Consider the following 55,855-nt stretch of genomic DNA (forward strand, 5'->3'; position numbering starts at 1 on the left):
TCCAGGCGTCGGGCGGCCTGTCGGACGCCGACATCGAAAAGATGGTCAAGGACGCCGAGGCGAACGCCGAGGCCGACAAGAAGCGCCGTGCGCTGGTCGAGGCCCGCAATCAGGCCGAGGCCCTGGTCCACTCGTCCGAGAAGTCGCTGAAGGAATATGGCGACAAGGTCTCGGAGGCTGACCGCACCGCGATCTCCGATGCCATCTCGGCGCTGAAGACCGCGTCGGAAGGCGACGACGTCGAGGACATCAAGGCCAAGACCAATGCGCTGGCCGAGGCCGCGATGAAGCTCGGCCAGGCGATGTACGAGGCCTCGCAGGCGGAGGCCGCCGAGGCCGACGCCCGGGCAGATGCCGAAAAGGCCGGCGACGACGTTGTCGACGCCGACTTCGAGGACCTCGACGACGACAAGAAGAAGTCCGCCTGATCTGTCTGGACAGGACGAATCGAGCGGCCGGCAGCGATGCCGGCCGCTTTCGTTTGCGACGGGTCATGTGATGTTGGTATTGCCGCAGGGTCGATCGACCGGTCGGCGCCTATGTCCGCCGCCTGGCCTTGGCGCCGATACCCGCCAGCCGGGCAGATCGGCTCCGAAAAGGTCGCGGCGCAGCCCGGCGCGGGCTGATTCTCCCGCAGAAAACGTGAGAAAACGCCGCGGCCGTGCATCGGGCCTATGGCATCCGCGCGCATGGCTTACTAAATGCGGGGCCAACACCTCGATTCTTCTGGTCGAATGACATTCGAACGCGGGACACCATGAAAGCGGACTTCTACGAGACTCTCGGCGTTGCCAAAGGAGCCGACGAGAAAGAGCTGAAGGCTGCCTTTCGCAAGCTTGCGATGCAGTTCCATCCCGACCGCAATCCGGGGGATGATGCCTGCGAGGCGAAGTTCAAGGAAATCAACGAGGCCTACGAGACGCTGAAGGATCCGCAGAAGCGCGCGGCCTATGACCGTTTCGGCCATGCCGCGTTCGAGAACGGCGCCGGCGGAATGAACGGCGGCTTCTCCGGTGCCGGCGGCTTCGCCGACATCTTCGAGGACATCTTCGGCGACATGATGGGCGGCCGCCGCCGCTCCTCCGGCGGGCGCGAGCGCGGGGCGGACCTGCGCTACAACATGGAGATCAGCCTCGAGGAGGCCTTTGCCGGCAAGACCGCGCAGATCCGCGTGCCGACGTCGATCCAGTGCTCCGAATGTTCGGGCTCCGGCGCCAAGCCGGGCACCCAGCCGGTCACCTGCGCGATGTGCGGAGGCTCGGGCCGCGTCCGCGCCAGCCAGGGTTTCTTTTCGATCGAGCGCACCTGCCCCACCTGCCAGGGCCGGGGCCAGACGATCAAGGATCCGTGCGGCAAATGCGGCGGCCAGGGCCGCGTCACCGAGGAGCGCTCGCTTTCCGTCAACATCCCGGCGGGCATCGAGGACGGCACCCGCATCCGTCTCGCCAATGAAGGCGAGGCTGGTGCACGCGGCGGGCCGGCGGGTGATCTCTACATCTTCCTGTCGGTCAAGCCGCATGAGTTCTTCCAGCGCGACGGCGCCGATCTCTACTGCAAGGTGCCGATCTCCATGACGACCGCAGCGCTCGGCGGAACCTTCGAGGTGGCGACGCTCGACGGCACGCAGACTCGCGTCAAAGTCACCGAGGGCACCCAGAACGGCAAGCAGTTCCGCCTCAAGGGCAAGGGCATGCCGGTGCTGCGCCAGCCCGCGGTCGGCGACCTCTACATTCAAGTGGCGGTCGAGACGCCCCAGAGCCTGACCAAGCGCCAGCGCGAGCTCCTGGAGGAGTTCGAGCAGATCTCCTCCACCGAAAATTCGCCCCAGTCGAACGGCTTCTTCTCGCGCATGAAGGACTTCTTCGAGTCCTTCGGCCAGTGAGATATTGGACCGTCAGGGCCTGCCTGACAAATTGTGCATTGCAGGAACTGCGGTCTTTCTTTTGGCACGTTATGGTCGCATAACCCTGCGTTACGAGACCACGGAGCGGATGCTGATGCGATCGGGTAGCCTGAAGAAGAGCATCGGGCGGAAATTCGATGAGGAGCTGAAGTTCTTCCGCGGATGGATCGACAAGCCCCGGGCGGTCGGGTCCATCGTTCCCACCAGCTCGGTCACCGCGCGCCGTATGGCGTCCGTCGTCAATCCCGACTCCGGCCTTCCGGTTCTCGAACTCGGGCCGGGCACCGGAGTGATTACCCGCGCCATCCTTGCCCGCGGCGTCAAGCCCGAGAATCTCTGGTCGGTCGAGTATTCCGCCGATTTCGTCGAGCATCTGAAGGAGAAGCTGCCCGGCGTGAACGTGATCCAGGGCGACGCCTTCAACCTCGACGACACCTTGCCGCAAAAGGGAATGGTGTTCGATTCGGTCATCTCCGGCGTGCCGCTGCTCAACTTTCCCGTCGAGCAGCGCGTGCGCTACATCGAAGACCTTCTCGACCGGCTTCCCCCGGGGCGCCCGATCGTGCAGCTCACCTACGGCCCGCTCTCCCCGGTGCCGCCGAGGCGCGGCAACTACACCGTCGAGCATTTCGACTTCGTCGTCCGCAACATCCCGCCGACGCAGCTCTGGATCTACCGGCGCGGCGCGCGGGCGTAGAGACTTGATTCCGGTTGCCTTGCCGTTTAGCGGAGGGCGAGCCGGGAGCATGTCATGACGCCGAAAATCCTTGTCTTCGCCGGATCGATCCGCACGGGGGCCTACAGCGGCAAGACGGCCGACGTGGCGCAGACGGAGCTTGCCCGCCAGGGCGCCGAGGTCACGCGCATCTCGCTCGCCGACTATCCGCTGCCAATCATGGATCAGGACCTCGAAGTGGAGAAAGGCATCCCCGAAAATGCCTACAAGCTCGGCCGCCTGATCGCGGCGCATGACGCGGTGCTGATCTGCACGCCGGAATACAACGGCTCGATGCCGCCTCTGCTTAAGAATACGATCGACTGGGTCAGCCGGATACGCCGCGACAACGGCAAGCCGATCTCGATCTATCCAGGCAAGGTCGTCGCCATCTGCTCGTCCTCGGATGGGCATTTCGCCGGCATCCGCAGCGCCAACCACCTGCGCGCGGTCCTGTCGCATATCCAGATGGACGTCATCGCCGCGCAGGTCTCGGTGCCCAATGCAGGCGAGGCTTTCGATGCGGACGGCAATTTCAAGGAAGAGCGTTTGCGCAAGGGCATGACGCGGCTCTGCGCGGCGCTGATCACCCATGCCCGCCTGCACTCGTCGAGGATGGAGCCATGAACGCGATCGTTCGCACCTCGGTTCGCGACCGGCTGATCGTCGGACTGGACGTCCCGACCGTGTCCGATGCGGAGAAGGTCGTCGCCGAACTCGGCGACGCCGTATCCTTCTACAAGATCGGCTACCAGCTCGCCTTCGCCGGCGGGCTCGAATTCGCCCGCGATCTTGCCGCCGAAGGCAAGAAGGTCTTCCTCGACATGAAGCTGCTCGACATCGACAACACGGTGGCGAAGGGCGTGGAGAATATTGCGCGAATGGGCATGTCGATGCTCACCCTGCATGCCTATCCCAAGGCGATGCGTGCGGCGGTGGAGGCGGCCAAGGGATCGGGGCTCTGCCTTTTGGGCGTGACTGTGCTCACCTCGATGGACGAGCAGGACATGATCGAGGCCGGCTACGAATATGACCCGCACACCCTCGTGCTGCGGCGCGCCGAACAGGCATTGGCGGCCGGCATGGGCGGCATCGTCTGCTCGGCCGAGGAGGCAGCCGCCGTGCGCCGCATCGTTGGCCCGAAGCTCGCGGTCGTGACCCCCGGCATACGCCCCGCCGGCGCGGATCGGGGCGACCAGAAGCGTGTGATGACGCCGGCCGATGCGCTCAAGGCCGGCGCGAGCCATCTCGTGGTGGCCCGGCCGATCGTCGGCGCGCCGGACCGGCGCTCGGCGGCGGAGGCCATCTTGCGGGAGATGGAAAACCAGGGAGGGATCTGATCATGGCCAAGGGATACTGGATCGCGCGCGTCGATGTGCACGATCCCGAGGGTTACAAGGACTACGTCACGACCGCCAAGCCCGCCTTCGAACGCTTCGGCGCCAGGTTCCTGGCCCGCGGCGGCGCCTATACGGCGCTGGAAGGCCAGGCGCGCGGGCGCAACGTCGTCATCGAGTTCGAATCGGTTGATGTCGCAAAGGCCTGTTACGACTCGCCCGAATACCAGGCGGCAGCAGCGATCCGGCAGAAATACGCCACCGCCGAAATGGTCATCGTCGAGGGCGTTTGAACATCCCGGGCGTTCTCGCGATACGGCGCGCTGTCGCGGGCGACGTCGACGCGATGCTCGTGATCAGCAGCCGGGCCGACCGGCTCTTTGTCGATCATGGTGTTCCGCAGATCGCCGCGCTTCCGCCCACGCCGCGCGGCGACTTCCAGCGCTTCGTCGCGGACAATGACGCATGGCTTGCGAGCTGGGACGCCATTCCGGCGGGTTTCGCCGTGGCCGGTCAGGCCGCAGGCGAATACTGGCTCAAGGAAATCGCCGTGGATCCGGCGCGTGCACGGCGCGGCATCGGCGGCTCCCTGCTATCGACAGTGCTCGACCATGCGCGAGCCGAAGGCCGCAGCCGGGTCTTCCTCTCCACCTTCCGCGACGTGCCTTTCAACCGGCCTTTCTACGAGCGCCGCGGCTTCGCGGTGATCGAGCCCGAGTCGGCGGCTCCTAGGCTGCGCGAGCAGTTCCTGCGCGAGGTGCCGCCAGGCGTCGATCCGGCCACGCGAACCCTGATGGTCTGGAACGCGTGACTATTCGTTAGGCAGTTAACGGCAAAATACCGCATAAATCGCGCGCAAACTGACCAAAGGTCGTACTTCCACCAGTTGCCTTGGAACGTTTTGCTGCTAGCTTTGTTGCAAGGCAGCATAGCCGCTCCCGGGCCGATCGCGGCGCAGCAAGGGGTTCCATGTTTTATCAGCTGTACGAAATGAACCATGCCGCGGTCCAGCCGATGCGAGCCATGGCCGATGCGACCCGGATCCTCTATTCCCATCCGCTCAACCCGTTTGCCCAGACGCCCTGGGGGCGATCGATCGCCGGCCTGGCGGAGCTGTTCGAGCGCACGACCCGCCGCTACGGCAAGCCGGAGTTCGGGCTGACCTCGACCATCGTGGACTGGAAGCCGGTTGCGGTGAGCGAGGAGGTCGTCTGGTCGAGCCCGTTCTGCCGCCTTCTGCATTTCAAGCGTGACCTGCCGAAGGGCCGCAAGCCCGACCGCAAGCTTCTCATGGTTGCGCCGATGTCGGGCCACTATGCCACGCTGCTGCGCGGCACCGTCGAATCCATGCTGCCCTATGCCGAGGTTTACATCACTGACTGGGTGGATGCGCGCACCATTCCGCTCTCGGCGGGGCGGTTCGACCTCGACGACTATGTCGACCATATCATCGACATGTTGCACGAACTCGGGCCAGACACGCATGTGATGGCGGTGTGCCAGCCCTCGGTTCCGGTGCTCATGGCCGCCGCCGTGATGGAAAAGCGCGGCGATCCGATGGCGCCGTCCACCATGGTGCTGATGGGCGGCCCGATCGACACCCGGATCAATCCGACGGCAGTGAACCGGCTTGCGGAAGAGCGCGGCATAGACTGGTTCCGCGAGAATGTCGTGATGACCGTGCCTTGGCCGAACAATGGCTTCATGCGCCAGGTCTATCCGGGCTTCCTGCAACTCGGCGGCTTCATGGGCATGAACCTCGACCGCCACATCAGCGCGCACAAGGATTTCTTCTTCCACCTTGTGAAGAACGACGGCGACAGCGCCGAGAAGCATCGCGAGTTCTACGACGAATATCTCGCCGTGATGGACCTGACCGCGGAATTCTACCTCCAGACCGTCGACAGCGTCTTCGTGAAACACCTGCTTCCGAAGGGCGAGATGAAGCATCGCGGCGAGCTGATCGACTGTTCGAAGATCCGCAACGTCGCGCTGATGACGGTCGAGGGCGAGAATGACGACATTTCAGGCGTCGGCCAGACCCAGGCCGCGCACACGCTCTGCCGCAACATTCCCGACGACATGCGGGTGCACTATGTCCAGCCGGCCGTCGGGCACTACGGCGTGTTCAACGGGTCGCGCTACCGTTCGGAGATCCTGCCGCGAATCGTCGATTTCCAGGCAAGCTTCGGCCAATCGGCGCGCGAGGCCGTCAGGAAGCGCCTTCGGCGGCCCGATACCGTCTGACAGGTGTTGCAACCTGCTCACAGGCTCACGCTAAAATAACATCTGAAAGCGTCAGCCCGCTAACCATCGCCGGAAGTCGGCGGATCGGTCGATTGACTTTGCCAAATTAACGCCTTTAACGTTTCGTTAGTAAACTAACGGGCGTACGGGGTTTTCCATGACTGCCTTCCGGGCTGCCGCGACGACGCGCCTGCGCCTCGCAACGGCCGCCCTGTGCCTGCTCGCGGCGCCTGCGCTCGCGTCGGCCGCAGCGCCGATGGCGACCGGTGGTCTCACCTCGCAGCCGATCGGCCATTACGAGTTCTGCAAGGCCAACCCGGCGGAGTGCTCCATCCGGCCGCGGGACGAGGGTCCGCTGGCGCTGACGCCGGCCCTGATGCGCCAGCTCAAGTCGGTCAACGCCTTCGTCAACCATTCGATCAAGCCGATGAACGACTTCGACATCTACGGCAAGGACGAGGTCTGGGCCTATCCGGACCAGATCGGCGCCGGCGATTGCGAGGACTACGTTCTCGAAAAGCGCCGGATGCTGGCGGCCAAGGGCATCTCCCTGTCGAACCTGCTGATCACCGTGGTCCGCAAGCCCGACGGCGAAGGCCATGCGGTGCTTTCCGTCCGCACCAGCCAGGGCGACTACATCCTCGACAATCTCTCCGAGAGCGTGAAGCTGTGGACCGAGACGCCCTATCGCTTCCTCAAGCGCCAGGCCAGCGAGCATACCGGCCGCTGGGTGACCATCCGCGGCGAATCCGCTCCGCTGGTCGGCTCGGTCAAGTAGCGCCCATTTCGTAGCGTCGGACTCGGGGCAGCGAATTGCGCAAGTCGGCGAATTGATCGATAGATTGCGCGGGGCGTATCGGGGGGAGACATGAGCGACACGTTCACCGTGACGACGCGACGGGGCTGGTTCAGCCGCATCGCGAGTTCCTTCGTGGGTGTCCTCATCGGCTTCCTGCTGGTGCTGGCCATGATCGTCCTTCTGTTTTGGAACGAGGGCCGCGCGGTCCAGACGGCGCGCTCTCTCGCGGAGGGCGCGGGGGCCGTCATCGACGTCTCGGCGGACACGATCGATCCCGCCAATGAGGGCCGCCTCGTCCATGCCTCCGGCACGGTCGCGACCGGCGAAACGCTCACCGATCCCGATTTCGGCATCACGGCGACCGGCGTCAGCCTCATCCGCCGCGCCGAAATGTTCCAGTGGAAGGAGGAGAGCCGCTCCGAGACGAAGAAGACTCTCGGCGGCGGCGAGGAAACCGTCACCACCTACAGCTACACGAAGGACTGGGTCGACAGCCCGCAGGATTCTTCAAACTTCAAGCAGCCTGACGGTCATCGCAATCCGGAAATGCGCTGGCTGGACAAGACGTTCTCCCTCTCGGAAGCGCAGATGGGCGCCTGGCGGCTCGACGTCCAGACGCTCAGCCGCATGGGCGGGGAGAAGGACCTTCCTGTCACCGCCGCGGACGCGCAGAAGGTGAAGGAGACCTTCGGCTGGGGCGACGCCAGGATCGTCCAGTCGCGCATCTATCTCGGCGAGGATCCGAACTCGCCGCAGGTCGGCGACCAGCGCATCTCCTATGAACTCGTTCCGCTCGGACCGATCAGCGTGGTCGCCAAACAGCAGGGCAACGGCTTCGCGCACTATCAGACCGAGGCGGGCGATGCGCTCTTCATGGTCGACCGCGGCGTCGTGGCCGCCCGACAGATGTTCGACGAGGCGGTGGCCGAGAATACGTTCATCACCTGGCTGCTGCGCGCGATCGGGCTCCTGCTGCTCGCCGTCGGCTTCGCCCTGGTCATGGGTCCTATTGGCGTCATCTTCGACGTCATCCCCTTCCTCGGTTCGCTGGCGCGGCTCGGCACCGGGCTCGTCGCCTTCGTGCTGGCGATCGCGGTCGGCACCGTGGTGATCGCAATCGCCTGGTTCTGGTATCGCCCGCTGCTCTCGCTGGGCATCATCGTCATCGGCGCGTTGATCTCATGGCTGCTGGTGCGATACGGCAAGTCGCGCGCGCCGCAGCCAGCTGCGCCGTCGCCGGCCTGAACCGCAAAGACCAAAAGGCATCCGCATGAGCATTTCCGGCCTGCTTCAGCTCGGGCTCTCCACCCTCGTCTTCCTTGCCGCCGCCACGATGGCCAAGCAGTGGGCGCTTGCGCCCGGCCTGGGCAAGCTCGCAATCACCCTGGTGCTCTATTCGCTCGGCAATCTGATCATGCTGAGGCTGGTGCGCGAATTCGGCATGGCATCATCCTTCAGCCTGTCGGCGGTGATCCAGCTCGTCGCGGTGAACCTGATCGCGCTGGTCTATTTCGGCGAGAAGCTGGCGCCCATCCAGAGCATCGGCGTCGTGCTTGCGATCGTTGCCGTCGCGCTGATCACGCTCGGCCCACAGCTCACCAATCGATAGGCTAGTTCCACATATCATAGGTGATGCTTGAAACATCACTTGGTATGCGCTAGATATCATCACGATGGAACCTGATCGACCATGATCACGTCAGCGCAGATGCGCGCCGCGCGTGCGCTCGCCGGCATCGACCAGAAGGCTCTTGCCGAGAAGGCGGGTCTCTCGGTGCCGACCATCCAACGGATGGAGGCCAGCGAAGGCACGGTGCGCGGCGTCGTGGACAGCCTGACCAAGGTCATCCAGGCTTTCGCCGAGCTCGGTGTCGAAATCATCGGCGAAGGCCAGGCGAGTGCAGGCGGCGGCCGCGGCGTGCGGCTCAAGGTGTCTGGCTCGGAAGGCTAGGTTCCTCCCGGCGGCGGTGTCGCCTCCGGAACGAAGCGTCGCGACGGCGACCGCCGACCTCCGGCACGGCTTTGACCGCGCCGCCGCCGACGATCCCGTTGCCTGGAGCGAACGGCGGGCGGGACGAAGCATGGCATTTCTGAGCGGTCAGCGGGCGAGCCGCGAGGATCAGCGGCCGAAGGCGACCTTCGCCGAACTGTTCACGCCGAAGCTGGTGACGGTGCTGCGCGAGGGCTACGGCCTGTCGCAGCTGCGCGCCGACGCGATCGCCGGCCTCACCGTGGCGATCGTTGCCTTGCCTCTGTCGATGGCGATTGCGATCGCCTCCGGCGTCACCCCGGCCCAAGGCTTATTCACCGCGATCGTGGGCGGCTTCCTGATCTCGGCGTTCGGCGGCAGCCGTTTCCAGATCGGCGGGCCCGCAGGCGCCTTCATCGTGCTCGTGGCTGCGACCGTTCATGAACATGGCGTCGACGGCCTGCTGCTCGCCACCTTCATGGCAGGAATCATGCTGCTCGCGATCGGCTACCTGCGCATCGGTGCCTACATCAAATACATTCCCTACCCGGTGACCGTCGGGTTCACCGCGGGCATCGCGGTGATCATCTTCGCCAGCCAGCTGCGCGACATGTTCGGCATCAGCCTTTCCGGCGGCGAACCGGGCGAGATCATTCCCAAGGTCGTAGCACTCTGGGGCGCCAGGGCGTCGGTCACCCCGGCCGCGATCGGCGTCGCCCTGCTCACTGTCGTCGTGATCCTCGGCCTCAAGAGGTTCCGCCCATCCTGGCCCGGAATGCTGATCGCGATCGCGGCCGCCTCCGTTGTGACCGCCTTCTTCGCCCTGCCGGTCGAGATCATCGCGACGCGCTACGGCGGCATTCCGCGCACGCTGCCTTTCCCGCAGCTTCCGGCCTTCAGCACTGATCTCGCGCTGGCGGTGCTGCCCGACGCCGTCTCCTTCGCCCTTCTCGGGGCGATCGAATCGCTGCTGTCCGCCGTCGTCGCCGACGGCATGACGGGACGCCGGCACCGCTCCAACTGCGAATTGGTGGCCCAGGGCTTCGCCAATATCGGCAGCGCGATCTTCGGCGGCATGACCGCCACCGGCACGATCGCCCGCACCGCGACGAACGTCCGCGCCGGCGCGCACGGTCCCGTCTCCGGCATCCTGCATGCGCTGTTCCTGCTGCTCTTCATGCTCGTGGCTGCACCGCTCGCCGGTTACATCCCGCTCGCCGCGCTCGCGGGCCTGCTCGCTGTCGTCGCCTGGAACATGGTGGAGAAGGATGCGTTCCGCGCGCTGCTGCGCTCCTCGGGCGGCGACGCGCTCGTGCTTCTGGTGACCTTCGCCCTGGTCGTCTTCCGCGACCTCACCGAAGGCATCGTCGTCGGCTTCCTGCTCGGATCGGTCCTGTTCATCGACCGCATGGCCAAGGCGGTCGCGATCGAGGCCCAGGTGCCCGCAGTGGCCGAGGACGTCGCCGACAGCACGGACCGCGAGCTGTACCCAACCGTCCGATGCGGCCGATCCGGACGTCGTGATCTACCGCATCTCCGGTGCCTTCTTCTTCGGCGCCGCCTCGACGGTGGGCGCGGTGCTCGACCGTATTGCCGACCAGCGCAAGGCCTTCATCCTCGACTGCTCGGCGGTGCCCTTCATCGATTCGACCGCGGCCAACGCGCTCGAAATGGCTGCGGCGAAGTCGGCGCGGGCGGGCGTGCGCTTCGTGATCGCGGGCGCGAGCCCGCAGGTGCGCCGCATGCTCTACGCGCACCACGTCCGTCCGCCGCATGTCCGTTTCCGCTCCAGTGTGGAGAAGGCGGTCGAGCAGGTTCATCGCGAGGTCGCCGCGCGGAACGCCGAGGCCGCCTGAGCTGTCGCCTCGTTTCCCTGCACGCCGCTTGAATGCGATCGCCCACTCGTGCGACATCGGTGGCAGCCCGCGCGGACGCTGTTTGTTTCTGGCGCGGTAGCCAGACAGGAGCGTCATGGACGCCGCCGACTTCGACTGCACCTCCTGCGGCGCATGCTGCGCGACCTCTTCGGAATGGCCGCGCTTCACGCTGGAGGACGACGCGCAGATCGCGCTGATCCCGCCGGAGCTGATCTCGGCGGACGAGGGCGGCATGCGTTGCACGGGCGCGCGCTGCAACGCCCTTTCCGGAGAAATAGGCAAGACGACTGCCTGCACCATCTACGCGGTGCGGCCGGATGTCTGCCACGCCTGCATGCCGGGCGATCCCGAATGTCTCTTTGCGCGGCGCGCCTGGGGCCTGCCGCCGCTTGACGTGCCCGCCTCCGCCTGAACGGAACTCCCTTTCTGGCATCGCTTGACATTTAATCAATCGTTTGATTAAATCCTGCCATGAAGCAGCATCATGAAAAGCCGGAACCCACCCAGCTGTCGAGCGCGGAGCAGACGCGCCTTGCGCTGATCCGGGCTGCGCTCACTCTGTTCGGGCGACATGGCTACGATGCGACGACGACGCGCGAGATCGCCGCCGCGGCGCGCGCGAACATCGGCTCGATCGCCTATCACTTCGGCGGCAAGGACGGTCTGCACGCCGCATGCGCGCAGCACATTGTCGAGACGATCCGCGGCATCGCCGGCGACGCGCTGGAGGTCCCCGAGGTGGCGCCCGACATTTCTCCCGAACAGGCCGGCATGATCCTCGAAGGCGCCCTTTCGCGCATGGTGGCCTTCATCGTAGCGCGCCCGGAAGGTGGCGAGATCGTCCAGTTCATCCTGCGCGAACTCAATCGCCCGACATCGGCGCTCAACACGATCTACTTCGGCGTCTTCGAACCCGTGCACAAGCGCCTGTGCGCCATCTGGTCGGCCGCGACGGGCGAAGAGCCCAACAGCGAGCGCACGATGCTCACCGTTTTTACGCTCCTTGGACAGGTCGTCTATTTCCGTATCGGACGGGAAGCCGTCTCCCGGCGCATGGGTTGGAAGGTGATCGGCCCAACGGAGGCGGACGCGATCATGGATGTCGCTCGCGCCAACCTGCGCGCGATCCTTGCGGCTCGGAGGGCCGAACAGGCATGAGCTTCCTCTACAGTCCCCATTCTCGCCTCGCTCCTGCCCGGCTGCGCCGCGGAGGCGCCATTGGCCGTCGGCTATGTCGAAGGCGAATACGTGCTCCTGGCGCCCAACGATGTGGCGGACGTGCTCACGGTGGCCGTGCGGCGGGGCGAGCGCGTCGCCTCGGGGCAGGTGGTGGCCGAGCTGGAGAGCGATGACGCCCGCATCGCGGTCGACCAGGCGACGGCAGCACTCGATCAAGCGCGGGCCCAGCTTGCGGACCTGAAGCTCGGCAAGCGGCCCGAGGAGATCGCCGTCATAGAGGCGACGCTGGCCTCGGCCGAGGCCCAGGCGCGCGCGGCGTCGCGCGATCTCGCCCGCACTGCCGATCTGGTCAAGCGGGGTGCTGCCACGCCTGCGGCCCTCGACACCGCCCAGACCGCGCTCGAACTCGCCGATGCCTCCGTCGAGCAAGCCAGGGCCAATGTCGCCGTCGCCCACCTGCCGGCCCGCGAGGAGACCATCCGCGCCGCCGAAAATCAGGTGCGGCAGGCGGAAGCCGCACTGGAAACCGCGAAATGGCGGCTCTCGAAGCGGCGCATCGTTGCGCAGGCACCCGGCCGCATCGGCGACGTGATCCGCAATCCGGGCGACGTGGCCGGTCCGTCCGCACCGGTGCTGTCCCTGCTGCCCGACGGTGCGGTCAAGCTCAAGCTCTATGTCGGCGAGGGTCAGTTCTCCGCGCTCTCGGTCGGGCGCAAGCTTGCCGTGCGCTGCGACGGATGCCCCGACGACCTGACCGCGACCGTCAGCTACATCTCGCCGGAGCCGGAGTTCACGCCGCCGGTGATCTACTCGCTCGAGCGCCGCCAGAAGCTCGCCTACCTCATCGAGGCGCGGCCGGACGCGGGTGCCGACGCGCTCCAGCCCGGGCAGCTGGTCGACGTCGTGCTGCAAGCGCCATGAACGCGATCGAGGTCAGCGGGCTCGTCAAACGCTTCGGCGACCGGACGGTGGTCGACCACGTGTCGATGAGCGTGGCGCAGGGCGAGATCGTCGGCTTCCTCGGCCCCAACGGCTCGGGCAAGACCACGACCATCCGCATGATGTGCGGCCTGCTGACGCCCGATGAAGGCGAGGGTCAGGTGCTCGGCTACGACATCCGCCGCCAGAGCCTGCTGATCAAGCGCGAGGTCGGCTACATGACGCAGAAGTTCTCGTTCTACGAGGACCTGACGATCGCCGAGAACCTCGAATTCGTGGCGCGGCTCTACCGGCTGAAGCCGGTCGCGAAATTTGTCGGCGAGACGCTGGAGGACCTCGGCCTCGCCACGCGACGCGGCCAGCTCGCGGGCACCCTGTCCGGCGGCTGGAAGCAGCGGCTGGCGCTCGCCGCCTGCATCATGCACCGGCCGAAGCTGCTGCTGCTGGACGAGCCGACCGCCGGCGTCGATCCGAAGGCGCGGCGCGAATTCTGGGACGAGATCCATCGGCTAGCCGCGCGTGGCCTCACCGTCCTGGTCTCGACCCACTACATGGACGAGGCGGAGCGCTGCCACCGCATCAGCTATATCTCCTACGGCAAGCTGCTCGCCACCGGCACGGTGGAAGAGGTGGTGCGCAAGGCGGGTCTTCTCACCTATGTCGTGCGCGGCCCCGGTCTCGATGAGATCGCGGCGAAGCTGCGCGGCGCGCCGGGCGTGGAGCAGGTCGCGGCGTTCGGCACGACGCTGCACGTGGTGGGCCTCGACCGGGACAAGCTCGAAGCCGCGCTCGATACGGTCAAGGGCGACGGCGTCACGGTCGAGGCGGGAGAGACCAGCCTGGAGGACGTGTTCATCCAGTTCATGGCGCGGTCGAAGGACAATATGGCGCAATGATGGGCTTCTTCTCCCTCGGCCGGCTGGGTGCGATGCTCATCAAGGAGTTCATCCAGATGCGGCGCGACCGCATCACCTTCGGCATGATGCTCGGCGTGCCGCTGGTCCAGCTCGTCCTGTTCGGCTACGCGATCAACACCGACCCGAAGCAGCTTCCGGCCGCGCTGGTCGCGCTCGGCAGCGACCGCTACACCCGCGCGATCGTGTCCTCGCTGGAGATGACCGGCTACTATCGTTTCGACTACGTCGTCGGCTCGGCCGCCGAGGCGGAAGAACTGATGGCCTCCGGCGAGGTCGCCTTCGTGGTGACGATCCCTTCGGACCTCGCGCGCCGGGTCGACCGCAAGGACCACCCGTCGATCCTGATCGAAGCGGATGCGACCGATCCTGCCGTCGCCTCTGGAGCGATCTCCACCGTCTCGACGGTCGCCTCGCGGGCCCTGCTGCGCGAGCAGGGGCAGGAGCAGGCGGCGGCGGAAGCCGCGGAGGGCCAGCTCGATGTCGTCGTCCACCGCCGCTACAACCCCGAGAGCATCTCGCAATACAACATCGTGCCGGGTCTGCTCGGCGTCATCCTGCAGATGACCATGGTGATGATGACCTCGATCGCTCTGACCCGCGAGACCGAGCGCGGCACGATGGAAAATCTGCTCGCCATGCCCACCAGCCCGGCCGAGGTGATGCTGGGCAAGGTGCTGCCCTATCTCGTCGTCGGCGCCGTGCAGGTGGCGGTCGTGCTGGTCGCGGCGAAGCTGTTGTTCGCCATCCCCTTTGTCGGCAGTCTCTGGCTCCTTCTGCTCGCGGTGCTGTCCTTCGTCTTTGCGCTGGTACTGCTGGGCTACACGATCTCGACCATGGCCAACACGCAGATGCAGGCGCTGCAGCTGACCTTCTTTTTCTTCCTGCCGTCTCTGATGCTGTCCGGCTTCATGTTCCCGTTTCGAGGCATGCCGCAATGGGCGCAGACCCTCGGCGAGTTCTTCCCGCTCACCCATTTCCTGCGCGTCGTCCGGGCGATCATGCTCAAGGGCGCGGAGCTTCCTGCGGTGGCCTTCGAGATCGGCATATTGGGCGTGTTCATCGTCGCCTATGCCGGCATTGCGCTTCTGCGTTTCCGGCGCACACTCGACTGAGCGGCCGTTCCGCCGCAGCCTGCTGCATTGCAACTCGCGCCGCATCTGATTAGATTAGAATAATTCTAAACTAGACGGTTCTTCTCATGCTTTCCCGTGTCTTCGGCTTCGGTCGCCGATCGTTCGATTCCCTCAGCGAGCAGGAGATCCTCGCGCTCGCCATCTCCTCGGAAGAGGACGATGCCCGTATCTACCGCGCCTATGCCGACGGTCTGGCGGATGCCTATCCGAACTCGGCCAAGGTGTTCGAGGAGATGGCGGCCGAGGAGGACAGCCATCGCGCCTCGCTCATCGAATTGCATCGTGCGCGCTTCGGCGATCGTATCCCGCTCATCCGCCGCGAGCACGTCCGCGGCTACTATGAGCGCAAGCCCGACTGGCTGGTGCGTCCGCTCGGCCTCGAGAAGGTGCGCTCCATGGCCGAGGAGATGGAGGCGCAGGCTGAGCTCTTCTACGTCGAGGCGGCCAAACGCACCTCCGACGCCTCGACGCGCAAGCTGCTCGGCGCGCTGGCGGCGGCCGAGAAATCGCATGAGACGCTCGCGCAGCGCCTCGGCCGGGAATATCTGAGCGGCGACGCCCGCAAGGAGGAAGACTTCGCCGAGCGGCGCCAGTTCATCCTGACCTATGTGCAGCCCGGTCTCGCCGGCCTTATGGACGGCTCGGTCTCCACGCTCGCGCCGATCTTCGCCGCTGCGTTTGCCACCGGCGACACCTGGCAGACCTTCCTCGTCGGCCTGTCGGCCTCCGTCGGCGCCGGTATCTCGATGGGCTTCACCGAGGCTGCGCATGACGACGGCAAGCTCTCCGGCCGCGGCTCGCCTATCAAGCGCGGCCTGGCCTCCGGTATCATGACCGCTGTCGGTGGCCTCGGCCACGCGCTTCCTTATCTCATTCCGGACTTCTGGACCGCCACGACAGTCGCAGCCGCCGTCGTGTTCGTCGAGCTCTGGGCAATCGCCTTCATCCAGAACCGCTATATGGACACGCCCTTCCTGCGCGCAGCTCTCCAGGTGGTGCTGGGCGGCGGCCTCGTCTTCGCCGCCGGCGTCCTCATCGGCAGCGCATAGAAAAGGGCCGGCTGTGGCCGGCCCTTGAAGGTCGCGAAGCGTCTTGCCTGCGCCTATTCGGCCGCCAGCAAGTTGATCTTGCGCTCCGCAAGGCTGGTGAGCTTCTTGTCGGTGGCGATCTCTTCCTTGAGGGTCTTTTCCAGCACGGAGGCGCAGTCGCTCCGGCCGAGCTTGTTGGCCCACTCGACCAGCGTGCCGTAGCGCGTGATCTCATAGTGCTCCACGGCCTGCGCAGCGGCAATCAGCGCGGCATCGAGCACCTGGTCGTCCGCCACGTCGCCGGCGATCTCGTCGGCTTCCTCAAGGATGCCGTCGATGGCCGGGCAATTCACCGCCTTAGCCTTCGCGCCATGCATCTCGAACACCTGCTCAAGCCGCTCGATATGGACCTTCGATTCCTCGAGATGCTTTTCGAACCCCTGCTTCAGTTCGGTGTTCGTCGCCTTCTTCGCCATCTTCGGCAGGTTCTTCACAATCTGCTTCTCGGCGTAGTAGATGTCTTGCAGCGTGTGGACGAAGAGGTCGTCCATCGTCTTGATGTCTTTCGAAAACAGACCCATTTTCCTGGCCCTTCCTGTTCATGTTGTTGTGGAGGCAAGGACTGAATGTCCTCTCAAGCCGAAGTTTCATCGGCCTGGCGGGAGAACGCCCGGCGGCTGGCGCGGTTCCGCCCGGGGATTGTTGTCATTTCGCAACACGGCCCGTCTGTGTGACGGGATTCGCAGAACCGGCCCCGAAACGCCGTAATTTTTCCTCTCCGGCGACACGAACGGACGGTTCCTGTCTATTCGTTAAAAGCCGGATTCACCGGGTGTTCACGATCGTTTGCTAAAGTTTGCGGCGTCGGAAGGGACATTCCGAGGGACAGGGTTAGGTAAGATGTCTTTCTGGTCAACCATTGGCCACTACGCGGTGGCCATACGTGAATTCGTTGCGCCCAGCTATCGCCCGGAGCGGCATTATATGCGCGGCCCCGGACCGGCCTGCGCGCGCCGCACGGGCAGCACCTCGCTCCAGGCGCGTGTCACGTTTCACTGAGCGTCGGCGGGCAGCGCCTCGCCGTCGGCGCACGCCCTGATCTCGGCCGGAGCTGCGGCGGTCTCCCCCACACGCAAGCATTTGCCGTCGGCGCAGATCTCCCAGCCTCCCGCCGTCGCCCCCGAGCGCGCGAGAAGCAGCGCCTTGCGGGGCGCGAGTGTCGGGTACGTAGCGCCAGACGCCGTCCTGCAGCACGGCGCCGTCCGGTATCTCCATTCCCGCGCCGGAACCTTTGACGCGCGCCTCGACGATCCTGAGGCCGGCGTCCGAAAGCACCCAGTCCTCTTCCCACCGAACCTTCTCGACCGAATGCGTCCAGGCGAGCGTGAAGGCGGATAGCGCCACCATCGCCGCCTTGCCGCCCGCGATGAGGCAGACCGGCATCAGGCGGTACGCACCGTCGCGGTCCGGCCACGCCACCAGTGCAGGCCGATCACGATCGCGGCGAGCGCGAAGCCGATCTCGTCCGTCCAGGGCAGCGCAAGCACCAGCAGGAATGCGGATGCCGTCGCCAGCAACCGTTCCCACAGCCGCATCGGCGATAACAGGAAGCCCACGACCGCGGCGCCCCAGAGCCCGATGCCGAGGCACGCCTTGAAGACGATGTAGGCGACCTCGACCGGATAGCCGACCACGGCCGCCATCGGCCCGGGATCCTGCAGCATCAGGGCCGGCGTGTAGACAGCCATGAACGGCACCACGAAGCCGGCCACGGCCAGCTTGCTCGCCTGTATGGCGATCTTCATGCCCGAGACCTTGGCCATCGGCGCGGCGGCAAAGGCTGCCAGGGCCACCGGCGGCGTGAGGTCCGCCATGATGCCGAAATAGAAGACGAACATGTGGCTGACGAGCAGCGGCACGCCGAGCTCGAGCAGAGCGGGACCGGCGAGCGAGGAGGTGATGATGTAGTTGGGGATGGTCGGGATACCCATTCCGAGCACCAGGCAGGTCAGCATGGTCAGCGCCAGCGACAGGAACAGGTTGTTCTCGCCGATGGCGATGATCGCACCGATGAAGGTCGAGGCGATGCCTGTTAGCGTCAGCGTGCCTATGACTATGCCGACGATGGCGCAGGCGATGCCGACCGGCAGCGCGTTCTTCGCTCCCTCCGCCAGCGAGTCGCGGCAGATCAGCAGCGTCTCCCGTCCACCCTTGAACAGCAGGCAGGCGCCGACCAGCGCTGCGATGACGATGGCGAGCAGGTCGACGCCGTAGCTGACGAAGGATGCCGCCGCCAGGCCGAGCGCGATCCAGAAGACGACGCGGAAGGCGAGCGGCCCGATCAGTGCGGCGAGGGGCGTGCCGAGGATCAGAACCACCGTCAGCGCCAGCCCCATCGTGCCGGCAAAGATCGGCGTGTAGCCGGCGAAGAGCAGGTAGACGAGGGCCGCCAGCGGCAACACCAGCGGCCAGTGCTGCCGAACCGCGTCCCACGGATTTGGCAGCTCCGCCTTGCTCATGCCCTTCAGGCCGAACTTGCCGGATTCCAGATGCACCATCCAGAAACAGGCGCCGAAATAGAGCATGGCGGGGATGATCGCGGCCTGCACCACCGCGGCGTAAGGGACATTCAGCGTCTCGGCCATGATGAAGGCGACGGCGCCCATCACCGGCGGCATGATCTGTCCGCCCATCGAGGAGGTCGCCTCGACGCCGCCTGCGAAGGCTGCACGAAAGCCGAACCGTTTCATCAGCGGGATCGTGAACTGGCCGCTCGCGACGACATTGGCGACGCCCGAGCCCGAGATCGTGCCCATCAGCGCCGATGACAGCACGCAGACCTGCGCCGGCCCGCCGCGCCAGGAGCCGACCAGGCCGAGCGCGAAATCGTTGAACAGCGCGATCATTCCCGCGCGTTCGAGGAACGCGGCGAAAACGACGAAGATGAAGATGTAGGCCGCCGAAACGTAGACCGGCGTGCCGTATATGCCTTCCGTCCCATAGGCGAAGTGTTCGATCAGCAGCGCGAAATCGTAGCCGCGGTGAACGAAAGGAGCCGGCAGGTATTGCCCGAGGAAGCAGTAGGCGAGGAAGATGCCGGCTATGATGGCGAGCGGCAGGCCCATCAGCCGCCGCGCGCCCTCGAAGACCAGCGCGATCAGCAGCGTTCCAACCACAAGGTCCGGCACCGTCAGGAAGCCGGAGCGGAAGATCAGCGCCTCGTAGAACACCCAGTTGTAGACGCCGGTGAGAAAGCCGAGCACGCCGAGCGTCCAGAACCAGGTCTTCGCCAACGGGCTCGATGCCCTGAGATTGGCAAGCAGGCCGAAGCCGAGCAGCAGCAGGAAGCCGACATGCATCGCCCGCACCACCTGGCTCGGCAGGCTGCCATAGGCGGCGGTCCAGAGCTGGAAGGCGGAGAAGGCGATGGCGATGCCGAAGGCGACCGTGCCCGCCCGCCCGATGCCGAAGCCGTCGGGAAGCCCTTCGACGGGCGGCGTCTCGTCCGGCAGGCCGTGCGTGCGGGTCTCTGTGGTCGTCATGCGAGCCTCAATCGGTTTTCCCACACACAAACGACCACTCCCCCCGCTGCCTTTGGAGGCAGGGGAGCGGCCGTCATGGATCGCGCCGCCTACGGCCTATTTGATCAGCCCCTTTTCCTTGTAGTAGCGCTCTGCGCCGGGATGGAGCGGGACGGGCATGCCGTCGAGCGCCTTCTCGACATTGATGGCCTTTGCCGCGGCATGCGCGGCCGCCATCTGGTCGAGATGCTCGAACATCAGCTTGGTCATCTGGTAGGCCGTCTCGTCGGACACGCCATCATGTGTGACGAGGAAGTTGCCCACCGCCGCAGTCGCCACGTCGGCCGTCTGGCCGTCATAGGTTCCCGCAGGGATGGTGACGGCGAGATAGGGTGCGCCGACCTTCTCGACGACGTCGGCGGGGACGGCAACGACATTGATCTTCAGCGACGTTGCGAGGTCGCGGATCGAAGCGACGCCGAGCCCGGCCGACTGCAGCGTGGCATCCAACTGGCGGTTCTTGATCAGCTCGACCGATTCCGCGAAGGGCAGGTATTCCGTCTTGCCGAGGTCCGAATAGCTCATGCCGGCCGCGGCGAGGATCGCGCGGGCGTTGAGCTCGGTGCCGGATTTGGGCGCGCCGACCGACAGGCTCTTGCCCTTAAGGTCGGCCAGGCTCGTCACGCCGGAGTCGGCGGATGCCACGATCTGGATGTAGTTGGGGTAGATCGCCGCGATTCCGCGCAGCTTGTCGAGCTTGCCCGGATAGCCGGCCTCCGTATTTCCCTCCCAGGCGAATTTCAGCGAGTCGCCGAGCGTGAAGGCGATCTCACCCTTGCCCTGCTGCAGCAGGTTCAGGTTCTCGACCGAGGCCTTTGTCGCCTGCACCTGGGTGCGCGCCCCTGGGATGCCCTTGCCATAGATCTCGGACAGCGCGACGCCCAACGGGTAGTAGACGCCTGAGGTGCCGCCGGCCAGAACGTTGATGAATTCGTCGGCTCGCGCGGCCGTGCCGGCCGCCGCCAGCGAGAGTGCGATTGCCCCGGCGGCTGCGAGCCGCGCTGCGGAATGTTTCATCGAAAATCTCCTCCTGGTCTGCGCCGGCTCCTCCCGCGCGATCGAGGACATGTTAGTCATCGCACGACGATTGCCAACCCTCGCCGTGTAATCCCTTCGTCAGGTGTTCTGGCTGGACCAGTTCCCTTCCGCGCCGCTTCGGTCTAGAAGGGAGGCGCGCGCATCTGGGAGGAAACCATGACCGCATCGTCCGCCCGGCCTCAGACCGCCGGCGCTCCGTTTGATCAAGACAAGCTCGACCGGCTGATGGACGAAGCCGGCATCGATGTCGTGCTCGCCACGTCGAAGCACAATGTGCAATATCTGCTCGGCGGCTACCGCTACATCTTCTTCCACGCCATGGATGCGATCGGCCACAGCCGCTATCTCCCCGTGGTGATCTATGTCCGTGGCAAGCCCGATCACGCCGCTTATGTCGGCAATCGGATGGAAGGCCATGAGCAGCAGGTGAACCCGTTCTGGACCCCGTCGGTGTTCACGACCTGCTGGGGATCGGTGGATGCCGCCAGGGAGGCCGCTGCCCATCTGAGGAAAATTGGTCTGGCCAGTTCGAGAATTGGACTCGAGCCAGGCTTCGTCCCGCACGACGCCTGGACCACGCTTCAGTCCGAACTCGGCGATGCGAAGCTCGTCGACGCGACCAGCATGCTGGAACGGCTGCGGGCCATCAAGACGCCGGAGGAACTGGCCAGGCTGCGACTCGCGTCGGAACTGATCACGGATTCGATGCTCGCCGTCTTCGCCAGCCAGCGCGAAGGATCGTCCAAGGGCGACATCGTCGAGCGGCTGCGCCGCGAGGAAACCAACCGCGGCCTCACCTTCGAATATGCGCTCATCACGCTGGGCCCCAGCCACAACAGGGCAGTGTCGCCGCAGACCTGGCGCAAGGGCGAGGTGATGTCGCTCGATTCCGGCGGCAACTATCACGGCTATATCGGCGACCTCTGCCGCATGGCCGTGCTGGGCGAGCCCGACCAGGAGCTCAAGGACCTGCTCGAAGAAGTCGACGCGGTCCAGCAGGCCGCATTCTCGCGCATCCGGCCGGGGTACTGCGGGCGGCGACATGATCGCCCATGCGGAGAAGGTGCTGAAAGCCTCCCCTGTTGCGCCCTACACGGATTTCTTCGCCCACGGCATGGGCCTCGTCAGCCACGAGGCGCCGTTCCTGATGACCAATCATCCTGTCGCCTATGAGGGCGTCGACGCCGACAAGCCGCTTGAGGCCGGCATGGTGATCTCGGTCGAGACGACGATGCTCCATCCCTCGCGCGGCTTCATCAAGCTGGAGGACACGATCGCGGTGACGGCCGACGGCTACGAGCTGATGGGCGCGCGCGGCCGCGGCTGGAACATCGGCGGCACAGAGTAGCCCGCCTCAGAGCGTGAAATCCGCCACCCCGCTGCGGGCGGCGGTGCGCCGCGCGTTCGGAATATCGTTCGACAGCGCCTTCTCGCGTGCCTCGTCAGGCGCGAAGCCATGGTCGAGCCAGCGCTGCACCAGCCGGCGCTCGAGCTCGTCCACCGGCACGTCGAGCCACACCGTCATGTCGAACGCGCCGGCGAGGCCGTTCCAGGGCGTCTCGTCGAGCAGCAGGTAATTGCCCTCGACAAGCAGGATCTGCGTCTCGTCCGGCACGATCGCCGCGCCGGCCCGCGATATCTCGATCGAGCGGTCGAAGACCGGAATCGCCACTTCCGCCTCCCGCGCACGCAGGCGCATCATAAGGTGACGGAATCCTGCGACGTCGAATGTCTCCGGCGCGCCCTTGCGCGGCAGCAGCCTGCGCGCGGACAGCACCCCGTCGTCGAAATGGAAGCCGTCCATCGGAATGACCGCGACGCTTTCGCCCGACGCCTCGATCCGCTCGCGAAGCCGCTCGGCGAGCGTCGACTTGCCGGAGCCCGGCGCTCCCGCGATACCCACGATCAGCCGGTCGCGGCCACTGGCGCGCGCCATGATCACAGCAAGAAGGCTCGCCTCGTCCATGCGTCAGGCAAGCCAGGTGTCGTAGTCGGAGACGAGCAGATGCGCCGGCGGCTCGTCCTCCTCGATCTCGGAGAAGCGCGCGATCGGCTCGGAGAAGACGTTGTCCGTCAGGTCGTCGTTGACGGTCGACACTTCGCCGATCAGCACGTCCGCCTCCTCGCCCCAGAAGGCGTGCCAGACGCCGGGCAGCAGCGTCACGCTCTCGCCGGGCGCCAGTCGCAGGATCCCGCCCGCCGGCAGCGTCCGCATGACGCCGTCCGTTGGCACCGACACGTCCTCGCCACGGTCGATCAGCCCGTCCGGCCCTGAGGCGTAGAGCTTCAGTGCCAGCGCGCCGCCGCCGCGATTGATGATGTCCTCCGCCTTGACGTTGTGGCGATGCATCGGCGCAACCTGGTCCTTGCGCGAGATCATGATCTTCTCGGCATAGAGCATGCCGCGTCCGTGACGCAGGTCCGCAGCGTCGCCGTTGCGTGCGGTGAAGAGGAAAAGCCCGCGCCTGGCGAAATCGCCGCGGCCGTAATCGGTGATGTCCCAGCCTAGCCGGCGCTCGACGATGCCGGCGATCTCGCCGCGCCGGGCGCGCATCTCGTCCGGCGTCCAATAGGCGAAGGGCGGCAGGATCTGCCCGTGCGTTCGCATGAACGCGTCGCCGTCGCGAAGGATGCGGTTGACCTCGGAGCGCTTCATCGACCGTTCTCCCGGCAGCCGGCGGCAAGTTGCGTCCGGCCGCTGCCTCTATCCGTCGATATCCCGGATCGGTCAAGCGGCACGAGAAAGCCGGCCGCGTCGCCGCGGCCGGCTCTGTTCAGTCCGTCGTCAGCCTACATGCCGGTCGAGTATTTCTCGACGAGGCTGCGAGCTTCCGACACCAGCGCCTTGCCGTCCTTGCCCTTGGCGGTCATTTCCGCTTCCCAGGCCTCGACCAGCGGCGCGGCGGCGTCCTTCCAGCGCTGCGTCTCGGCTTCGTCCAGCGTGACGATGTTGTTGCCGAGCTTCTCGGCGATCGCGAGGCCGACCTTGTCCCCGTCGTCCATCACCTTGCCGAAGAAGGCGGCTGTCTCGATGCCGGAATTGTCGTCGATGACCTTCTTCAGGTCGTCCGGCAGCTTGTCGTAGGACGCCTTGTTCATCGCCACCACGAAGGTCTGGGTGTAGAGGCCGTGCTTGCCGGAGAAGCCGGTATGGTTCTTCACCAGCTCGGCCACCTTGAGCGAGGGGGTCACTTCCCACGGGATCGTTGTGGCGTCGATCACGCCCTTGGAGAGCGCCTCCGTCACGGCCGGCACGGGCATGCCGACCGGCGTGGCGCCGAGCTTCTCCAGCATCTGGTTGATCATGCGCGAACCGCCACGCACTTTCAGTCCCTTCATGTCCTCCAGCTTGGTCACCGGATTCTTCGAATGGATCAGACCGGGGCCGTGCGCATGCCACGCGATGACCTTCCAGTCCTTGAATTCGTCCATGCAGTGCTTTTCGCAATACTCCTGCACCGCCCGCGAGGTCGCCTCGCCCGTCGTCATCATGAACGGCAGCTCAAACGCCTCCGTCGACGGGAAACGGCCGGGCGTGTAGCCGATGACGGTCCAGACGATGTCGACGACGCCGTCCTTGGCCTGGTCGATCAGTTCCGGCGGCTTGCCGCCCAGCGCCATCGCGTCGAACTGGTCGATCTTGAGGCGCCCGCCCGATTCCTTCATCACCTTCTCGGCCCAGGGCCGCAGCGCCTTGGCGGGGATAGTCGCCTGTGGCGGCAGCATCTGGTGCAGCTTGAGCGTCGCGTCCTGCGCCCACGCGGCACCTGTGATCGTGCCGAGCGCAACCGTTGCACCCAGCAGCATGCGTGTCAGTCTGGTCATGGCATTCTCCTCCCTGGATAGCGTGATCAGATGGGTGATTGTTATACAAAAGAACGAATTTGGAAATGGTCTCTTCGAATGAAGAGTTCACCCTGCCGCTTTCGGTATACAGACAGTGCGGCATTTGGAATTTCACCCGCCCCATGAGTCATTCTTAGCTCGACTTCCTGCAGACCGCGAGAGGGAGCAGGCATGGAATTTGGGCGGCCGTGGTCGCACGTCACTTGTCCTGTATACAGTGAATTGCCAGGCTGGCCGATGTATGGCAGCTTCCGGCCTGGCTCGGATTGCAGCCATAGAATCCGCGGAGGACACATGCCCACCCCACCCTATCGCGCCGACCATGTCGGCAGTCTTTTGCGCCCCGAACCGGTCAAGGCCGCGCGCAAGGCCCATTACGAGGACCACACCCTAGACAAGGAAGAGCTGAAGGAGATCGAGGACGAAGCGATCCGCGAGGCAGTGCGCCAGCAGGAGGAGGCCGGGCTGCTGGCCGTCACCGACGGCGAGTTCCGCCGTTCCTTCTGGCACTACGACTTCATGGGCGAACTCAGCGGCTTCGACCTGGAGGAGCGTGACGAAGGCATCCAGTTCCACGGCGTGAAGCTCCGGCCCATCTTCCCGACGATCAAGGAGAAGCTCGACTTTCCCGACGATCATCCGATGCTCGACCACTACCGCTACGTCGCCTCGGTGACGAAGGTCACGCCGAAGATCTCGATTCCCGGCCCGTCCTGTTGTCACTTCCGCGTCGCGAAGGCCGACATCCATCCGAAGGAATATCGCGACGACCCGGAAGCGCTGTTCGCCGATTTGGCGAAAACCTATGCGAAGGCGGTGAAGGCGTTCTACGATGCCGGCTGCCGCTACCTGCAGATGGACGACATCTTCTTCGCCTATCTCTGCGACCCCAAGCATCGGGCTGCGAAGAAGGCTGATGGCCAGGATCCGGACTGGCTGATCGAGCGCTATGCCTGGATGATGCACGAGGCGATCAAGGATCGCCCCGACGACATGCTGATCGCCATGCACATGTGCCGCGGCAACTTCGCCTCCACCTATGCGGCCGAGGGCGCCTACGACCCCGCGGCCGACGCGATCTTCAACCAGACCGGCGTCGACGTCTATTTCATGGAATACGACACCGAGCGCGCCGGCGGGTTGGAGCCGCTTCGCCTGCTGCCGCGTGGCAACAAGCGCGTCCTGCCGGGCTTCATCACCACCAAGACAGGTGATCTGGAAAAGCTCGACGATCTCAAGCGCAAGTTCGACGCCGCGTCGAAGTTCGCCGATATCGCCCAACTCGGCATCGCCCCGCAATGCGGCTTTGCCTCGACCGAGGAGGGCAACAAGGTGACGGCCGACGACCAGCGCCGCAAGCTCGACCTGGTCGTGAAGACCGCCGAGGCGATCTGGGGCGGCGTCGACAGATAGACGCGTTGACAGGCTTGCCCAGCCGCCGGCGCACCGCAGGACCGCACCCCGCACCTGCCGCGCCGGCGACCGACAAGCGTTGTCGCGGAAGGTTGGTCCGTGCGTCTATACGTCGTACACCGTCGTGAAAGCACTGGTTCTCTCGGCGGTCCTGCTTCCGGAGAAAGCCGATGGCCTAGATGTCTTTTCGGCGTTGAAGGCCTGCTGTTGATCGGCTATGAGAGACCGCGAAGCCCTTGCTTCTCCCTTGGCCTGCACCCGTAGCTCAGCTGGATAGAGCGTTGCCCTCCGAAGGCTCGTGTCAAGACAGTTCGTGCAAGGAAGGAGTTGAAAACTAGGTAGAATATCAAGGACTTGTAAGACTATCGCCTGTCCGTCCAAACCGCAAAAAAGCCCGCGTAAGCGTCGCGTAAGCAGTTGCCGGGATAGCGTGGAGGCGAAACGGCTAGATTGGCGTAGCGTCGCGAACCACCAATTTGCGGTCCCGTCTTACAGGCAGAATCGAATCGGCAAGTGCCGAGTCCGTTGACCACTCTTGGTTGGCCGGGCTAGGCGAAAATTTAGATGCACCCGTAGCTCAGCTGGATAGAGCGCCACCCTCCGAAGGTGGAGGCCACAGGTTCGAATCCTGTCGGGTGCGCCAACCTGCCAGGTTGGGGTCGAGGGCCGAATCCCTTCGCCTGCTCAAAACTTCCCAAGAAAATCAAGCGTTTGAGAACGGCCCAGTGGGACCGTTTTTTGCTTAGAGCGCCCAACCCGTCGTTGTCTAGGTGCAATCTATGCGCCCGGACGAAAGTTGGCCGGACGGATGCCCATAGCGCTGACGGTGGACCACCTGACAAGGGAACTAACCGCCGGATATCGGCCGCCTAAGTATGCGAATGCTTCTCACCAGTGTTTCTAGGCTCATCGAATTATACACCTGTCAGCGGCTCTTGTGATCCGAGTCGGTTGCACGGTCGGGGCGGTCACAATTCCTTCGTGTCAAAGGCATACAATTGAAAAGGTCGCGCATCGGCCGAACACAAAGTCTCCCGGTGACGCCAGGCTGGGCGGGGCTGGAAGCGCCAGGAGGAGTTCGGATCACTGGCAGCGGGTATCGAACTGAGACATTTGCGCTATGCGGTCACCGCTGCTCATTTCCAGAGCTTCCGGCGTGCGGCTGAGGAACTGGGTGTCAAGCAGTCGACGCTGAGCCGCTGCATTCGCCAGATGGAAGACCGACTGGGCGTCAAGGTGTTCGAGCGAACCAGCGGCGGTGTGCACCTGACGACCGCAGGCGAAGAAGTATTGCGCACCTCCCGCCATCTAGTTGAGACCGTCGATCACATGGCGGCGACCGCCAGGGACATGGGCAGGGGCGAATCCGGCCAGCTCACCATCGGGTTCTACACGTCGCTCTCGGCCGGAAACCTGCGTGCCAGCCTGATGGAGTATGCGGCCCGCTTCCCGATGGTGGACATCCGAACGGTCGAGGGTGCGCGAAGATGCCTGTTCGCCAGCATGGAGCGCGGCACGCTCGACGTGGCGATCGTCACCGGAGAGCCGAGCACGCGCGACGTGAAGACCATGCCGCTTTGGAGCGAGCGTGTCATGGTCGCGCTGCCCGAAGGCCACCGGCTGGCGAGCAACAACATCGTCTACTGGACCGATCTCAAGGACGAGACGTTCCTTCTTAGCCAGCGCGATCCGGGACCGGAGATCCAGGACATCCTTCTGGCGAAGCTCGCCGCGCCCGGCGAGCGGCCGAAGGTGATCAGCCATGATATCAGCCGCGAGAACATCAAGAGCCTGGTCGGCGCGGGATTCGGCGTCGGCCTGATGTGCGAGGCATGCATTGGCGCCAGCTATGTGGGCGTCGTCTATCGCGAGGCGCGCGACGGCAACGGCCCGAGCCGGATCAGCTATGCCGCCTACTGGCAAGGCGACAACGACAATCCGGCGCTGGCGCATTTCCTCAAGCTGCTCGAGGAGCGCTACCCCTTGCTGTCCAACTGCGAATGAGAATTCCGCCGCGCCTTGGCGAAGGCGCGATCGGTCGCCATGAAGCGTTCCACCATCGGGGCGATCAGCTTGGCCGGTTCACCGACAGGCTGGCCCGTCTCCCGGCCCAGGACCTCGGCATTATCCAGACTCTATGAAGGTGTCTCACGCCTGTGATGTCTGGTTGCTATGACGATTGCGAACATGCGCCCGATGACGAGGTTGGCGGGGTCGTTGATCGCCGGGGCGGGCTCGAGCCCGTCCCGGCGATCAACGACCCCGAAGGAGGTCTTATCCCGGGACTGACTTCACCGATCTGGCCTCTCTTCGTGGGCCTGTCGTTGCCGAGGAAGGTGCCAATCTGTGCGCTGCCGCGATCGCAGCGGCGTACAGATCGGGGCTCAGCGATGGCATCCCCTTCATTCTCGGCGACGACGGCAGCTATGACCACGATCTCAACCGCTTCTTCCGGGCCTGTCCGACGATGGGCGTGCGCTCGCCGAACAGTCTGCGCGCCTATGGCCGTGATCTGGTCGTATGGATGCGGTTCCTCGCGGAACGGCGCGACGGCAAGAGCGTGTGGAGTGCGGACCGGGAGGATGTCGCCGTGTTTCACGCAGCAAGGCGCCGTTCGGAACCTCCGCACCGGATCTCGGCCGCCTCATGGAACCGGAGCGTCGCGGCTCTGGAGAAGTTTTATGGCTGGGCCGCCGAAGAGGGATTGATCGCCGCCTCGCCATTCGGAACGCCTGTCGCGTGGCGGCCTGTGGGACGGGGCCGCTATGTTCCCGCGCGGACCTCGCGGGCACGAGAGCCTGGCGCCCGTCGGGGCGACCTTCGCTTCATCGGGCTGGACCTTTTCCTGCTGTTTCGGGATACCGGCCTGCGCGGTCGGCTGGACGATGGCCGGGATGACGAGGGTTGGACGGGGCGGCACGGAGAGCGCAACGCGCTTTTCGCCGAGTTGCTGGTCACGACCGGGCTGCGGCTCGAAGAGGCCGCGAGCCTGCTGACGGTCGAGTTGCCTTCTCTGGAACGTTTGCCGTCAAGGCCAAGGTCGATACCGTTTCGCTTGCCGGGGTCGATTGCCAAGGGCGGACGCTCCAGGGAGATCAGGATTCCGGTCAGGCTGCTACGGCGGCTTCACGATTATGCCGAGATCGAGCGCGCGAACGCGCTCACCAGGATCAGACGCCTTCCGTCACGGCCCTTGATCGCAGCGGGCGCCTCCAACCGAACCTCGGTCGATCTTGCCGATGACGAGGGCGTTGTCAGCGGCGCACGGCTCGACACGCTGACCCCGTTGCACCGCCAGCGCCTCGTCACTCCGGCTGGAGAGCCCCTAACATTGTGGCTGAGTGAAGCGGGCCGTCCTATGACGCCGGCAGCATGGGCGGCGGTGTTCCGGCGGGCAAGCGCCCGCTGCTGTAGGGCCGGCCTCGATCTGGTGGTCACGCCGCACGCACTTCGGCACACCTTTGCCGTCCATATGCTGTCGATGCTTATCCGCGAACAGATCGGCTCCGTTCTGGCCGATGGGCCACCCGACGACCCCGGATCGGCAGCCTACAGGCGGATGATAGGCGATCCGTTACAGAAGCTGCAACGCCTGCTGGGCCACGCCAGCATTGCCAGCACATACATCTATCTCGACAGCCTTGATGAGAGCCGGGCCCTCGTCGAAGCCGCGGCAGAGCGTTGGAGCACGGCGCTGGATGGCGTCGCATGAGGGGACGCCGCGCTACCTTTCCGGAACCGCAGACCGCGCCGCCTCGGCCATTCGGCGCGCTTCGCTTCGACGTTCCGGTGGAGGATGGCGGCCACGTCACCGTGGCGCTTCCCGACTATTCCCGTCCACGACTGGTGCGCGCCTTCGGCACGGCGCTACGCGACAATCTGACTGCGCCCGGCGTGGTCTGCACGCCGACCAAGGTCCGCACGCAGGCAGAGCAGCTCCGTCGCTTCTTCATGTTCATCGACAACACCGAAGAGACGGTCGATGCCGTCAGCGCGATCGATCCCGGCCTGCTGGACCGCTATGAGGCATGGCTGAAGCGGCATACCCATGCGGGCGCGATCTCCAGGCGCCATCTGCTGGCACGGCCGATCCTGCTTCTGCGCCGCATGGAAGAGGAGAAGCCGGGGACATTGGCTTCCGGTTTGCTGATCCGCCTGACCTATCTGAGCCTGGAACCCTACAAGAACAGCCGGCCCCGTGACGCCTATGGCGACGCGATCGCCGCCAGCATCCGCCGGGCCGCTCGCAAGCAGGTGCTCGACGCCGCACGGCGTATCGCGCTGGAAGGCACATTGCCCTCCGTCCCGGACGGTCTGCATCCGATCGTCGCCGACGCCTATCAGCAGGTGCTGGAAGCGATCGAGCGGGACGGTTGGGCGTATTCGAAGGACCAGATCTTCGACAGGATGCGCCAACGTGCGATCTATCGTGGCGCTCGCCGCCGGACTGATCTGAGCTGTCCGGCAACACATGCACGCTTCTATCTCACCGCCGTCGACATCGTCGGCTTCGCCATCCTCCTGTCGCTGTCGACCGGCCTGGAGATGGAGTGCATCTACGACCTGAAGGCGGATTGCCTCAGGAACCGCGCCAAGGGCTTCGTCGACATCGCTTATTTCAAGCGTCGCGCGCACGGAACCGAGTGGAAGACGCTGCGGATGCGCGATGGCGGCATGACCACGCCGGGAGGTCTCATCCGGCTCGCGATCCGGCTTACCGCCCGCGCCCGCACGCGAACTGGCTCGGATCGCCTGTGGATCTGGGGGTCCCTCACGGGATTGATGCAGGGCATTTCATCAAGGGGCATCATCAGCCGTTACTTTGTTCGCGACCACGGCCTTGTCGATGAGCATGGCGCGCCGCTGCGCCTTGAGCTGTCAAGGCTGCGCAAGACCTACAAGGCGAAGTGGTACGCCAGGACCGGCGGCCAGCTGGAGGATTTCGCGCGGGGGCATACGGTCGAGGTGGCCGCCGATCACTACGCGGATATCCCGGCGCTGCGCCCCGTCCACGAGGCGACCGTCGTGGCCGCCATCGAGGATGCCTTACAGGCGGCGGAACTCGCGGCACCGAGGATCGTCGCTCCGGCAGAAGAGGCCCGTATCCGGACCGAAGGCGATGGGACCGGCCCATCTGCCGCCCCGGTATCGGAGAGCATAGCGACCGTGCTCGACGGCGAGCAGGATGTCTGGCTGGCGGGATGCGCGGGCTTCTACGACAGTCCGTTCGGCAGGCACGGCGAAGCCTGCCCATCACCTTTCTGGGCATGCCTGGAATGCCGCAACGCCGTCATCACCGCCCGCAAGCTGCCGGCGCTGATCGCGTTCGAGACCTTCATGACCGAACAGCGCGAAGCTCTCGCCGAAGCCGATTGGGACGCCAAGTTCGGCCGTGCTTGGCGGCGCATCCGCGAGCAGATATTACCAGCGTTTCCCAAGGCGGTGGTCGCCTCCGCCCGCGCAACCGCGGAATCGGCAAGCGATCTCATCTACCTGCCTGCCGAAGTGGTCGCCACATGACGGCCAGCGTAGAGTTCAGAACGGAGCCCTGGTCGAAGTATCGTCGTGCCGACGAACTGGTGCTCGCCACCCAGACGCTCAGGCCCGATGCCGATCCCGAGCGCCTGTCGCGGTTTGGTGACGACCGCTGGGACCTCCGCCCGGCTATCTTCCGCGAGAACGTCCCGCGGGGGCTGACGTCGGTGGATTTCGGCGTGATCGCCGACCCCCTCCAGCGGCTGACCGCCAAGGAGTTCCTGTGGGCGCGCATGAACGAGGCATCGCCCTTGCCGACGCAACCCCGCATGGCGCCGACCACGGCGCGCACGACGCTGACAGGGATCGCCAGCTTCATGGACTTCGTGGCGCGGGAGTGCGGAAGGTTCTCGATGCACGCGGTCGATCAGCCCCTGCTCGATGCGCACCTTGCCGAACTGAAGAGCAAGCAGGGGCGCACTGCGGAACGCATCACCCATCTGCTAGCCTATCCGATTCTGCTCGATCGCTACGGCCCGTATCTCACCCTCGGCGGCTTCTCCTGCCAGCCGTGGCGCGGCCGACCGGCAGCACAAGTGGCGGGCAGCCCCCGCAAGTCGCTCGCAGTCGAGAACCGGACGCCTCGTATCCCCGAACCCGTCATCGGCGCGCTGCTGCACTGGTCGCTGAAGTATATCGATCTGTTCTCGTCTGATATCTTCGCCGCGCGCGCCGACCTCGAAGCGTTCAGGGCAGCACGTCTCCATAATGCCTCGACCGGCGACTATCTGACCGACAGGCTCGATCTCTACATCGGCCGCCGTTGCGCGGCCGGACGGGGCATTCCGCTGCGCTTGGCGAACAAGGGCGGCTATTCCCAGCCGCCTCCGGACGGGCGGATGAACTTCGAACTGATCGCCCTGCAACTCGGCTGCAAGACCGCACATCTTCTGGAACCTGTGCGACGTAAACGGCTCGATCGCGCCTTCGCGCGCCTCGGCGGCGAATCCGGCGGCATGGACAGCAAGGTTTCGCTCGATCCGGACACCGGGCGACCATGGCGAGATCGGTTCGATCAGGACAGCGTCGCTCGGGAGGAACGGATGCTGCAGGCGGCGGCCTATGTCGTCTGCGCCTATCTCACCGGAATGCGTGACAGCGAGTTGCAGGCCATGCGCGTCGGGTGCTGCACGACAGTTCGCAGCGCCGACGGCCTCGTCGAACGCCATCAGATCAGGAGCACGGTCTACAAGATGCGCGCGCCGACCGGCGAGGAAGCCGAATGGATTACCATCGCACCCGCCGTGCGGGCGGTCGCCGTGGCCGAGAGGCTCAGTGAACGACAGCGCGCAACGCGCGGCATAGAGACGACCTGGCAGAGCCTGTCGATGGCAAGTGCCGCCTCAGCCGAACTGCGTATGGGGATCGGACCGCTCATCAACGATCTTCGCGACCGGATCGATGGCATGGCGGCCGACGGCCAGGCGATCCCGCAGGTCGATGGTGCCTCCTGGTGGTTCACCACACGCCAGTTCCGCCGCACGCTTGCCTGGCATGTCGCCAATCGCCCGTTCGGAACCGTGGCCGGCAAGATCCAGCATAAGCACACATCCATCGCCATGTTCGAGGGATATTCCGGCAGCAGTCCGTCGGGCTTTCGTCAGGAAGTCGAACAGGAACGTGCCCTCGGCCAGCTTGATGATGTGGTCGAGCACTACGAACAGGCTGTGAGGCACAACCTCCCTCCTGCCGGCCCGGCAGCAGCGCGACTGCGCGCCGAGTTCACGAGGATCAGGGACGAACTGGGCGACCTGCCGGGCCGGATTGTCGAGCCTCAAAGGCTTCGCGCCATGCTAGCCCACCTCGGGCGCACACTGCATGTCGGATTGCTGGCGGACTGCTTCTTCGATCCCGACACGGCGCTCTGTCTCGACCAAGACAAGGACGATCTCGATCGCACCATGCCGGCCCTATCGCAGTGCCGCCCCGATCGCTGCCCCAACGCCTGCATCACCCGTCGTCATCTTCCACCATGGCAGGCGTCCATCGCCGAAGCCGGGCGGTTGCTGGAAGACCATCGGCTATCGCCACTTCAGCGCACCGCGCTCACACAGGATATCGAACGTATGCGCCGCCTGATTGCCCCTCTGCTGGAAGGAACCAATGCATGAAGCCGATCAGCAGCATCGCGGTTCAGGCCATCGAGGAGGCGCTCGCCCGTCTCGCGGTGCATCCCGGAAGCGGCAAACTCACCGCGACGCGCCTTGCCGCCGAAGCCGGCGTGTCCCGCGCCACGCTTTACCGCGCGCCCGAACTCCTGTGGCGATTCCGTGAGCCGAACGCCGTCGACCGCGAAGAGCCGCTGACCGCGACGGATCGCATCCGTGAGCTCGAGGCCCTGGTCGCGGTGCTGAGGGGCTGCGAATCCGACGAACTGCGCGAACTCAGGGGGGGCGAATCGCCATATGGCTCAGCACATCCAGGCACTCAGCCTGCTCGTGCAAGACCAACAGCGCAGACTGGTGGCCAAAATCTAATGCTTGGCACCCTAATAAACTACCGCTCAGGGTGGAAAGCGGCTGTTCGTTTTGTCCACCCCAACGAGCAAGGAGCGCCACGACCGGACCTTCGTGCAAACCGCGGCAAACATGAAATCCGACCCGGAGCCGCCATTCACAACACAAGCAGCTACAGCAGGTTTGAACGCGGAAATGAGACTTTTGCGGATGTAACGACCTTGCCGCAATGCAGCATCGTCCGCCTTGCACGCGGCGAAGGGTCACTTCACTGACGGATAGAGTCACAAAACCTTCGCGACCTTGACATCGAAGTGTCATCCACGAGCCCTACTGTATTGCGAAACGCAATGTCTGCGTCATACACATTACAGATGGTGATCCATGAAGGCCAACGATGCCGAGACCGGCCGCAAGTATGTGTTGCGGCTCAGCAATGTCGGTGTGACCTATTCAGGCGGTGTGGTGGCGCTCAGATCGACCACCCTCGATTTCTTCCAGCGCGAGTTCTCCGTTTTGCTCGGCCTGTCGGGTGCGGGGAAATCGACACTTTTGCGCTCCCTGAACCTCCTCGTCAAACCTACTTCCGGCGAGATTGTGTCATCGGATTTCGGTGTCCTTGGCCCGACCGGCGCACTCCGCCAGCACCGGCGCCGAACGGCACTGATTTTCCAGCACCACCAGCTGATCGAGCGACATACGGCCCTCGCCAACGTCCTCACCGGCCGACTCGGCTATCACAATACCTTGCGCAGTTTCTTCCCGCTGCCCCGCGCCGACCTGGAACTGGCTCTCCACTGCCTCGAGCGCGTCGGTCTGGCCGACAAATCCATGACGCGTGTCGATCAGCTCTCTGGCGGCCAGAAGCAGCGTGTCGGAATTGCCCGCGCGCTGGCGCAGCAGCCCACCATCATTCTGGCCGACGAGCCTGTCGCCAGCCTCGATCCCGCCACCTCGGAGAAGGTCCTCGAGCTGCTTCGCCAGGTATGCAAAGAGGACGGCATCACCGCCATCGTGTCACTGCACCAGCTGGAATACGCGCAGCGCTTTGCAGACCGGATCATTGGCCTTGCCAGTGCACATGTTGTGTTTGACGGCGCTACTGATGAGCTCAATGACGACAAGCTCGCTGCGATATACGCCGGGCACCGCCGTGAGCCAATCGCACCCAGCCGGACGAGTAACCCCGCCTACGCACAGCCAACGTTTACGCCTGAGATGGAGATGACCCTATGAACCGCCTGCTGAAATTCGCTGTTGCCGCTGCCTTAGCCCTCGGGTTGACTGCGCCGGTGTTGGCTGCGGATGCCAATCCGGATACGCTGAAGGTGGCACTGCTGCCGGATGAGAATGCGTCCGAGCTGATCAAGCGCAATCAGCCGCTCAAGGAATATCTGGAACGCGAGCTGGGCAAGGAAGTCCAACTGATCGTGACGACGGACTATTCGTCGATGATCGAGGCAATGCGTTTTGGCCGGATCGACTTGGCCTATTTCGGCCCGCTGTCGCCGTGCTTGCCAAGGGCAAAGCCGATATCGAGCCGTTTGCGGCAATGGTCAGCGACGGCAAGCCGACTTACCGCTCTGTCGTCATTGCCAACGTCAATGCCAATGTGAATTCGCTCAGCGACATCAAGGGCAAGAAGGTCGCTTTCGGCGATCGCGCCTCGACATCCAGTCATCTGATCCCGAAGACGATGATGGCGGAAGCCGGTCTTGTGCACGATCGCGACTACCAACAGCATTTCGTCGGCAGCCATGATGCGGTTGCGGTGAATGTCGCCAACGGCAATGCGGAGGTTGGGGGGCTTTCCGAGGTAATCTGGAAAACTCTTCTCGAGAGAAAGCTGGTCGACGCGGGCAAGGTCAAGGTCATCGCCTACAGCAAGGAGTATCCCCAGTATCCATGGACGATGCGCTCCGACCTGACGCCAGAGCTGAAGGACAACATCCGCAGCACTTTCGTGAACCTGAAGGATCCCGAAGTTCTAAAAAACTTCAAGGCCGACGGTTTCGTACCGATCACGGACCAGGATTACGACGTGATCCGCGATATGGGAAAGCTGCTCGGAATCGACTTCGGGGCGATGTGAGGACGTGATGACGATGCGCGCCGCAACCGAAATCAGCACCACAAGCCATTATCTCGACCAGTACGGCCGGGCGTGGATCCGGCAGTCTGCCCAGGTTGCTGCGGTACTCGCTATTGTGCTGGTTGCGTTCTGGTATGTTGGTCTTCTGGATTTCGGGACCCTGGCTGACGGGGTTCCGGCCATCTTGACGCTGGCCCGCGAGGCGATGCCACCGGACTTCACCAACGCGCGCGCATGGCTCAAGCCGCTGGTAGACACTCTGGCGATGAGTATCGCCGGAACGGCAATAGCGGTGCTTCTGTCGTTTCCGCTGGCTTTTCTTGCTGCCAGGAATACGTCGCCGCACCCGGTCGTGTTTCAGATCGCCCGCACCCTGCTGAACGCGCTTCGCTCGGTCCCGGAGCTGATTATGGGCATCATTTTCGTTGCTGCTGTGGGCTTTGGCGCTCTACCCGGCGTTCTGGCATTAGGCCTGCATTCGGTGGGGATGGTCGGCAAGTTCTTTGCGGAAGCAATCGAGCATGTCGATGAGGCGCCAGTAGAAGCCGCGCGGGCCGCAGGCGCAACTCCACTCCAAGTGCTGTTCCACGCCGTCTTGCCGCAGGTGTTGCCGCAGTTCGCCGACGTGTCCATCTATCGCTGGGAATATAACTTCCGCGCTTCCACGGTAATGGGAATGGTTGGCGCGGGCGGCATCGGCCTCGAGCTGATGGGATCGCTTCGCATCATGCTGTACCAGGAAGTCAGCGCCATTTTGTTCATTATCCTGGTGATGGTGACGATCGTCGATGGCCTGAGCGGCTATTTGCGGAAGAAATTCAAGTAAGGACCGGCCATCGTGAAACCGCGCGTCGTCATCACCCACAAAGTGCACCAGGAAACCTTGGATCTCCTCTGTGACCATTGTGAAGTCACTCCCAATCAAACGATGGAAACCCTGCCCCGCGAAGAGATCCGCCGCCGCGTCGGCACGGCGGACGCAATGATGGCCTTCATGCCGGACTGGGTCGACGCCGATTTCCTGGCAGCTTGCCCGCAGATGAAGGTCATCGGCGCGGCCTTGAAGGGCTACGATAACTTCGATGTCGCGGCCTGTACGGCCCGGGGCATCTGGCTGAGCATCGTGCCCGACCTCCTGACCGTGCCGACGGCCGAGTTGGCCATCGGCCTTACCATCGGCCTCACCCGCAAGATGATCCAGGCCGATGCCAGGGTCCGCTGCGGCAAATTCGCCGGTTGGCGGCCGGAGTTTTTCGGCCTGGGCATCGCGGGGTCCGCCATTGGTATTCTCGGAATGGGGGCGATTGGGCAGGCCATCGCCGAACGGCTGAATGGCTGGGGCGCAACGCTGCTATACAACGACCGGGTGCCGATCCCAGCGCCCGGCGGCGAAGCTCGACCTAGTGTTGCTCGGCGCAGCCTGGAGGAGGTATTATCCGAATCCGATATCGTCATCCTGGCCCTGGCGCTGGCCCCAGACACCATCCACCTGATCAACGACAGGACGCTCGCCCTGATGAAACCAGGCGCATACCTCGTGAATCCATGCCGCGGCTCTGTCGTGAGCGAAGCCGCTGTTCTAACTGCGCTCACCAGCGGCCAGCTCGGCGGGTATGCCGCCGACGTGTTCGAGCTGGAGGATTGGGCTCGCGAAGACAGACCGCGGGAGATCGCTCCGGGCTTGCTGGGTCACCCAAACACGATGTTCAGCCCGCATATTGGCTCTGCTGTTAAGAAAGTTCGCTTGGCAATCGAACTGCGCGCTGCAGAAAATATCCTGCAGGCACTTTCGGGTAAGCCGCCAATGGATGCCGTCAACGATCCGAGACAAGTGGCTTAGACCGGCAATGCTGAATCTAGTATGGGTGCGGACATTTCTGGCCCTGGTGAAGCATAAGAGCTTTCAAGCGTCCGCGGAATATCTTCTGATCGCTCAGCCGACGGCCTCATCACATATCCAGAAGCTTGAGGAGCAGCTGGGTGTCCTGCTATTCCATCGCTCCCGAACGGGGTGCGAGCCGACCCGGGAAGCGATGAACTTTCTGCCTTATGCCCAGAGCATCCTTCGGGTTAACGAGCGTGCGCTCGCCGCGGTCTCTGGGGAGCGACTGCGGATCGGCGCCAGTTCCAATATCGGAATCTATCTGCTGCAGCCCTATGTCCGGTCATATCTCGAAGGCCGCGATCCAACGGCCTTTGATATGGTGATTGACCGCAATCCGTCCATCGTCGAGAAACTGGAGAATGTCGAAATAGATGTGGCCGTGTTGGAATGGTGGGACAACCGCGACGGCTGCCAAGTCGAGCGCTGGAGAAGCGAGCCCGTCGTCGTCATCGTTCCGCCCGACCATCCATTGGCGTCTCAAGACCAGATTGATCCGGCTCAGTTATCCGCATTTGAGCTTCTCGGCGGCGAGCCTGGCACCGGGACCGGGCGGATGCTTGCGAAATATTTCGGCGATCACGCTCAAATGCCGCGGGTTTCCCTACAGTTAGGTAGCACCGAGGCTGTCAAGCAGGCGGTAAAGGCTGGAGTTGGCATCTCTCTAGTTCTGGCGTCAGCCGTATCGGACGAGGTGCGGGCCGGAAGCCTGCGTGCCTTACCCTTCCCGGACCCGCCGCTACGAAAAGACCTGTTTGTCGCTTGGCGCACCGGCATTTCGGGCATGCCTATACCGGCCTTCGCCCAGCATCTATTGAATGCTCACTGCAATTGAGACGGTATTCACCCGCTGACGTCAGCGCCTCTCGAATCGGCTCTATGCGCGTTTTGTTGGTCGTGAACGCGCATTTCGCACGGTCTCAGCGGTCGCTCAACCGGTTCGATGATTGAGTCAGGAGCTTAATTTAAATGCGCCGTCAAAGAGCGTGGGTACGGGCGATCTGTTTTCGCATGCGCTCTCCGGTCGGCTAAGGGCGGCCTAGCTCCGTCAACCCAAATCATGGTTCGTGTTTCTTAGTCGATCTGGCTAGCTTCTCCTGTGGCGAATGTCCGCAAAGTCGGCAATCCAGCCGCCCCGGGCAACCAATCGAAAAGGCAGAATTCCACCCACCGCGACGTTCCTGCCTTCTGCCGAGAAAGGCCGCAGTGGGTCATAGGTGTGCGTTCAACCGAGGGCGACCGAACTTCCGCTTGGGGTCGGAACCGGTATTCCGCTTAGGGTAAAGCCACTAGAACAGCTTCAGGCGGAGCCATCACCTTCAGCACCGCTTCGCGTCGCACTGCTGGCTGGAGACGCCCCTCGTTGACGAGCACGGCCGCCCTTCGCCTTACGGCTGCGCCAACCGCGATCCGAACGGACGAAGGCTTCCAGCATGTGCGGAATTAGGGCTGCGGTGTCCACGGGTTCGTAGAGCCGGCTGTGCTCGGCCGCATACTGATCGAGTTCCTCCTTGAGAGGCTCCGGCAGGATGATGGTCATGCGGACGACGCCAACCTTCGGCAGCCGACCGAGCCTCAGATCCGGCATTGTTCACCTCCTGCTTGTGAGACAAAGACATGTTGACTGTTCAGATAATCGGCGTAGGCGACGAGGTCGCGATGCACTGCGGCGGGAAGCTCGATGGTGAGTTTGACCGGCCGGTCGTCGGCAATGGGGCCGAGTTTCAGTTTTGCCATGGATCATCCGCCATAGGGTTCGAGGACAAGGTCGCGCGTAACGATCACGCGGACGGGAAAGCCGGGCCGGATGGTGAGCGTCGGCCTAATTTGCAACTGGCGCTGGACGATCTGCTGACCGGCGTCGTTGATGGTGTCCTGCGCACCGCCGCGAATTGCGCTGATCAGGCGATCGTTGTCGTCGGCGGCCAGTTCCGTCCCGACGCCGAGCAGGGTCGAGAGTGCAGCCGCCTTGGCGATGTCCCACCAGTGATAGTCGACGCCGTCCTCAAGCCCGGCATAGCCTTGCGTGTCGGCTCCAGATTGACGTTCCAGCACAATGGAACGCCCGTTCGGAAAGATCAGCCGGTTCCAGACGAGCAATACCCTGCGCTGGCCGAAGCCCACATCATTGCTGTACTCGCCGATGATGCGGGTGCCCTGGGGGATCAGGAGCATGCTGCCCGTCGGACTGTCATAGATGTGCTGGGTGACCTGCGCGGTGATCTGTCCGGGCAGATCGGAGCGAATGCCGGTGATGAGCGCGGCCGGAATTACGGACCCGGCCTGTAGCACGTATGGCGATGCCGGCGGCATGACGCGATCGGGCGCAACGGTGCGCCGGTCCACGGGACCGCTGAGGAATGCGATATCGCTGTTCTGAGCGGCGGGCGGCTGACCGCCGAGAATGAGACCGACGGTTTCGGGCGTAGGCGTAGCATTCGCCGTGGCCGGGGCGGTCTGGAAGAAGACCCGGCTGGTGCGCGCCGCCTCTTCTTCGGCAAGGCGTCGTTGCTCTTCCGGATCGACCGCCGGCGTGTTCATCGTGGGTGGGACGACGGGCCGCCCACGCTCCTGGGCGTCGAGGATCGGCCGGCCGAGATCACCAGGCAAGGCGGGGCCGAGCACCGGGCCGGTATAGTCGCGGGGCAATTCGTTGAGCCCATCCGCGGTGCTGCGGTTCTCGGTCGAATAAAGCTCTTCGCTGCCAACTCCGTCCTCCGGGCTCTGAAGCGCATAGATGAGCGCACCACCGACGCCGAGCGCGGCGACGAGGCCGATGCCGGCCAATACCCGGCGCGAGAGCCGCGTGACGCGCGGAGGATTGCCGCGCAGCCGCATCGGTTCGGCCGTGTCGGCGGGCGATGCGGTGAGCGGAGCGCTTTCGTCTTTATTGTCATCGATATCGTTCATGACGCAGGCCTCCCGTCGATTCGCACGATCCTGACGGTCTGCTGCCGGTCGCCGCTGCCGAGACGCAGCTCGGCGGCCGCGAAGATACGGTCCACGATCAGGATGTTGCGATAGATGCGGCTGTTGACGATCTCCGGCTCTCCATCGGAGCCGAGCACGAAGAGCGGCGGCATCTCGCCTTGTACGATTCCGGCGGGGAAGACGATGTAGACCCGTCGCCCGTCATCGAAGACCGACACCGGCCGCCAGGGCGGGCTGTCGCCTTGCAGGCCGTAGCGATAGTGTCGCGCCGAGGTTGCTGGAATGGTCGGGGTGGCCGGCGTTGCGCGCTGTGTGGCCGGCGGCTGCGGATAAGCCCAGGCGACCGCCGGCATGTAAGGTTCCTCTTCGGCGCGCAGTTCGATCATATACGTGCGGCGATCGGTGGTGACGACGAGGTTGGTCGTGATGTCCGGACGCGTGGGCTTGACGAGGATATGGACGCGCCGTGTCGCGCCGGAACCGCTTGTCGTGTCGCCGATGATCCATCGCGCGGTATCGCCGGCGGCGATCGGTCCCGCGCCGGTGAGGGCCTCGCCCGGCTCGAGCGCGATGTTGGTGATCTGGCCTGGCGACGCATAGACCTGATAGAGCGCGCCTTCGCTCCAGGGATAGATCTGGATCGCGTTGTAATAGCCTTCCCGGCGGGGTTCGATACGCGCGGCCGCATTGGCGCTCTCGACCTGGCCGGTCGGCGTGGACGCATCCGTGCCGCCTCGTGCAACCGTCCATGCCGGTGGCGTATGGAGCGCCCGCGGCCGTTCGTCCGTGCTTGGTCTCTGCACCGTGGGCAGCGGCGGCACGCTGTCGTCGTAGCTGATTTGCGGTGGGCGGTAGGTGGCGCATCCGGCAAGCGTGGAGGCGGAAAGCAGCACAAACATCAGTACGGATTTACGGAAAACCGGAAGTGCGGGTTTGCGGAAGATCGTGCTCATTGGCTCATCTCCCGCGACCAGTTGATGGCGTTGACGTAGATGCCAAGCGGGTTGGCGCGCAGCTTCTCGGCGTCGCGCGGCGGCTGGATGACGATGGTCAGGATCGCCGTCCATCGCTCCGTGACGGAGAGCTGCCCGTTCTCAAAATGCCGCTCCGTCCAGGCCACCCGGAAGGAGTTCGGCGAAGCGCGGATGACGCTGGAGACCTCGACGGAGACTTGGTTTTGTCCCACGCGCGTGAAGGGATCGTTGGCCCGCGCATAGTCATTGAGCGCGAGCGCCCCGCGGTCGGTGGTGAACTCGTAAGCGCGCAGCCAGTTCTGACGGACCACGATCGCGTCGGCGGGGATCGAACGCACCTGCTCGATGAAGCGCGCCAGATGAAACGCGATCTGCGGATCGGTGGGCTGGTAGTCGGCAGTGGCAGGCGCGACGGCCTGCGCCTGGCCGAGATTGTCGACCTGCACCACCCAGGGCACGATTGAACCTGTGGCGGACTGCCAGACGAGCGCCGCCGCGAGGCCGCCGGAGAGGATCAGCGAGCCGAACGCCATGCATCTCCAGTTGCGCGCCTGCACGCGGGCCGAGCCGATGCGCTCGTCCCAGACCTGGGCTGCACGCTGATAGGGCGTTTCAGGCCCGGGAGATTTGCCGTAGTGGGTCGAGGATCGTTTGAAGAAGCTCATGAGCGGTTCCCTTCGGAGAGATTGACGGAGCTGGCGCCGCCATGGCTGTCGCCGGATCGCACGGCATGGGCAGTGGCCTGGACGCCATGGGAGAGCCGCTGAGAGCGCTTCATGCGCTTGGCCCAATCCGGAGGACTGTCGGAGGCGGATGAGGGGGATGGTGCAGCCGCGGCGGTTGCTGCACCGCCCGCATTGCCTACAGTGCCGCCCGTCGTCTCGAAGGCGGCTCGCCCGCCGGCTTGAAAGCTCTGCCTCAGGCTGCCGGAGGCGTTGGCGCTGGCGCGCCGCAGTGGAGAGACGGCAGCGCGCGCGCCTGTGCTCGCTACAGCGCCGAGCCCAGAGGCGACGCCTGCGGCGCCCGACTGACCGGCCGAGCCAAGGCTGTAGGCGGTCGCCGCCCCTCCCGCCGCGGCGACGCCGCCGCGAGCAGCGGCCGCCGCTCCGGAGAGCGCCACACCGCCGCCACGCGCTGCCAGACCAGCGGCACCCACGCCGGCGAGCGCGGCGCCGCCGACGGCAAGGCCGGTGCCGACTGCGGCCCCGGCACCGAGCTGCGGTCCGCCGGACACGATTCCGTTCGCGATGCCTGGTCCGAAGATTCCGAGCCCGAGCAGCGACAGCGCGGCCAGCACCACGGCCATGGCCTCGTCGATGGTCGGGGTGACACCGCCGAAGCCGGCGGTGAACTGCGAGAACAGCGTCGAGCCGATGCCGATGATGACGGCGAGCACCAGTACCTTGATGCCGGACGAGATCACATTGCCGAGCACGCGCTCGGCCATGAAGGCGGTCTTGCCGAAGAGGCCGAAGGGAATGAGGACGAAGCCGGCAAGCGTGGTCAGCTTGAACTCGATCAGGGTGATGAAGAGCTGGATGGAAAGGATGAAGAAGGCGAGAAGCACCAGCGCCCAGGCGAACAGCAGGCAGGCGATCTGGATGAAGTTCTCGAAGAAGGCGACCCACCCCATCAGGTCTGAGATGGATTCGAGCAGCGGCCGCGCGGCATCGAGCCCGGTCTGGGCGACGCGGCCGGGCCGCATCAGATCGGCGGCCGTAAAGCCGGTGCCCGACGCCATCAGGCCGAGGCCCGCGAAGCTCTCGAAGACGATGCGGGCGAGATTGTTCCAGTTGCCGATGATGTAGGCGAAGACGCCGACGAACAGGGTCTTCTTGACCAGACGGGCGATGATGTCGTCGTCGGCGCCCCATGACCAGAAGAGCGCGGCCAGCGTCACGTCGATGACGATCAGCGTCGTGGCGATGAACGCCACTTCGCCGCCGAGCAGGCCGAATCCGCTATCGATATAGCTGGTGAATACCCCGAGGAAATTGTCGATGACGCCCGTCCCGCCCATGGATCACTGATCCTCGTTATCGCGTTGGACGGAATCGGAGGGTGAGCGGCCGAGGAACCGGTCGCGGGTCTCGGCCCAGACGCGGAGACATTCGGGTTCGTTCGCGGCGGCCTCGCCCATTTGCTGACAGCGGCGCTGTTCCGCGCGCAGCGGGTCGGCGGAAGGCGCCAGCGCTGGTGTGGAGACCGGTCGCACCGGTTCGTCCTTGCGCGTCAGCTCGATCACCGTCGCCGTGATGGCGAAGGCGACGAAGACGATCGCTCCGATCCGCACCAGATTTTTGCCTTCCATTTCTTCCCCCTTTCCGGTCGTCTGGCTCGTCAGTTGCCGTTGTTGAACATCTGCGCGTTGCCGGGCTGGTAGCCGGTGCCCGGCGTGAGGAAGCGCTCGCGCTGGATGCGGCCCTGTTCGGCCGCGGCTGCGCGCTCGGCATCGGTCAGCGCCTGTGCCCGGCCGTTTGCGGCAATGACGGCGGTGAGGTCGGCGAGCTGCTGGGCCTGAAGTGCGAGGAGCTGGTTGCCGGCTTGTGTCGCCTGCAAGGCGCCGGTCGCGCCCTGGCTCTGACCGACCAGCGCAGACATCTGGGCGCGGTTGGTCTCGATATTGCCCACCACGCCGGCCTGGACGCGCATGGCGTCCTGCAGACCGCCGACGGTGTTCTCCCAGCGCGAGCGCGCATCGGCGACGAGCTGCTGTTCCGACGTGCTCAGATCGATGTTGCGGTAATTCTGCTGGAACGCCTGGTCGATCTGTTGGACGTCGAAGGCGATGTTCTGGGCCTCTTGGAGCAGGGATTGCGTTCGGCCCACCGCCTGCTGGAGCTGCTGGAGGGACGAGTGAGGCAGGCTCGCGAGGTTGCGGGCCTGGTTGATGAGCATCTGCGCTTGGTTCTGCAGCGAGGTGATCTGGTTGTTGATCTGCTCGAGCGCCCGCGCCGCCTGGAGCACGTTCTGCGCATAGTTGGTGGGGTCATAGACAATCCACTGTGCCTGCGCCGGCGGCGCCAGCACCATCGGCAACGCCGTGATCGGCGCGGCGATCAGAGCGGCGGCAAAGCGGGCCGCACGTGTGTGAGGTTTACGGGTCTTCATGGCAGGGTCTCCTTTTCGGCTTGGGGGATGAGATTGCTGAGGTCGGGAATGAGGTCGGCGGCCCAGTCGGCGCCGCGATGGCGGAGCCAGGCGCCGAGGAATTCGTCACGACCATGTTCGGTGAGGATGCGGGCGATGGCGGTTTGATCGGTCTTGGCGGAGGTGGCGCAGAGCGCGAGCGCCACTTCGCTGAGCCCCAGCTCGAACAGCCGGTTGCCGCGCCGCGACTGGCAGTAGTAGTCGCGCTTGGGCGTCGCCCGGGCGAGGATCTCGATCTGCCGGTCATTGAGGCCGAAGCGCCGGTAGATCGCGGTGATCTGAGGCTCGATCGCCCGCTCATTGGGCAGGAGCAATCGCGTTTGGCAGCTCTCGATGATGGCGGGCGCAATGGGGGAGCCGTCGATGTCGCTGAGGCTCTGCGTGGCGAAGACGACGGACGCGTTCTTTTTTCTGAGCGTCTTCAGCCACTCGCGGAGCTGACCGGCGAAGCCTTCGTCGTCCAGCGCCAGCCATCCCTCGTCGATGATGATGAGCGTCGGCGAGCCGTCGAGCCGATCTTCGATGCGGTGGAAGAGGTAGGCGAGCACCGCAGGCGCCGCCCCGGTGCCGATCAGGCCCTCGGTCTCGAAAGCCTGCACGGACGCCTTACCGAGATGCTCGACCTCCGAATCGAGCAGACGGCCATAGGCGCCGCCGACGCAATAGGGCTTGAGCGCCTGCTTGAGGTCGTTGGATTGAAGCAGCACCGCAAGGCCGGTGATCGTGCGTTCTTCGACAGGCGCCGAGGCGAGCGAGGTCAGCGCCGTCCAGAGATATTCCTTCACCTCTGGCGTGATCTCGACGCCCTCGCGCATGAGGATCGCCACGACCCAGTCGGCGGCCCAGGCGCGCTCGGCCGTCTCCTCGAGGCGGGAGAGCGGTTGCAGCGAGACACTGTGCTCATCGCCTTCGGTCAGGCCGCCACCGAGATCGTGCCAGTCGCCGCCCATGGCAAGTGCTGCGGCGCGGATCGAGCCGCCGAAATCGAAGGCGAAGACGTGGGCACTCGCATAGCGGCGGAACTGCAGCGCCATCAGCGCCAGAAGCACGGACTTGCCCGCGCCGGTCGGACCGACGACGAGCGTGTGCCCGACATCGCCGACATGAAGGGAAAACCGGAACGGGGTCGAGCCCTCGGTCTTGCCGAACAGCAGTGGGGGCGCTGCAAAGTGCTCGTCCCGTTCCGGCCCCGCCCACACAGCACTCAGGGGGATCATGTGGGCGAGATTGAGCGTGGAGATCGGCGGCTGGCGGACATTGGCGTAGACATGTCCGGGCAGCGAGCCGAGCCAGGCATCCACGGCGTTGATGGTTTCGGGCATCGCGGTGAAGTCGCGGCCCTGGATGACCTTCTCGACGAGGCGCAGCTTCTCGTCGGCGACACGCGGGTCGGCATCCCACACCGTCACCGTCGCTGTGACATAGGCGACGCCGGCATAGTCCGCGCCAAGTTCCTGAAGCGCGAGATCGGCGTCCGCCGCCTTGTTGGAAGCGTCGGTGTCCACCAGCACCGACGCTTCGTTGGTCATCACCTCTTTCAGGATCGCCGCGATCGACTTGCGCTTGGCGAACCACTGGCGCCGGATGCGCGTCAGCAGCTTGGTCGCATCGGTCTTGTCCATCAGGATGGCGCGGGTGGACCAGCGATAGGGAAAGGCCAGCCGATTGAGCTCGTCGAGCAGGCCGGGCGTCGTTACAGTCGGAAACCCGGTGACGGTCAGGACGCGCAGATGCTGGTCGCCAAGACGCGGTTCGAGCCCGCCGGCGAGCGACTGATCGGCGAGCAGCGCATCCAAATACATCGGCGTCTCGGGAACACGGACGCGATGGCGCTTGGTGGAGACGCAGCCGTGGAGATAGGTCAGAGTCTCGGCGTCATCGAGCCAATGGCATTCGGGCATGAAGGCTTCGACCAGGTGCAGCACACGGTCGGTTCGGTCGGCGAATCCGGCCAGCACCTCATGCGGGTCGACGCCCTTGGTCTCGCGGCCCTCATAGAGCCAGCCCTCGGCGCGGGCGGCATCCTCGGCCGGCGGCAGATAAGTGAGGGTGAGAAAATAGCTGGATTCGAAATGCGCGCCGGCCTCCTCGAAGCTCGCCCGGCGCTCGGCGTCGACAAGCGCGGATGCGGCGTCGGGAAAGCGGCTGTCGGGATAGCTGTTCGATGGATGGCGTTGCGCCTCCACGAAGATCGCCCAGCCCGAGCCGAGACGGCGGAAGGCGTTGTTGAGGCGTCCCGCGACCGCGACGAGCTCGGCCGGGACAGCCGAATCGAGGTCCGGGCCGCGGAACCGCGCGGTGCGCTGGAAGCTCCCGTCCTTGTTGAGGACGATGCCTTGGCCGACCAGCGCCACCCAGGGCAGGAAATCGGCGAGGCGTGCGTTGCGATTGCGATATTCGGCGAGGTTCATCATGGACGGCTCCTCACGCTCAGACCGTCAGGTGCGCGGGAATGCGCAGGTGCCGGCGGCCGACTTCGATGAAGAGTGGGTCGCGCTTGGCAGCCCAGACGGCGGCGAGATGACCGATGGCCCAGATCGCGATGCCCGCGAGCCATAGCCGCAAGCCAAGCCCAATGGCGCCCGCGAGCGTGCCGTTCATGATGGCGATGGCGCGCGGCGCACCGCCGAGCAGGATCGGCTCGGTCAACGCCCGGTGGACCGGGACCGAGAAGCCGAGCAACTCGCCGCCCTGTTCGCCAAGGCCCGACATCAGACGAGCGCTCCGCCGCCGAAGGAGAAGAACGAAAGGAAGAAGGAGCTCGCTGCGAACGCGATCGACAGACCGAAGACGATCTGGATGAGGCGCCGGAAGCCGCCCGACGTGTCGCCGAAGGCGAGCGTCAGGCCGGTGATGATAATGATGATGACGGCGAGGATCTTGGCGACCGGCCCCTCGATCGATTCGAGGATGGACTGGAGCGGTGCCTCCCATGGCATGGAGGAACCGGACGCATGAGCGGCAGGCGTGGTCATCAAAGTTATGACCGCCACCGATGTCGCCGCGGCGAGGCGATGGTAGGCGTTACGCAGGGTCTGGTGCATGTGGACTTTCCTTTGCGGCTGGCGTGAGAAGAGATGCGTCAGGCGCGATGACGGCTGTCACGACGCGGTAATCGCCATCCGGCCCGAGGCCTTCGACGCCTGCGAGTTCGGAAAGACGGCGGGCCGTGCCACGGCCCGACAGCACCGCCACAAGATCGATCGTCTCGGCGATCAGCGCGCGCGGAACGGTGACGACGGCTTCCTGGATGAGCTGTTCGAGACGGCGCAGCGCACCGAGGGCCGAGCCCGCATGGATCGTGCCCACACCGCCCGGATGGCCGGTGCCCCAGGCCTTCAGGAGATCAAGCGCCTCACTGCCGCGGACCTCGCCGATGGGAATGCGGTCGGGACGCAGACGCAGGGACGATCGGACCAGATCGGAGAGCGAGGCGACGCCATCCTTCGTCCGCATGGCAACAAGATTCGGCGCGGCACATTGCAGCTCGCGTGTGTCCTCGATGATGACGACGCGATCCGACGTCTTCGCGATCTCGGCCAGAAGCGCATTGGTGAGCGTCGTCTTGCCGGTCGAGGTGCCGCCGGCGATGAGGATGTTAGCGCGGGCCGCGACGCCGGCGCGCAACGCGGTGGCCTGTTCGGCCGTCATGATCCCGGTCGTGACGTAGTCGTCGAGAGTGAACACCGCGACGGCGGGCTTGCGGATCGCGAAAGCCGGGGCGGCAACCACCGGCGGCAGAAGCCCCTCGAACCGCTCCCCCGTCCCGGGCAGCTCTGCCGAAACGCGCGGGCTCCCGGTATGGACCTCCGCGCCGACATGATGGGCGACGAGGCGGATGATCCGCTCGCCATCCTCCGGCGCCAGGCGTTCACCGGTATCGGACAGGCCTTCGGAGAGACGGTCGATCCACAGCCGCCCATCCGGGTTCAACATCACCTCGACGACGCCTGCGTCTTCCAGGAAGCGGCCGATGGCGGGACCGAGCGCGGTGCGTAACATCCGCGCGCCGCGCGCAATACCTTCCGAATTGTGATGCGAAGTCGCCATCTGATCCTCGATTTGAACGGGGACAAGCCAGATGGTCCCCATGCGGGGATGATTAAAAGGGCCTGATTTAGGGCTGATTCAACAAGGATTTATCGTCGTCGTAGTGTGGCGTGCAAAGACAGGAGAACGGCGGGGGTTTCCTTTGCCGGCTGGTTACGGCGGACCGTTCGAGATTCGAACCAAGCCATCGTTATGCCGGCATCGGCGCTATTGACCGCCTGAACCGCTGACATCCTCGGAAATCTCCTGCCTGAGCTTCGGCCCTTTGGCGAGGCGCCGGCCGAGAGCGGTAATGAACGTCTCATAGCGCTCGCCGGCTTTGGCACGCGCGGCCTGTGCAGCCGGCTCCGGCAAAGCCGGTGTCGTCGCAAGCCAGAACCGGACGAAGATTGCAAGGGTCTCGACGGAAATCCCGATATCGCGCTCCAAGCGGGTCATGCGGCGGTCGAGCTGGTCGAGACGCTTGGCGACCGCGGCCTCGCGCCTTTCAGCGTCATCCGGAGACAGGAAGGAGGCGATCGCGGCTTCTGCGATCATGGACTGCGATTGCTCGCGACGGGCGGCATAGTCCGCCAGCATCGTCATGATGTCCGGGTCGATATAGACGGAGATCTGCGCTTTCTTCTTGCGGCTGGACATGGCCTAGAGCTCCATGCCGTCGTTGGGGTCCAGTGAGACCTGCCGCGCCACACGCTGCATCATGCGGTTCATCCCGCTCGTGCGCGCAGTCTCCTCCTGATCGTCATCGGCGGGATCGATCTCGAACTCGTTTTCAAGCGGGGCCTTCTTCTCGATGGGTTTGGGTACGGCTCAACTCGGGCTGGCGGCGCCGTTCTGAATCGGTCGTGTCCTCCTCCGGTGCAGCGCTGGCAGACATGTGAGCGGTTTCCAACGGGCTCGCCGGCAATGGCAGACTCGTCCAGTCATCAGTCTTCGTATGCACGGATTCGGTGTTCGAGGGCGGCGGCAGGATGCGTTCTTGGAACCGTCCGTCCTCGAAGTAGCGGACCTTCTTCGCTCGAATAGGCGATGTCCCGGCGACCATGACGATCTCATCGGCTGGCGGAAGCTGCATGACCTCGCCGGGCGTGAGCAGCGGTCGCGCGGTTTCCTGTCGCGACACCATCAGATGGCCAAGCCAGGGCGAGAGTCTGTGCCCGGCGTAGTTCTTCATCGCCCGCATCTCGGTCGCAGTGCCGAGCGCGTCGGAAACTCGCTTGGCCGTGCGCTCGTCATTGGTCGCGAAGCTCACGCGAACATGGCAGTTGTCGAGGATGGAGTTGTTCGGCCCGTAGGCCTTCTCGATCTGGTTGAGCGATTGGGCGATGAGAAAGCTCTTGAGCCCGTAGCCCGCCATGAAGGCGAGCGCGCTCTCGAAGAAGTCGAGGCGACCGAGCGCTGGAAACTCGTCCAGCATCAGCAGCAACCGATGGCGGCCGGCCTTGGCCTCCAGGTCCTCGGTTAGGCGCCGACCTATCTGGTTGAGGATCAGGCGGATCAGCGGCTTTGTGCGGTTGATATCGGAGGGGGGCACGACAAGGTAGAGCGACGTCGGATGCTTGCGGCCGACAAGATCGGCAATGCGCCAGTCGCAGCGGCGCGTCACCGTTGCAACGACAGGGTCGCGGTAGAGGCCGAGGAAGGACATGGCGGTGGAGAGCACACCGGAGCGTTCGTTGTCCGACTTGTTCAAGAGTTCGCGCGCGGCGCTGGCGATGACCGGATGTGGGCCGGATTCGCCGAGATGGGCCGTCTTCATCATCGCGGCGAGCGTCGACCCTATCGGTCGCCTTGGGTCGGAAAGAAAAGCGGCGACGCCGGCGAGCGTCTTGTCCTTCTCGGCATAGAGAACGTGGAGGATGGCACCGACTAGCAGCGCGTGGCTGGTCTTTTCCCAGTGATTGCGCTTTTCGAGCGACCCTTCCGGATCGACGAGGATGTCGGCGATGTTCTGGACATCACGAACCTCCCATTCGCCGCGCCGCACTTCCAGCAGCGGGTTGTAGGCCGACGAAGTCGGGTTGGTCGGATCGAACAGCAGGACGCGGCCGTGCCGAGCGCGAAAGCCGGCTGTGAGCTGCCAGTTTTCGCCCTTGATGTCATGGACGATGGCGGAGCCCGGCCAGGTCAGCAGCGAGGGGATGACGAGGCCAACGCCTTTGCCGGAGCGGGTCGGTGCGAAACATAGCACATGCTCCGGTCCCTCATGGCGCAGATAGTCGTCCTTGAGCTTGCCGAGAACGACACCGTTGGGGCCGAGCAGCCCGGCCGCCTTGACCTCATCGGGCCGCGCCCAGCGCGCCGACCCGTAGGTTTCGACGTTCTTCGCCTCACGCGCCCGCCAGACCGACATGCCGATCGCGACGGCGATTGAGATGAAGCCGCCGGACGCGGCGATGAATGCGCCCTCGACGAAAATCTCCGGCGCATAGGCGTCGTAGAAATACCACCACCAGAAGAAGGCGGGCGGATAGTAGACTGCCCAGCCAAACAGCTCGAACCAGGGCCGACCGAGTTGTGGCTGGAAGCCGAGCTGCCATGCCGTCCACTGAGTCGCCGCCCAAGTCGTGGCGAGCGCGATGAGGAAGACGACGAGGATCTGGCCCCAGAGGATTTTGGTCGCGGACACGGTCAGCCTTCAAAGCGGAGTTTTATCCGCAGAGAAAGTGAGCGAAACTCAGACTTCAATGCTTACGAGGCCTTGATAGTGCTCAAGCGTGCGATGGCGTAGAATTACTGATCTGACGAATCCGGGGATAGGCTAAATATGTCATATGCAAGTATTGTCATATCGATATTTTCGTTATGCATTGCTGTCGCATCAGCGTGGCTGACGCTCTTTCGGCGTGGGCGCCTCGCCATGACAAGGCCGAACGTCGTATTTTTCGGCTTTGATACCGCGCCAAAGACAACCGCCAAGATTTTCATTCGCACCCTCCTCTACAGCACGGCGGTTCGTGGCCAGGTGATAGAGGGAATGTTCGCCAAGCTACATCATGCAGGAAGCGAACAGATATTCAGCTTCTGGGGGTATGGCGAAACCAACCAACTTGTTCCCGGCAGTGGACTATATGTCGGGCAGACGGGTATCGCTGTGAACCATCACTTCGTCCTCTCCGTGCATCAGCCCGCCTACGAATTTACGAAGGGTGATTACGAGATCGAAGTGTTCGTCCGACTGGTGGGACGGAAGACGCCTATCCGGCTGAGCGGGTTCAAACTGACGCTTTCGGCGGAACATGCTGGCATCCTGGCCCGGCATGGCGGCGTCTTGTTTGAGCTGAACCCAGACGGTCGCGGCTATGTCGGGCACGCTCGTGATAGGGACGACGAGCCGCCGCCGACTGACGTGATTCCTTTCTCCCGGCGATCAGAGTCCTAAGCCTCGCTTGAGGCCGAAGCCCCAGTCGATACCCTCGTCGACGCCGGAGACGTGGCGGCCGAGTTGGTTTTTCCAGCGACGGAGACCAGGGCACCAACTGGAACCCGAGGCCGTCGTCGATCATGGCGAACCGGCCGGAGGCGAGCGCGAAGCGCTGCCGGTAGGTCCCGGCGACATATTCACCGGTGGCGGATCGGCTGAATCGCCGGCCGGTCTCATCCTCAAGATCATACGTATCCCAGGCACTCGGCTGCCCGGCATATAATGCGCAATGCATCAGACGTGCCGTTCGCCTCGCCCTTTTCAAAATCACCGTCGATTTGGCCCATTTGGTTCGTTACATGTGCGAAGCAGATGACGGGGTGCTGGCGGGCTTTTGCGAAGGCATAGAGAGCGGCTGCCTCCATTTCCACCGCAAGGATGCCGCGCTCCTTCATCGCTTCGATGGCTTGCGCGGTCTCGCGGAAGGGGGCGTCTGTCGTCCATGTCGGCCCCTGGAGCACGGGAACGTCGTCGTCGTCGAAGGTTTTGCTCAAACGGGCGACGAGTTCAGTGGAGGCCTCGCTCCATTCCGATGGCGGCAGGTAATGGTAGCTTGTCCCCTCGTCTCGGAGCGCGCGGTCGATCAGGATGAAATAGGGCGGCTGTTGTGCCGGAGAAATCTGGCCTGCCGACGTGATGCTGATCAGAATTTCGCAGCCGCAGGCAAAGAGTTCCTCAGCCACCAGAACGGCGAACGGGGCGCCGACGGCACACCCGACCACGCCCATTGTCAGGCCGTCTTCTTCGAAGAGGTAGAGGTCGGTGTGATAGCAAACCCATCCATCGTGCCGCTTTGCCCTTCCTGCCATCTTCAACTGGCGAACGATGTCTCCGTCCGGATCGAGCAGACAGACCTTGGGGACGGGAAGGAGCGGCGCCCCCTTCTGACGTCGCGCCTCGCGCAGCAGGCTGTCCGGCGTGAAGATCGATACCGAACGGAAGTGTTTGTGCGCCAGGATTGGTGGCTTGCTCTTACCGTCTGTCACGTGGTCGTCCTCCGACCGCGGCTTCCCGCGCGCCAATCGAGATATGTCCCTGCACAAAGGAACGCGAAGCCAACGACCTCGACGGCGCGCGCGTAGACGACCGTCATCGTGAAGGTGATCATCGCCACGCCGATGGCCGCGAGGATGACTGGCCACACAAGCCGGCGGCGGCGCCATCTGAGCCAGAGAGCCAACAGCGCCAACCAGGCGAAAATGACGATCGCACCCGCCCAAACGGCTTCGTTCAACGCAATCGTGACGCCAAGTGCGCCGAGCAGACCGACCGCCGCGAGCGTTCCGTAGCAAGCGATGAGCGACAGTGCCGCTGCGGCTAGAGCGACCCAGCCGCGGAACCGTTCATTCTTCATGTTGATGCCATTTCAGACATCGTCCGAAGGATCGTTTCGGTGACGGCGCCAGCGCCAGGCGCAGGCAGATTTTCTTCACAAAAAGTCATCTGTTCTTCTCATCAACTCTGCGCGGGTGATACCGAGGCGCGAGACCTTAGCGACGACGTCGCAAGTCTTGGTTGCGGCAAGTGCCAGGAATGCGGCGCCGAGCGTCGTGCATGCACCAATCTTGTGGTCGATGGGCCCGAGCATTCGCGCGGCGAGTCCGCTCGGTGGGTAGAAGACGGCGCCCTTCACCGAGACATCGACCAAACCGGCACCGGAGGCGAGGCTTCTGAGTTCGACGGCGCTTCGGAACCTGGCGCGACGCCAGACGGGAGAGCCGAGCCATGCCTTGATGCGCCGGATGGCTGCCCAGGTGCTCCATTTGCCAAGTTCGCCAACGATCAATCGGCCGCCCGGCTTGAGGACGCGAATCATCTCGCGGAGCGCACCGGCGGTATCCTCGACGAAGCACAGCACGGTGACGGCGACAACCACATCGAACGTGTCGGCTTCGAAGGGTAACTTTTCTGCCTTCCCGAGTTCCAAGGAGACTTCACGCCTTTGCCGTTCCGCCCGCCGCCGGGCGGCGGCGATCATTTCGGGAGAAGGGTCAACGCCGGTGACGTGCGCCGCGGGTCCGGCAAGCTCCACGACGAGAACGCCGTCGCCGCATCCCACATCGAGAATGCGCAGACCTGCCGGAGGGCCGATCAGCTTCAGGATGAGATCCTGTTCGAGGGCGTCGGTGACCTGGCCGAGCCTTCTCGCGCGCCAGGCTGCATAGGCAGGGGGCAGGCTTTCAAGGTCGCTGCTACTTGCCCTTTCCGCCTTCAATATATCACCTCACTGCGCAGTCGGCGTGACTGCCGACGTCAGCCGCAGAATGGCCGCATCCACCTCGTCTCCGGTCGTGTTCCGCCCCAGGCTGAGTCGGATCGCGCCCATGCCGATTTCCGGTGCCACGCCCATCGCTTCGAGGACCGGCGAGAGTTCGATCCGCCCAGAATGGCAGGCGGAGCCGGTGGACGCGGCAATCTCGGGCGCCGCGGCGAGAATCTCCGCGCCGACCCGACCAACGAAGGAGACGTTCAGCGTATTCGGCAGTCGGTGTTCGGTATGTCCGTTGAGCCTAACGCTTTCTCCGAAACGCTCCTTGAGCGCCGCCAAGAAGCGGTCGCGCAGGGTCTTGACCTCATGCATTGGCGACAGGTCGCGCGCCAGAGTGCAGGCTTGGCCGAGGGCCGCACAGAGCAGGGCACTCTCCGTACCGGCGCGCCGGCCGCCTTCATGCTCCGCCCCGTGGATCAGCGGCTCAAGGAATGTCCCGGCACGGATGTAAAGGGCGCCCACGCCCTTCGGGGCATAGAGCTTGTGCCCGGCGATCGTCAGGAGATCGACGCCGAGTTCGTCCACGCGCGTCGGGATCTTGCCGACCGACTGCGCGGCATCGGTGTGAATCGGGATACCGTGTTCGCGCGCAATCGCCGAACAATCCTCGATGGGCTGGATTGTGCCGACCTCGTTGTTGGCATGCATGACGCTGATCAGGATCGTGTCGGATGTGATCGCGCGGCGCAGGTCGTCGGGATTGATCCGCCCGGTGCCATCGACCGGCAAGAAGGTCACCGTCGCGCCGAGGCGTTCCAGAAAGCGCAATGGCGCCATGATCGCCGGATGCTCGACGCTGGTGGTGATGAAGTGGGGTTGTGACCGCTTGCCCTTGAAGAACAGGCCCTTGATGGCAAAATTGTTCGCCTCGCTGCCGCCGCTGGTGAACACCACCTCTTCGCGGTCGCAGCCGAGAAGCTCCGCCACTTGGCCCCGGGCGGTCTCGACGATCTGACGCGCAGGCGCACCCGCCCAATGTCCGCTGGACGGATTGCCGAATGCTCCTTCCATCGCGTCGCCCATGACGGTGGCGACCTCGGGCGCGATCGGCGTGCTGGCGTTGTGGTCGAGATAGATTTTCCGCATGGCTCAGAAGACCAGAACTTTGTCGGCGGCGAGCGTCGCTTCCCCCAGTTCGTCCATGGTGCTGCGTTTCGCCCCGTCCATGACG

At 64.6% G+C, this 55,855-nt stretch carries 52 protein-coding genes, 1 tRNA gene and 8 pseudogenes (2 of these 61 cut by a window edge); 33 read left to right on the forward strand and 28 right to left on the reverse strand.

Annotation, left to right across the window (positions count from 1 at the left end):
- From dnaK to mbfA, 19 genes and pseudogenes are all read left to right on the forward strand, one after another.
- Positions 1-428, forward strand: the end of a protein-coding gene (gene dnaK / locus LRS09_RS11525) for a molecular chaperone DnaK (protein WP_257806663.1). The gene continues 1,486 nt to the left of window position 1, outside the view; the window shows 428 of its 1,914 coding nt (coding positions 1,487-1,914); the start codon falls outside the window, past its left edge; the stop codon is at positions 426-428.
- Positions 429-757: 329 nt separating this feature from the next.
- Positions 758-1,882 carry a molecular chaperone DnaJ gene (gene dnaJ, locus LRS09_RS11530; RefSeq protein ID WP_257806665.1) on the forward strand — a complete coding sequence of 375 codons (1,125 nt, stop codon included), beginning with the start codon at positions 758-760 and terminating at the stop codon, positions 1,880-1,882.
- Between the two features lie 115 nt (positions 1,883-1,997).
- Positions 1,998-2,600, forward strand: a complete 603-nt coding sequence (gene pmtA, locus LRS09_RS11535) for a phospholipid N-methyltransferase PmtA (RefSeq protein WP_257806667.1) — start codon at positions 1,998-2,000, stop codon at positions 2,598-2,600.
- Positions 2,601-2,654: 54 nt separating this feature from the next.
- Complete coding sequence (locus tag LRS09_RS11540; RefSeq protein ID WP_257806669.1) at positions 2,655-3,245, forward strand: NADPH-dependent FMN reductase; 591 nt, start codon at positions 2,655-2,657, stop codon at positions 3,243-3,245.
- Positions 3,242-3,958 (forward strand): orotidine-5'-phosphate decarboxylase, encoded by a 717-nt coding sequence (gene pyrF / locus LRS09_RS11545; RefSeq protein ID WP_257806670.1) that lies wholly within the window; start codon positions 3,242-3,244, stop codon positions 3,956-3,958. The genes LRS09_RS11540 and pyrF overlap by 4 nt, the downstream gene beginning before the upstream one ends.
- A gap of 2 nt (positions 3,959-3,960) precedes the next feature.
- Positions 3,961-4,248 carry a DUF1330 domain-containing protein gene (locus tag LRS09_RS11550; protein WP_257806671.1) on the forward strand — a complete coding sequence of 96 codons (288 nt, stop codon included), beginning with the start codon at positions 3,961-3,963 and terminating at the stop codon, positions 4,246-4,248.
- Positions 4,245-4,766: a GNAT family N-acetyltransferase gene (locus tag LRS09_RS11555; RefSeq protein ID WP_257806674.1), complete on the forward strand. Its 522-nt coding sequence runs from the start codon at positions 4,245-4,247 to the stop codon at positions 4,764-4,766. The genes LRS09_RS11550 and LRS09_RS11555 overlap by 4 nt, the downstream gene beginning before the upstream one ends.
- 158 nt (positions 4,767-4,924) lie before the next feature.
- Complete coding sequence (locus LRS09_RS11560) at positions 4,925-6,202, forward strand: polyhydroxyalkanoate depolymerase (protein WP_257806675.1); 1,278 nt, start codon at positions 4,925-4,927, stop codon at positions 6,200-6,202.
- A gap of 157 nt (positions 6,203-6,359) precedes the next feature.
- Positions 6,360-6,980: a transglutaminase-like cysteine peptidase gene (locus LRS09_RS11565; protein ID WP_374684834.1), complete on the forward strand. Its 621-nt coding sequence runs from the start codon at positions 6,360-6,362 to the stop codon at positions 6,978-6,980.
- Positions 6,981-7,070: 90 nt separating this feature from the next.
- Positions 7,071-8,246 (forward strand): TMEM43 family protein, encoded by a 1,176-nt coding sequence (locus LRS09_RS11570; protein WP_257806677.1) that lies wholly within the window; start codon positions 7,071-7,073, stop codon positions 8,244-8,246.
- Between the two features lie 25 nt (positions 8,247-8,271).
- Positions 8,272-8,610, forward strand: a complete 339-nt coding sequence (locus LRS09_RS11575; RefSeq protein ID WP_257806679.1) for a hypothetical protein — start codon at positions 8,272-8,274, stop codon at positions 8,608-8,610.
- An 81-nt stretch (positions 8,611-8,691) separates the two neighbouring features.
- Positions 8,692-8,952, forward strand: a complete 261-nt coding sequence (locus LRS09_RS11580) for a helix-turn-helix domain-containing protein (protein WP_257806681.1) — start codon at positions 8,692-8,694, stop codon at positions 8,950-8,952.
- Between the two features lie 130 nt (positions 8,953-9,082).
- A pseudogene (locus LRS09_RS11585) lies at positions 9,083-10,826 on the forward strand (SulP family inorganic anion transporter).
- Between the two features lie 115 nt (positions 10,827-10,941).
- Positions 10,942-11,259 (forward strand): YkgJ family cysteine cluster protein, encoded by a 318-nt coding sequence (locus tag LRS09_RS11590; RefSeq protein WP_257806684.1) that lies wholly within the window; start codon positions 10,942-10,944, stop codon positions 11,257-11,259.
- A 59-nt stretch (positions 11,260-11,318) separates the two neighbouring features.
- Positions 11,319-12,005: a CerR family C-terminal domain-containing protein gene (locus LRS09_RS11595; RefSeq protein WP_257806687.1), complete on the forward strand. Its 687-nt coding sequence runs from the start codon at positions 11,319-11,321 to the stop codon at positions 12,003-12,005.
- A 60-nt stretch (positions 12,006-12,065) separates the two neighbouring features.
- Positions 12,066-12,947, forward strand: a complete 882-nt coding sequence (locus LRS09_RS11600; RefSeq protein WP_257806689.1) for an HlyD family secretion protein — start codon at positions 12,066-12,068, stop codon at positions 12,945-12,947.
- On the forward strand, positions 12,944-13,861 hold the full coding sequence (locus LRS09_RS11605) for an ABC transporter ATP-binding protein (protein WP_257806691.1): 918 nt from the start codon (positions 12,944-12,946) through the stop codon (positions 13,859-13,861). The genes LRS09_RS11600 and LRS09_RS11605 overlap by 4 nt, the downstream gene beginning before the upstream one ends.
- Positions 13,858-14,994 carry an ABC transporter permease gene (locus LRS09_RS11610; protein WP_257806694.1) on the forward strand — a complete coding sequence of 379 codons (1,137 nt, stop codon included), beginning with the start codon at positions 13,858-13,860 and terminating at the stop codon, positions 14,992-14,994. Before LRS09_RS11605 ends, LRS09_RS11610 begins: the two co-directional genes overlap by 4 nt.
- A gap of 86 nt (positions 14,995-15,080) precedes the next feature.
- The gene (gene mbfA / locus LRS09_RS11615) at positions 15,081-16,064 is read left to right on the forward strand and encodes an iron exporter MbfA (protein ID WP_257806696.1); all 984 of its coding nucleotides are present in this window, start codon (positions 15,081-15,083) and stop codon (positions 16,062-16,064) included.
- A gap of 53 nt (positions 16,065-16,117) precedes the next feature.
- Here mbfA and LRS09_RS11620 read toward each other — a convergent pair whose 3' ends face one another.
- The 4 genes and pseudogenes from LRS09_RS11620 to LRS09_RS11635 all read right to left on the reverse strand — a co-directional run bounded on the left by LRS09_RS11620 (position 16,118) and on the right by LRS09_RS11635 (position 20,641).
- The gene (locus tag LRS09_RS11620; protein WP_257806698.1) at positions 16,118-16,624 is read right to left on the reverse strand and encodes a ferritin-like domain-containing protein; all 507 of its coding nucleotides are present in this window, start codon (positions 16,622-16,624) and stop codon (positions 16,118-16,120) included.
- A 685-nt stretch (positions 16,625-17,309) separates the two neighbouring features.
- Positions 17,310-17,486: pseudogene (locus LRS09_RS11625) on the reverse strand (DUF1850 domain-containing protein); the annotation flags it as partial.
- On the reverse strand, positions 17,486-19,585 hold the full coding sequence (locus LRS09_RS11630) for a TRAP transporter permease (RefSeq protein WP_257806701.1): 2,100 nt from the start codon (positions 19,583-19,585) through the stop codon (positions 17,486-17,488). The gene LRS09_RS11630 and the pseudogene LRS09_RS11625, both read right to left, overlap by 1 nt.
- Before the next feature lie 96 nt (positions 19,586-19,681).
- Positions 19,682-20,641, reverse strand: coding sequence for a TAXI family TRAP transporter solute-binding subunit (locus LRS09_RS11635; protein WP_257806702.1), 960 nt, complete (start codon positions 20,639-20,641; stop codon positions 19,682-19,684).
- Between the two features lie 177 nt (positions 20,642-20,818).
- Here LRS09_RS11635 and LRS09_RS11640 point away from each other — a divergent pair.
- Positions 20,819-22,010: pseudogene (locus tag LRS09_RS11640) on the forward strand (M24 family metallopeptidase).
- Positions 22,011-22,016: 6 nt separating this feature from the next.
- Here LRS09_RS11640 and LRS09_RS11645 read toward each other — a convergent pair.
- The 3 genes from LRS09_RS11645 to LRS09_RS11655 form a co-directional block, all read right to left on the reverse strand.
- Positions 22,017-22,628 (reverse strand): nucleoside triphosphate hydrolase, encoded by a 612-nt coding sequence (locus LRS09_RS11645; protein WP_257806704.1) that lies wholly within the window; start codon positions 22,626-22,628, stop codon positions 22,017-22,019.
- A gap of 3 nt (positions 22,629-22,631) precedes the next feature.
- On the reverse strand, positions 22,632-23,318 hold the full coding sequence (locus LRS09_RS11650) for a D-lyxose/D-mannose family sugar isomerase (RefSeq protein ID WP_257806705.1): 687 nt from the start codon (positions 23,316-23,318) through the stop codon (positions 22,632-22,634).
- Between the two features lie 134 nt (positions 23,319-23,452).
- Positions 23,453-24,487 carry a TRAP transporter substrate-binding protein gene (locus LRS09_RS11655; protein WP_257806706.1) on the reverse strand — a complete coding sequence of 345 codons (1,035 nt, stop codon included), beginning with the start codon at positions 24,485-24,487 and terminating at the stop codon, positions 23,453-23,455.
- A gap of 315 nt (positions 24,488-24,802) precedes the next feature.
- Between LRS09_RS11655 and LRS09_RS11660 the strand changes: the two genes are divergently transcribed.
- From LRS09_RS11660 to LRS09_RS11670, 3 genes are all read left to right on the forward strand, one after another.
- Positions 24,803-25,921: a 5-methyltetrahydropteroyltriglutamate--homocysteine S-methyltransferase gene (locus LRS09_RS11660; protein WP_257806708.1), complete on the forward strand. Its 1,119-nt coding sequence runs from the start codon at positions 24,803-24,805 to the stop codon at positions 25,919-25,921.
- 566 nt (positions 25,922-26,487) lie between these two features.
- Positions 26,488-26,564, forward strand: a tRNA-Arg gene (locus LRS09_RS11665).
- Positions 26,565-27,034: 470 nt separating this feature from the next.
- A complete protein-coding gene (locus LRS09_RS11670; RefSeq protein ID WP_257806710.1) occupies positions 27,035-27,925 on the forward strand; it encodes a LysR family transcriptional regulator in 891 nt (296 codons plus the stop codon).
- On the opposite strand, the pseudogene LRS09_RS11675 reads toward LRS09_RS11670, so the two are convergent.
- Positions 27,898-28,044: pseudogene (locus LRS09_RS11675) on the reverse strand (DUF2274 domain-containing protein); the annotation flags it as partial. The gene LRS09_RS11670 and the pseudogene LRS09_RS11675 sit on opposite strands and share 28 nt — an antisense overlap.
- A gap of 344 nt (positions 28,045-28,388) precedes the next feature.
- On the opposite strand from LRS09_RS11675, the gene LRS09_RS11680 reads away from it, so the two are divergent.
- The 9 genes and pseudogenes from LRS09_RS11680 (at position 28,389) to LRS09_RS11720 (ending at position 38,721) form a co-directional block, all read left to right on the forward strand.
- Positions 28,389-29,633, forward strand: a complete 1,245-nt coding sequence (locus LRS09_RS11680; protein WP_257806712.1) for a tyrosine-type recombinase/integrase — start codon at positions 28,389-28,391, stop codon at positions 29,631-29,633.
- Positions 29,630-31,441 (forward strand): hypothetical protein, encoded by a 1,812-nt coding sequence (locus tag LRS09_RS11685; protein WP_257806715.1) that lies wholly within the window; start codon positions 29,630-29,632, stop codon positions 31,439-31,441. The genes LRS09_RS11680 and LRS09_RS11685 overlap by 4 nt, the downstream gene beginning before the upstream one ends.
- Positions 31,438-33,567, forward strand: coding sequence for a hypothetical protein (locus LRS09_RS11690; RefSeq protein ID WP_257806717.1), 2,130 nt, complete (start codon positions 31,438-31,440; stop codon positions 33,565-33,567). Before LRS09_RS11685 ends, LRS09_RS11690 begins: the two co-directional genes overlap by 4 nt.
- Positions 33,564-34,187 carry a hypothetical protein gene (locus tag LRS09_RS11695; RefSeq protein WP_257806718.1) on the forward strand — a complete coding sequence of 208 codons (624 nt, stop codon included), beginning with the start codon at positions 33,564-33,566 and terminating at the stop codon, positions 34,185-34,187. The genes LRS09_RS11690 and LRS09_RS11695 overlap by 4 nt, the downstream gene beginning before the upstream one ends.
- Positions 34,188-34,296: 109 nt before the next feature.
- Positions 34,297-35,148, forward strand: a complete 852-nt coding sequence (gene phnC, locus LRS09_RS11700; protein ID WP_257806719.1) for a phosphonate ABC transporter ATP-binding protein — start codon at positions 34,297-34,299, stop codon at positions 35,146-35,148.
- Positions 35,145-36,004, forward strand: a pseudogene (gene phnD, locus LRS09_RS11705) (phosphate/phosphite/phosphonate ABC transporter substrate-binding protein). The gene phnC and the pseudogene phnD overlap by 4 nt, the downstream one beginning before the upstream one ends.
- A 13-nt stretch (positions 36,005-36,017) precedes the next feature.
- A complete protein-coding gene (gene phnE / locus LRS09_RS11710) occupies positions 36,018-36,830 on the forward strand; it encodes a phosphonate ABC transporter, permease protein PhnE (protein ID WP_374684908.1) in 813 nt (270 codons plus the stop codon).
- A gap of 12 nt (positions 36,831-36,842) precedes the next feature.
- On the forward strand, positions 36,843-37,844 hold the full coding sequence (locus LRS09_RS11715) for a phosphonate dehydrogenase (protein WP_257806722.1): 1,002 nt from the start codon (positions 36,843-36,845) through the stop codon (positions 37,842-37,844).
- Positions 37,845-37,851: 7 nt separating this feature from the next.
- Positions 37,852-38,721, forward strand: coding sequence for a LysR family transcriptional regulator (locus LRS09_RS11720; RefSeq protein WP_257806723.1), 870 nt, complete (start codon positions 37,852-37,854; stop codon positions 38,719-38,721).
- A gap of 465 nt (positions 38,722-39,186) precedes the next feature.
- Here the strand turns inward: LRS09_RS11720 and LRS09_RS11725 are convergent, their stop codons facing one another.
- The 14 genes and pseudogenes from LRS09_RS11725 to LRS09_RS11790 form a co-directional block, all read right to left on the reverse strand.
- Entirely contained in the window at positions 39,187-39,474 is a 288-nt protein-coding gene (locus LRS09_RS11725; RefSeq protein WP_257806725.1) for a DUF2274 domain-containing protein, read from the reverse strand.
- A 32-nt stretch (positions 39,475-39,506) separates the two neighbouring features.
- Positions 39,507-39,623: pseudogene (locus LRS09_RS11730) on the reverse strand (DUF2274 domain-containing protein); the annotation flags it as partial.
- 3 nt (positions 39,624-39,626) lie between these two features.
- A complete protein-coding gene (locus LRS09_RS11735) occupies positions 39,627-40,796 on the reverse strand; it encodes a TrbI/VirB10 family protein (RefSeq protein WP_257806727.1) in 1,170 nt (389 codons plus the stop codon).
- A complete protein-coding gene (gene trbG / locus LRS09_RS11740) occupies positions 40,793-41,770 on the reverse strand; it encodes a P-type conjugative transfer protein TrbG (protein WP_026014871.1) in 978 nt (325 codons plus the stop codon). The genes LRS09_RS11735 and trbG overlap by 4 nt, the downstream gene beginning before the upstream one ends.
- A complete protein-coding gene (gene trbF / locus LRS09_RS11745; protein ID WP_019400715.1) occupies positions 41,767-42,456 on the reverse strand; it encodes a conjugal transfer protein TrbF in 690 nt (229 codons plus the stop codon). The genes trbG and trbF overlap by 4 nt, the downstream gene beginning before the upstream one ends.
- Positions 42,453-43,811 carry a P-type conjugative transfer protein TrbL gene (trbL, locus tag LRS09_RS11750; RefSeq protein ID WP_257806736.1) on the reverse strand — a complete coding sequence of 453 codons (1,359 nt, stop codon included), beginning with the start codon at positions 43,809-43,811 and terminating at the stop codon, positions 42,453-42,455. The genes trbF and trbL overlap by 4 nt, the downstream gene beginning before the upstream one ends.
- A 3-nt stretch (positions 43,812-43,814) precedes the next feature.
- Entirely contained in the window at positions 43,815-44,102 is a 288-nt protein-coding gene (gene trbK-alt / locus LRS09_RS11755) for a putative entry exclusion protein TrbK-alt (RefSeq protein WP_257806738.1), read from the reverse strand.
- Between the two features lie 29 nt (positions 44,103-44,131).
- A complete protein-coding gene (gene trbJ, locus LRS09_RS11760) occupies positions 44,132-44,902 on the reverse strand; it encodes a P-type conjugative transfer protein TrbJ (RefSeq protein WP_257806740.1) in 771 nt (256 codons plus the stop codon).
- Positions 44,899-47,355, reverse strand: a complete 2,457-nt coding sequence (gene trbE, locus LRS09_RS11765; RefSeq protein ID WP_257806742.1) for a conjugal transfer protein TrbE — start codon at positions 47,353-47,355, stop codon at positions 44,899-44,901. The genes trbJ and trbE overlap by 4 nt, the downstream gene beginning before the upstream one ends.
- A gap of 16 nt (positions 47,356-47,371) precedes the next feature.
- Positions 47,372-47,653, reverse strand: a complete 282-nt coding sequence (locus LRS09_RS11770; RefSeq protein ID WP_257806744.1) for a VirB3 family type IV secretion system protein — start codon at positions 47,651-47,653, stop codon at positions 47,372-47,374.
- Positions 47,653-47,985 carry a TrbC/VirB2 family protein gene (locus LRS09_RS11775; protein WP_257806747.1) on the reverse strand — a complete coding sequence of 111 codons (333 nt, stop codon included), beginning with the start codon at positions 47,983-47,985 and terminating at the stop codon, positions 47,653-47,655. The genes LRS09_RS11770 and LRS09_RS11775 overlap by 1 nt, the downstream gene beginning before the upstream one ends.
- Positions 47,966-48,991: a P-type conjugative transfer ATPase TrbB gene (trbB, locus tag LRS09_RS11780; RefSeq protein ID WP_257806749.1), complete on the reverse strand. Its 1,026-nt coding sequence runs from the start codon at positions 48,989-48,991 to the stop codon at positions 47,966-47,968. The genes LRS09_RS11775 and trbB overlap by 20 nt, the downstream gene beginning before the upstream one ends.
- Positions 48,992-49,198: 207 nt before the next feature.
- The gene (locus LRS09_RS11785; protein ID WP_257806751.1) at positions 49,199-49,630 is read right to left on the reverse strand and encodes a CopG family transcriptional regulator; all 432 of its coding nucleotides are present in this window, start codon (positions 49,628-49,630) and stop codon (positions 49,199-49,201) included.
- A 3-nt stretch (positions 49,631-49,633) separates the two neighbouring features.
- Positions 49,634-51,620 (reverse strand): annotated as a pseudogene (locus tag LRS09_RS11790) (conjugal transfer protein TraG).
- Between the two features lie 231 nt (positions 51,621-51,851).
- On the opposite strand from LRS09_RS11790, the gene LRS09_RS11795 reads away from it, so the two are divergent.
- Positions 51,852-52,373 carry a hypothetical protein gene (locus tag LRS09_RS11795; protein ID WP_257806754.1) on the forward strand — a complete coding sequence of 174 codons (522 nt, stop codon included), beginning with the start codon at positions 51,852-51,854 and terminating at the stop codon, positions 52,371-52,373.
- Here the strand turns inward: LRS09_RS11795 and LRS09_RS11800 are convergent.
- The 6 genes and pseudogenes from LRS09_RS11800 to LRS09_RS11825 form a co-directional block, all read right to left on the reverse strand.
- Positions 52,362-52,599 (reverse strand): annotated as a pseudogene (locus tag LRS09_RS11800) (DUF3363 domain-containing protein); the annotation flags it as partial. The gene LRS09_RS11795 and the pseudogene LRS09_RS11800 sit on opposite strands and share 12 nt — an antisense overlap.
- 1 nt (position 52,600) lies before the next feature.
- Complete coding sequence (locus LRS09_RS11805; RefSeq protein ID WP_257806757.1) at positions 52,601-53,401, reverse strand: nucleoside phosphorylase; 801 nt, start codon at positions 53,399-53,401, stop codon at positions 52,601-52,603.
- The gene (locus LRS09_RS11810) at positions 53,398-53,769 is read right to left on the reverse strand and encodes a MerC family mercury resistance protein (RefSeq protein WP_257806760.1); all 372 of its coding nucleotides are present in this window, start codon (positions 53,767-53,769) and stop codon (positions 53,398-53,400) included. Before LRS09_RS11810 ends, LRS09_RS11805 begins: the two co-directional genes overlap by 4 nt.
- A 75-nt stretch (positions 53,770-53,844) precedes the next feature.
- Positions 53,845-54,630: a class I SAM-dependent methyltransferase gene (locus tag LRS09_RS11815; protein ID WP_257806763.1), complete on the reverse strand. Its 786-nt coding sequence runs from the start codon at positions 54,628-54,630 to the stop codon at positions 53,845-53,847.
- Between the two features lie 9 nt (positions 54,631-54,639).
- A complete protein-coding gene (locus LRS09_RS11820) occupies positions 54,640-55,770 on the reverse strand; it encodes a cysteine desulfurase family protein (RefSeq protein WP_257806766.1) in 1,131 nt (376 codons plus the stop codon).
- Positions 55,771-55,773: 3 nt separating this feature from the next.
- A protein-coding gene (locus LRS09_RS11825) for a DsrE/DsrF/TusD sulfur relay family protein (protein ID WP_257806768.1) crosses the window boundary here: on the reverse strand, positions 55,774-55,855 show its 3' portion. Its footprint extends 269 nt past the window's final position; only the last 82 of its 351 coding nucleotides appear in the window; its start codon lies beyond the right edge, outside the window — the gene reads right to left on this strand; its stop codon occupies positions 55,774-55,776.

Source organism: Mesorhizobium sp. J428, assembly GCF_024699925.1.
Taxonomy (GTDB): Bacteria; Pseudomonadota; Alphaproteobacteria; order Rhizobiales; family Rhizobiaceae; genus Mesorhizobium_A.

What these genes read in the sequence shown, in the direction of transcription:
- dnaJ (WP_257806665.1), top strand. Translation starts at nt 758, where the DNA reads ATGAAAGCGGACTTCTACGAGACTCTCGGCGTTGCCAAAGGAGCCGAC.
- pmtA (WP_257806667.1), top strand. Translation starts at nt 1,998, where the DNA reads ATGCGATCGGGTAGCCTGAAGAAGAGCATCGGGCGGAAATTCGATGAG.
- LRS09_RS11540 (WP_257806669.1), top strand. Translation starts at nt 2,655, where the DNA reads ATGACGCCGAAAATCCTTGTCTTCGCCGGATCGATCCGCACGGGGGCC.
- pyrF (WP_257806670.1), top strand. Translation starts at nt 3,242, where the DNA reads ATGAACGCGATCGTTCGCACCTCGGTTCGCGACCGGCTGATCGTCGGA.
- LRS09_RS11550 (WP_257806671.1), top strand. Translation starts at nt 3,961, where the DNA reads ATGGCCAAGGGATACTGGATCGCGCGCGTCGATGTGCACGATCCCGAG.
- LRS09_RS11560 (WP_257806675.1), top strand. Translation starts at nt 4,925, where the DNA reads ATGTTTTATCAGCTGTACGAAATGAACCATGCCGCGGTCCAGCCGATG.
- LRS09_RS11565 (WP_374684834.1), top strand. Translation starts at nt 6,360, where the DNA reads ATGACTGCCTTCCGGGCTGCCGCGACGACGCGCCTGCGCCTCGCAACG.
- LRS09_RS11570 (WP_257806677.1), top strand. Translation starts at nt 7,071, where the DNA reads ATGAGCGACACGTTCACCGTGACGACGCGACGGGGCTGGTTCAGCCGC.
- LRS09_RS11575 (WP_257806679.1), top strand. Translation starts at nt 8,272, where the DNA reads ATGAGCATTTCCGGCCTGCTTCAGCTCGGGCTCTCCACCCTCGTCTTC.
- LRS09_RS11580 (WP_257806681.1), top strand. Translation starts at nt 8,692, where the DNA reads ATGATCACGTCAGCGCAGATGCGCGCCGCGCGTGCGCTCGCCGGCATC.
- LRS09_RS11590 (WP_257806684.1), top strand. Translation starts at nt 10,942, where the DNA reads ATGGACGCCGCCGACTTCGACTGCACCTCCTGCGGCGCATGCTGCGCG.
- LRS09_RS11595 (WP_257806687.1), top strand. Translation starts at nt 11,319, where the DNA reads ATGAAGCAGCATCATGAAAAGCCGGAACCCACCCAGCTGTCGAGCGCG.
- LRS09_RS11605 (WP_257806691.1), top strand. Translation starts at nt 12,944, where the DNA reads ATGAACGCGATCGAGGTCAGCGGGCTCGTCAAACGCTTCGGCGACCGG.
- LRS09_RS11610 (WP_257806694.1), top strand. Translation starts at nt 13,858, where the DNA reads ATGATGGGCTTCTTCTCCCTCGGCCGGCTGGGTGCGATGCTCATCAAG.
- mbfA (WP_257806696.1), top strand. Translation starts at nt 15,081, where the DNA reads ATGCTTTCCCGTGTCTTCGGCTTCGGTCGCCGATCGTTCGATTCCCTC.
- LRS09_RS11620 (WP_257806698.1), bottom strand. Translation starts at nt 16,624, where the DNA reads ATGGGTCTGTTTTCGAAAGACATCAAGACGATGGACGACCTCTTCGTC.
- LRS09_RS11630 (WP_257806701.1), bottom strand. Translation starts at nt 19,585, where the DNA reads ATGACGACCACAGAGACCCGCACGCACGGCCTGCCGGACGAGACGCCG.
- LRS09_RS11635 (WP_257806702.1), bottom strand. Translation starts at nt 20,641, where the DNA reads ATGAAACATTCCGCAGCGCGGCTCGCAGCCGCCGGGGCAATCGCACTC.
- LRS09_RS11645 (WP_257806704.1), bottom strand. Translation starts at nt 22,628, where the DNA reads ATGGACGAGGCGAGCCTTCTTGCTGTGATCATGGCGCGCGCCAGTGGC.
- LRS09_RS11650 (WP_257806705.1), bottom strand. Translation starts at nt 23,318, where the DNA reads ATGAAGCGCTCCGAGGTCAACCGCATCCTTCGCGACGGCGACGCGTTC.
- LRS09_RS11655 (WP_257806706.1), bottom strand. Translation starts at nt 24,487, where the DNA reads ATGACCAGACTGACACGCATGCTGCTGGGTGCAACGGTTGCGCTCGGC.
- LRS09_RS11660 (WP_257806708.1), top strand. Translation starts at nt 24,803, where the DNA reads ATGCCCACCCCACCCTATCGCGCCGACCATGTCGGCAGTCTTTTGCGC.
- LRS09_RS11680 (WP_257806712.1), top strand. Translation starts at nt 28,389, where the DNA reads ATGGGCGTGCGCTCGCCGAACAGTCTGCGCGCCTATGGCCGTGATCTG.
- LRS09_RS11685 (WP_257806715.1), top strand. Translation starts at nt 29,630, where the DNA reads ATGAGGGGACGCCGCGCTACCTTTCCGGAACCGCAGACCGCGCCGCCT.
- LRS09_RS11690 (WP_257806717.1), top strand. Translation starts at nt 31,438, where the DNA reads ATGACGGCCAGCGTAGAGTTCAGAACGGAGCCCTGGTCGAAGTATCGT.
- LRS09_RS11695 (WP_257806718.1), top strand. Translation starts at nt 33,564, where the DNA reads ATGAAGCCGATCAGCAGCATCGCGGTTCAGGCCATCGAGGAGGCGCTC.
- phnC (WP_257806719.1), top strand. Translation starts at nt 34,297, where the DNA reads ATGAAGGCCAACGATGCCGAGACCGGCCGCAAGTATGTGTTGCGGCTC.
- phnE (WP_374684908.1), top strand. Translation starts at nt 36,018, where the DNA reads ATGCGCGCCGCAACCGAAATCAGCACCACAAGCCATTATCTCGACCAG.
- LRS09_RS11720 (WP_257806723.1), top strand. Translation starts at nt 37,852, where the DNA reads ATGCTGAATCTAGTATGGGTGCGGACATTTCTGGCCCTGGTGAAGCAT.
- LRS09_RS11725 (WP_257806725.1), bottom strand. Translation starts at nt 39,474, where the DNA reads ATGCCGGATCTGAGGCTCGGTCGGCTGCCGAAGGTTGGCGTCGTCCGC.
- LRS09_RS11735 (WP_257806727.1), bottom strand. Translation starts at nt 40,796, where the DNA reads ATGAACGATATCGATGACAATAAAGACGAAAGCGCTCCGCTCACCGCA.
- trbG (WP_026014871.1), bottom strand. Translation starts at nt 41,770, where the DNA reads ATGAGCACGATCTTCCGCAAACCCGCACTTCCGGTTTTCCGTAAATCC.
- trbF (WP_019400715.1), bottom strand. Translation starts at nt 42,456, where the DNA reads ATGAGCTTCTTCAAACGATCCTCGACCCACTACGGCAAATCTCCCGGG.
- trbL (WP_257806736.1), bottom strand. Translation starts at nt 43,811, where the DNA reads ATGGGCGGGACGGGCGTCATCGACAATTTCCTCGGGGTATTCACCAGC.
- trbK-alt (WP_257806738.1), bottom strand. Translation starts at nt 44,102, where the DNA reads ATGGAAGGCAAAAATCTGGTGCGGATCGGAGCGATCGTCTTCGTCGCC.
- trbJ (WP_257806740.1), bottom strand. Translation starts at nt 44,902, where the DNA reads ATGAAGACCCGTAAACCTCACACACGTGCGGCCCGCTTTGCCGCCGCT.
- trbE (WP_257806742.1), bottom strand. Translation starts at nt 47,355, where the DNA reads ATGATGAACCTCGCCGAATATCGCAATCGCAACGCACGCCTCGCCGAT.
- LRS09_RS11770 (WP_257806744.1), bottom strand. Translation starts at nt 47,653, where the DNA reads ATGTCGGGCCTTGGCGAACAGGGCGGCGAGTTGCTCGGCTTCTCGGTC.
- LRS09_RS11775 (WP_257806747.1), bottom strand. Translation starts at nt 47,985, where the DNA reads ATGCACCAGACCCTGCGTAACGCCTACCATCGCCTCGCCGCGGCGACA.
- trbB (WP_257806749.1), bottom strand. Translation starts at nt 48,991, where the DNA reads ATGGCGACTTCGCATCACAATTCGGAAGGTATTGCGCGCGGCGCGCGG.
- LRS09_RS11785 (WP_257806751.1), bottom strand. Translation starts at nt 49,630, where the DNA reads ATGTCCAGCCGCAAGAAGAAAGCGCAGATCTCCGTCTATATCGACCCG.
- LRS09_RS11795 (WP_257806754.1), top strand. Translation starts at nt 51,852, where the DNA reads ATGACAAGGCCGAACGTCGTATTTTTCGGCTTTGATACCGCGCCAAAG.
- LRS09_RS11810 (WP_257806760.1), bottom strand. Translation starts at nt 53,769, where the DNA reads ATGAAGAATGAACGGTTCCGCGGCTGGGTCGCTCTAGCCGCAGCGGCA.
- LRS09_RS11820 (WP_257806766.1), bottom strand. Translation starts at nt 55,770, where the DNA reads ATGCGGAAAATCTATCTCGACCACAACGCCAGCACGCCGATCGCGCCC.